The organism is Aliarcobacter vitoriensis (assembly GCF_048320235.1).
Taxonomy (GTDB): domain Bacteria; phylum Campylobacterota; class Campylobacteria; order Campylobacterales; family Arcobacteraceae; genus Aliarcobacter; species Aliarcobacter vitoriensis.
In genome coordinates, this window is record NZ_CP182882.1 from 2,189,497 (window position 1) to 2,247,167 (window position 57,671).

Here is a 57,671-nt window from a genome sequence, read left to right on the forward strand (position 1 = left end):
CTAGACATTGACGCAATAGAAGTAGCCATATTAGATATTTCATCAGCTACTTGTGCATTTTTTTGTGTTGATGAATCTAAAGAGTTAATAGCATCATTTATTTGTAAAATACCAACTTCTTGCTCTTTAGAAGCATTTGCAACACCTTCAATTGTTACTAAAGTATTTGAAATATTGTTATTTAATTCCGAATAACCTTCTATCATATTGTTTGCAATATTTTTTCCTTCATTAGCTTTTAAAGTTGCTTTTTCTACTATATTTTTTATCTCTCTAGCTGCTTCTGCACTTCTTGATGCAAGGTTTCTTACTTCTTGTGCAACAACAGCGAATCCTTTTCCTGCTTCACCTGCTGTTGCTGCTTCTACTGCGGCATTTAAAGATAAAATATTTGTTTGGAAAGCAATTTGATCAATAACCTCGATAGCTTCATTTATAGAACTAACTTGAACATTTATATCATCCATAGATTTCGCAGTCTCTTGAGCCAAATCTTGCCCTTTTTTAGCCGAATCACTCAAATCTTGAGCCAATTTAGACATTTGAATAGTTGATTTAGTATTCGCTTGAATAGTAGCTGTTATCTCTTCAAGTGCAGAAGCAGTTTCTTCTAAAGATGCAGCTTGTTCATTTGAAGAACTAGCTAATTTACCAGAAGCATCTGAAAGTGTTTGAGTACTATTTTTTAAAGCATTACCAGTATTCATAACTATTGCTAAAAGTTCTGAAGTATTATTTCCTACAAGTTTTATTCCATTTGCTAAAGAACCTAAATTTCCAAATATATTATCATCTTTTAAAATATAGTCATATTTTGATTCAGCATAGTGTCTTAAAGTATCATTTATCTTATCTAGTGTTTCTTTAGTTTTTTCTATCATAATGTTAAGTTTATTTTTTAAATCTTCAACATGGTGATTTGAAGCTGTATTGCGAACTTTATAAATAAAAAATCCATTTGCAGTTTTTTCTATTACATCATTTGCTTCATCTATTACTATTTCATCTTGTTTTAATCCTTCTCTAACTTTATCCATATAAGAATTAAATAAATCAGCAACTTCCCCTATCTCATCATTTGATTTTACACTTAAAGTAATATTTGCATCATTTGAATGTAGTAAGTTTTCAAACCCATCTTTTAAATTTGATATAGGGCTTGTAGCTTTTCTAACAATGATAAAAATTAATCCAATAGTAATTAAACCTAAAATAATTGAAGCTAATGAAATTTCTTTTAGTAAACCAGCTATTCTATTATCTGTCTCTTCTAAAGAAAATGTTAAGTCCATAACTCCAATAACATCTCCAACTTCTTGATTTGCATGACACATCATACATTCAGCTGTTGCAATCATTGGTTTTATCATTCTGATTGTATGACCATTTTCATCATTTTTTTGTATTATTTGGTTCTCTTTAGAATTAAAACTATCTAAAATTTCTTTATTATTAGTAAATGGAATATCTGAAGGATATAGTTCTAACAAAGCTTTACTTTTAGCAACTGTAAGATTGCTTACGCCTTTTATTTGTCTAGCTTCTTCTTCTGCTTGTGCGATTAAAGCTGGATCACCTGTATTCATAGTATTTCTTAAGGTTTGGAATATGGATGCATTTAACATTTCTAAACTATCTTTAGCATTTGCTATAGAATCTTTTGTAACTTTTGTTGTTGTTGAATATACAATTATTGAACTACTAACAGACATCAATAAAAATAGTGCAAATATTATTTTATTGCTAATTCTTTTTGTGATAAAGTTAAACATATCCTACCCTTATTTTTTAAGTGGATTTATTATATAATGAACTTTATTTAAAATGTATTAAGAAAACAAAATAAATTTAATAAATTATTTTTTAGGAATATAGTAACGTGATTGTAGGATTAATAGGAAAAATAGTAAAAAAAGAACCAACACAACTTCAGGTTAATGTAAATGGAGTTATTTATGAAGTTTTTGTATCTCTAAATTGTAGTTCAAAAATTATTTCAGATGATGTACAACTTGAAATTACTCATATCATAAGAGAAGATGCACAAAATTTATATGGATTTTTGGATATAAACGAAAAAAAGCTTTTTGATACAGTTATCAAAATAAATGGAGTTGGACCAAAAGTGGCACTTGCTATTTGTTCAACTTTTACTCCTACTTCTTTTGCCCAGATTGTAAGTAATAATGATGTAAATATGTTAAAACGAGTTCCAGGAATTGGACCAAAAGGTGCAAGTAGAATTTTGGTTGAGTTAAGTGGATTTATAGTTGACAATAGCTTAGATGATGAATTCTCAAATACAAATTTAGAAGCATCTTTAGCTTTAGAATCATTAGGATTTAAAAAAGATTTAGTATCTAATGTACTTAAAACTTGTAGTTCTACAACTACTAGTGAACTTGTACGAGAAGCATTGAAAAAATTACAAAAATAGATTATAAAAGGGAAATTAATGAAAATAGCAATAGTTTTTGGTGGTGTTAGCTTTGAACATGAAATTTCAATAGTTAGCTCTATTGCGATGAAAGATGTTTTAAAAAATGAATTAGCATATATTTTTATAGATAAAGATAGAGATTTATATGAAATTCCGTCTTCAAAAATAAATTCAAAACTTTTTAGTAGCGGTGAATATAAAAAATTTGATAAAGTTTTTTTAAAAAAAGGTGGATTTTATAAGATTTCTGGTTTATTTAAAAAAGAGCAAAATATAGATTTTGATATTGTTTTAAATCTTTCTCATGGTGGAGATGGAGAAGATGGGATACTATCTTCTGTTTTAGATTTTTACAATATTCCTTTTATTGCTCCAAGAACTGAAGCTTGTGTTGTTAGTTCAAATAAATTTATTACAAAAGGTTATGCTACAAGTGTTCAAGTAAATACACTTGATTATAAATATTTTACAAAAAATGACCCTGTAAAAGTTGATATGTTCCCAGTTATTCTAAAACCTGTAAAGTTGGGAAGTTCTATTGGAGTATCTATTGTAAAAAATCAAGATGAACTGCAATATGCTTTAGATGTAGCTTTTGAATTTGATGATGCAATTATTATCGAACCATTTGTAAGTGGAGTAAAAGAGTACAATTTAGCTGGTACAAAAATAAATGGAGAGTTTGTTTTTTCAATTATAGAAGAACCACAAAAAGCTGAATTTTTAGATTTTGATAAAAAATATCTGGATTTTTCAAGAACTTCAAAAGCAAAAGAAGTTGATTTGGGTGAAAAGTTAAATAATGAAATAAAAGAGAGTTTTAAAAGACTTTACAATACTTTATTTGAAGGTTCAATCATAAGATGTGATTTCTTTGTAATAGATGATAAGGTTTATTTAAATGAGATTAATTCAATTCCTGGATCGATGGCAAATTATCTATTTGAAGATTTTAATACAATCTTCAATAATTTAGTAAAAAATTTACCAGCAAAAAAACATATTCCTATAACGTATGAATATGTAAACAAAATCCAAGCAACTAAAGGAAAATAGTCTTTTGGCACTAAAAAGCTTTACTTTAGATAATAGAAATTTTGAAATATCTTATGATATTGTAAATGCAAATGCAAAAAAAGATATAGTATTTTTACATGGTTGGGGTTCAAATAAAGAAGTTATGAAAAGTGCTTTTTCAAGTTATCTAAAAGATTTTAGGCATATATATCTTGATATGTCAGGTTTTGGAAAAAGCCAAAACAAATATGTTTTAACAACTCAAGATTATGCAAAAATTTGTGAAGAGTTTTTAACACTTATTGATAGTTCAAAAGATATTATCGCTGGTCACTCTTTTGGTGGGAAAGTGGCAACTTTACTAAATCCAAAAAATTTAGTTTTGCTTAGTAGTGCAGGTATTTTAGAAAAAAAACCTTTAATTGTAAAATTAAAAATATTTTTTGCAAAACTTTTAAATATTTTTGGTTTAAAAAACTTTACAAAAGTTTTTAGAAGCAAAGATGTGGATAAAATGAGTGAAAATATGTATGCAACTTTTAAGAATGTTGTAAATGAAGATTTTTCAGTATATTTTTCAAATTTTCAAAATAATGCTTTAATTTTTTGGGGAGAAAAAGATACTGCAACTTCTTTAGAATCTGGCAAAAAAATAGCAAGTTTGATAAAAAATTCAAAATTTACTTCATATAGTGGTGACCACTATTTCTTTTTAAAGAATTCAAAAAATATATCTGAAAGAATAGAAAATGGAATATCTTAGTATTGTTACAAAAATAGTTTTAGTTATGAGTTTGGGTTGGTATTTGATTACCAATTTGCAGTGGTACAATTATAAGTTAGGTAGAGTTATATTTAAACACCACAAATGGCAGTGGCACATAACATTTTTCCTATCACCAATAGTTTTATTTTATCTTATTCCAAGTCCATATTTTGAGATATATTTCTTTGTTATATATTTAGTAAGTTTTATTTTATGGAATAAAAAACTAGATAGGCAATTGGTTTTAACTTCAAGGGTAAAAAGATTTTTAGCTATTTTGCTTTTGATTGTTTTCATACAAATATCTGTTTGTTTGGATGATAGTTTTTGTACAGATGTATCTTTGTTTTTTACTCTTCTTGTAGCTTTAATTTTGTCAAATAGTTTAGAAAAACTATTTTTTTTAATATATAAAAATAGAGCAAAAAACAAATTAGCTTTAAATCAAAATTTAAAAATAGTTGCCATTACAGCTTCTTACGGTAAGACATCAATAAAAAACTTTTTATACCATGTCTTGAAAAATAGATTTAAAACATATAAAACACCAAGAAGTGTAAATACTATTGCAGGGCTTGTCCTTGATGTAAATAAAGATTTACCAAGTGATACGCAAATATATATAGCAGAAGCAGGTGCAAGAGTAAAAGGTGATATAAAAACAATAGCAAATTTTTTAGAACCACAAATCGCTATCATAGGAAGTGTGGGAGAACAACATATTGAGTATTTTAAAAGTTTAGAAAATATAAAAAATACAAAAAAAGAGCTTTTATTGTCTTCTAAACTTCAAAAAGCATTTGTTCATAATAGTGCAAGTGCAACTTTAAATGAAAAAATAGAAGAGTTCCCAAATAATCTACATATAGTAAAAAGTGATTTGTCTGGACTTTGGTTTGATATGGAACTAAATGGACAAATTGAGCATTTTTATGCTCCTATTTTAGGAAGCTTTAATGCTATAAATCTAGCAGCAGTTGTTTTAACAGCAAACTATTTAGGAATGAGTGTTTTAGAGATAAATGAAGCATTTACAACTTTACCACAAGTTGAACACCGACTTCAAAAAATAGAAGCAAATGGAAAAATCATAATCGATGACTCTTTTAATGGAAATTTAGAAGGTATGCTAGAAGCTGTAAATATATGTTCAAGTTATATAGGAAGAAAAGTTATCATAACTCCAGGGCTTGTAGAATCAACTGATAGTGCAAATATACTTTTAGCAAAACAAATAGATAAAGTTTTTGATTTTGTCATAATAACTGGAAGTTTAAATGCAAATATTTTAAAAGCAAATATAGATGAAGAGAAAGTATTTGTACTAAAAGATAAAACTATGCTTGAAACAACTTTGGCAAGAACTACAAGAAATGGTGATTTAATCCTTTTTGCAAATGATGCACCAAATTTTATCTAAGGCTTTAATATGGAACATTTATATGCGCCTTGGCGATATAATTATGTAGTAGAAGAAAAAATTGAAGGTTGTGTTTTTTGTCATATTAGTAATAATTTAGATGATAAAAAGCTTCAAGTTCTATTTTCAGATGACCATTGTTATGTTGTGATGAATAAATTTCCATATAGCCCTGGACATCTTATGGTTATTCCACATTTTCATACTTGCAATGTTGAAGATTTAGATGAAACTACTTGGCTAAAAATGAGTATTAGAGCAAGACAAGCAGTTAAACTTCTAAAAGAGATTATGCCTTGTGAAGGTCTAAATATTGGTATGAATTTGGGCAAGGCTGCTGGTGCAGGTATAGAACAACATGTACATTATCATGTCTTACCAAGATGGATAGGAGATACAAATTTTATATCGACTATTGGAGAAACTAGAGTATATCCTGCAAATTTTGATGAAATATTTGAGAAGCTAAAAATAAATTCAATAAAATATTTTATTTAATTTTATCCATTCTTGTTACCATAAGTAACTCCAACTAACAAATTTGAAAATTCTTTTGCAAAAATTGTCCATTTTTTTCATTTAAATCGTCTTACTATATAGAGAAACAAATTCTCAAAATTAATACAAAGGATTTAAGATGAAAAACAAAGTTTTCATGTCAGTTGTAACATCATTGATGTTAGGAAGTTCTTTTGCAAATGCAAAAGAGATAAGTTTGCAAGAAGCAGTAGAGAATATAGTAAAGAAATATAATGTAACATATATTTCAAAAGCTAATAACCTTAAAGATAAAAGTATAAACTCAGAAAAAGTGAGTTTCGGGGGGGGGTTACGGTATTAGATAGTTTAAATAGTATATTAAATCCAAATGATTTAAAAGCTATTCAAGAAGATGGTGTAATATATATAATAGAAAAAACAAAATATCAAAATTTTGGTAATACTACTGTTTTAGATGAAATTTCTGTTTCTGGAACAAATTATAAAAATGGTTCTGCTGATTCAGGCTACCTAGTAGAAGAAACAAAGGGAGTAGGTATTTGGAATGATAGAAAACTACAAGATACTCCATACTCAATGAGTATAATCTCAAAAGATTTAATCGAAAATGTACAAGCTAAAGATATGCAACAAATATTTAAAATGAATTCTACAACGCAAGAAGGAACTAAAGATTCATATGGTAATGGGAATAGTTCCTCTACTACTATAAGAGGATTTTCTTCAGGTAATCCAATAGTAAATGGAATTTCTTATGCTGGAGGGCAAATATCTATACCAATGATGCAAGATATAGAAAGAGTTGAAATCATAAGTGGAGCAACTGGATTTTTATATGGTGGTGGAAGAGTTGGTGGAGCTGTAAATTATATAACTAAAAAACCAACGACTGAAGATTTAAAAAATATTACTATGGGAAGTTATGGGAATGAATCATACTATACTCACTTAGATTTAGGTGGACAGTTTGATGAAGATAATACTTTTGGATATAGAATAAATGGATTTTATCAAGATGGAGAACTACCAAATGAATCTAAAAAAGAACAAAAAGCAATAAGTTTAGTATTTGATTGGAAACCAACTGACAACTTTTATACAGATATAAAATATTCATATACAGATAGTCTGACAAAAGGGGGAAGTCCTGATTTTAGTATATTTGGACCAGATAAATTAGATCGAAATAGTATAAAAAAGAATAAAGGTTATACTCCTAAGTGGACAGGACATGAGTTTAAATCAGATAAATTTGAAAACAGTTTAAAATATAATATCAATGATATTTTTAGCCTGAGAACAAATATTTTTTATGAGGAAATAAAAGGGAGAGGAGATTTTTCTCAGTTACTGGTAAGTAATGGTATTATACTTGGAAATTATAAGTCATATTTGGCAAGATACGCTTGGAAAGAATCAAAAAATTATGGAGCAAATATCTATTTTGATTCAAATTTTGATACTGGAAGTATCAGTCATACTCTAACAATAGGATACTCTTCAAGTTCAAATAAAGTATTTCAATCTTCAGATGATCAGACTTTTTATGATTTTATTGATGATCTAAATTTAAATGACTTCAAAAATTTAGTAGAACCTGATAGTTCTCTTTGGACAAATTCAATAGGAACACAGCCAAGAAAACTTAGCTCAAAAACTCAATATAAAAATATTTTAATAGGTGATGATATAGTTTTTAATGAAAAATGGAGTGCATTAGTAGGAGTAAACTATGCAACAGCTATAAATAAAAGCTATACTGCAAATACAAAATATGATGAGTCTGTATTAACTCCTACATTATCACTTATATATAAACCTTTTGAAAACTTAACTACTTATACAACTTATATAGAAAGTTTAGAAGCTGGAACAATAGTAGGAAGTTATTATGCAAATGAAAATGAAATCTTAGAACCATATATAAGTAAACAATACGAAATAGGTGCAAAATATAGTATGCTAGATGAAAAAGCACTTTTAACAGCTTCATTATTTAGAATAGAAAAAGCCAATTCTTATGAAGATAAAAGTACGGTAGCAAGTTTAGGTAAACCAACATTAACACAAGATGGAGAGCAAATACATCAAGGAATTGAACTTGGATTGACTGGAAAAGTTACGGATAATTTAACTTTAATGGGTGGTGTAACATTTATGGATTTAAGTATTGAAAAAGCATCAAATAAATCTTTACAAGGTAAAAAACCAACTGACTCTGCTATAAAAATGGCAAAACTTTTTGCTGAGTATCAAATTCCAACGATTGAAGGGCTATATTTATCAGCAGGAGCATATTATACTGGTAAAAGATATGCAGATCAACTAAATACTGATATTTTGCCTTCATATACTTTATATGATGCAGGTTTAAGATACAAAACAAAACTAGATAAATATCCAACTAGTTTTAATTTAAATGTACAAAACTTAGCAGACAAAGTTTATTGGGTAAATACTAGAAGATTAGGAGATCCAAGAACTGTTGCATTTTCTATGAAAATGGAGTTTTAAGATAAAGGAAGATTTTTCTTCCTTTTATCTTTTTTTAATAAAGAAATTTAAAAAATAATATTATTGAATTACTATTTAAGGTACTTTATATATAATAGTAATTACTAAAATATACAAGGAGTCAAGATGAAAAAGTTTTTGAAAATATCAATGGTATTTTTGTTACTATCAAATATATCTTTATTTGCAAATAGTGTATTGGGCGATCTTACTACTAGATTAGATAAATGTGTGAGTTTTGAAAAAGAAGTTAGAGAAAATAAAGCTTTAGATTATGATTTGTTTAAAAGATTAAACCAAGAAACAAAACGAAATGAGAATTATGTTTATCCAGTTCCTATTGATGAAAGAGAAATAGTTCGATTATATACATTTTCAACACAATATGAAGCTTATAGAAAATTAAAAGATTTAGTAGATAAATATACAGTTTTAGAAAAATATGAGAATATATTTCCTTTATCAGAAACTAAAGAACAAGTTATTAATCTTCAACCATCTATAAAAGATGAAAATAATGGGTTTAATTGTTATATCAAAAAAGGTAATAATACTTGGATAGCATCTTATCCTTATGGAGGAAAAGATAGAGAAGAAAAAAAGGTGATTACTATTATAGAAGATAATGCCTTTCATATTAAAATGTTTTTTTATAAAAAAAATACATTTGATGATTAAAATATTTTATTGAAGATTTAGTGTATAAAGTAAAAGGAAGAATTTCTTATTTTTCCTTTTTTATTGATTTCATATTTTAGGCAAAAACTCTTTTATTCTCAACTTTTTTAATATCACTAAAATTATCTAAATAGTCTAAATATGCAACCAAATATTTTCTACTTAAATCATACTTTTGTTTAAAGTTAAAAATCTCTATAAATCCATCTTCTTTTATGATTTCTCGCATAGATTTTAAGATTTTATTCAAACTTTGATTATGTATAAAAATATTGTGTTGAAGTCTTATAACTTCTTTTTTTGAAGTTAAAGATTTTAAAATATCATCACCCAATTTTCTATCAATATCCATTTCATCATAAATATTATATGGAGCTGTTGGACTTAAATCCTCTTTTTTTAATCTTTCACAAAATATATTTTCTAACTCTTTTGTAAAATCTTCTTTAATATTTGCATTTTTATATAAAGAGTTTTCTTTTAGTAAGAAATTTTCATCTACTAAATCTCTTAAAACATTTTCTATAAAACTCAAACTTGCCCAAGATAGTCTTAAATGTATTGAAGAGCTTGAAAGTAGGGCATAAGAGTTTTTTGTATATATATTTTTTATAAATCTTTTTATCTCTTCTTTTGTAGAGTTTGGATAAATCACAAGCTCTTTTTCATCTATAAAAACATCTTTCAAAGTTTTTGCAAAATTTATTGCTTCTTCATGAGAAAGTGCAAATCTTTGAGTTGAAGAGATGATTCCTAAACCTTTTTTATGGGCAATTAAAAGCTCTTTATAGGCATTTTGAAAATCTCTTTTTTCCAAAAATTCTAGTAAAACTTTCTTTTGTGGTTTTTTCATAGGGTCAATTATAGGGTTTAATACAACGGCTCCACAAATTGTTTCATTTGCATTTCTTAAAATGAGTTTTTCTCCAAAAATAGTAAATAGTTTTTCATCAGCTTTTATTGTTGCAAAACCATCTTCAAGGCTTGTTAAACTGTCAAAAAGTAAAACTTTCACTTCAGTTTTTTTTGCACCAATAAATAGAGTATATTTTTGATTGTGATTTAGCTTTTTATTTTTTAGACATTTAAAAGATATATCTATTTCATCAAATCCACGAATAAAGCCTTTCTTTGTTATCAAATCTCCTCTTTGAATAGAGTTTTTATCAATATTTGCTAGATTTAATGCAGCTCTATTTGATATATTTGCTTCAAGTACATTTTGGTTATGAACTTGAATATTTTTTATTTTTGTCTCTTTTTGAATTTGTGGGATAAAAACTTTTTCTTCTAGTTCACATTTTTTACCCAAAACTGTTCCCGTTACAACCGTTCCTATACCTTTTGGAGAAAAAACTCTATCTATATAAAATCTAAAGAAATTTTCTTCTTGCTTTATACTATTTTTTATTGTAAAAAGTTTTGTTTTAAGGCTTTCTATTGAATTTAAATCAAAAATAGATACTGCTTGTATAAATTTTACTTCAAAGTTAAACTCTTTTAAAAATGCTAAAATTTGACTCTCTTTTTGTTTTAACTCTTCATCATCTACTAAATCTTTTTTTGTGATAACTACGATAATTTCTTTTAATCCTAAAAGATTTATTATCTCAATATGTTCTATTGTTTGAGGTTTTATACCTTCATTTGCACTAACAACAAGCATAACATAGTCAAATCCAAAAGCTCCAGCAATCATATTTTTTACAAGTTTTTCATGACCAGGTACATCAATAAAAGCGATATTTTGTTGTCCGAAACTCAAATTTGAAAAAGATAAATCGATAGTTATTCCACGCTCTTTTTCTTCATTTGTAGTATCTCCTTCAAAACCATTTAAAGCATTTATAAGTGCTGTTTTACCGTGATCTATATGACCTGCTGTTCCTATTATTATATTAGACATTTTTAAACTCTTTTACTAAAATCTCTTCTATTTTTTCCACTTCATCTTCTTTTATTGTTCTAAAATCAAGTATAGTTTTATCATTTTCAATTCTTGATATGATTAGATTTTTTCTTAAAATTTCTTCCATTTTATTTGCTTTAAAATCTTTAAATTTTAAACTCAAAGCAAATGAGGGGATTTTTTTATTTGGAGTTGTCCCACCACCAACCATAGTTGAAGTTTCTATAACTTCACAATTTATAAAATCTTCTATTTTTGATTTTAAAGCTTTTGCTCTTTCTTCTAAAACTTCCAATTTTGTATTTAACATTTTTAGTGTTGGAATCGTGTCAAGTTCATTTTTCAAATATAGATTTAAACTCTCTTCTAAAAGAGCAAGAGTTATTTTATCAACTCTTAACATTCTTAAAAGTTGGTTTTTTTTCAATTTTTCTATTAGCTCTTTTTTACCTATGATTATTCCAGCTTGTACACTTCCTAGTAGTTTATCTCCTGAAAAGCTAAGCAAACTTGGATTTTGCTTCATAAGTTCTAAAATAGATGGTTCATCTTTGCTTAGGTTATAAGGTAAATCCATTATATGTCCACTTCCCATATCAAAATAATCTATTAAAGAGTTTTGTTTAGCTATTTTTGAAATATCTTCAAAACTTACATCACTAGAAAATCCTTCTATACTATAATTTGATTTATGAACTTTCATAAGCATTGCTGTATTGTCGTTTATAGCATTTTCATAATCTTTTAAATGAGTTTTATTTGTAGTTCCAATCTCTTTTAAAATAGCTCCACTTTGGCTCATAACTTCTGGTACTCTAAAACTTCCACCAATTTCTACAAGTTCTCCTCTACTTACAACAACTTCTTTATTTTTACAAAAAGTGTTTAGTATCAAAAAAACTGCACTTGCATTGTTATTTACAACTATTGCATCTTCACAATTTGTTAAGGTCTTTAGTGATTTTGTGATATGTTCGTATCTTTCTCCTCTTTTGCCTTTTTGTAAATCATACTCTAAATTGTTGTATGAAGTTGCTACTTTGATTGCATTTTTAAATATCTTTTCATCTAATAAACTTCTTCCTAAATTTGTATGAACTATGATACCAGTAGCATTTATAACTGTTTTTAGTGATGAACTATTAATATTTTTATACTCTTTTATAATACTATTTATAAGTATATCTTCATCAAAATCTTTTATATTGTTATTTAAAATATTTTCTCTTAATTTTTGTATTTTTTCTTTTGATATTTTTGTTATTAGAGCTTTTGATAGACCATCAAAAGCCTTGTTTGTGATAAATTTATCAATTTTTGGGATAGATTTTAATAACATAAATTTAACCTTTTAATTATCGTTTAAAGTTAAGTATTATACTATTTTAACCTTTATGGAGAGTATGTGTATCTGGTGAGCACCACAGGTTTCAACCCTGATTGACGGTTTTGATGACAACGCCGTGAGAGGTTCAATTCCTCTACTCTCTCGCCATAAAATTATTTTCATATCTTTTATTCAAATATTCTTTTTTAATTGTAAAATTTTTTAAATAATCAAAAAATAAAATTAACAAATACTATCAGTTTTGTTACTAAAAGTAACTCAAGCTAACAAATTTCAAAATTCTTTTGTAAAAGTTGTCCATTTTTTTCATTTAAATCGTCTTAGTATATAGAGAAACAAATTCTCAAAATTAATACAAAGGATTAGAAGATGAAAAGAAAGATTTTCATATCAGTATTAACATCATTGATGTTAAGTGGAACAATGTTAAATGCAAAAGATATAAGTTTGCAAGAAGCAGTAGAGAATATAGTAAAGAAATATAATGTAACATATATTTCAAAATCAAAAGATTTGAAGAATAAAATAGTTGATTCCGAAAAGTTAAGTTTCGGGGGGGGGTACGGTATTAAGTAATCTAAATAGTGTATTAGAAGAACATAATCTCGAAGCTATCGAAGAAGATAGCATAATCTATATAATAGAAAATCCCAAATCATCATATCAAAAAGTAGGTAAAACTTATATCTTAGATGAAATATCTGTAAAAGACAATAAAGAAAATAGCTACACAAGAACTCAAGACAATTCAGCAACTGGTATGAACTTATCACTTAAAGAAACACCCCAATCAGTTTCAGTTATAACTTCAAAAAGAATTGAAGACCAACAATTAAATAATATAAATGATGTTCTAAGAAATACAACTGGCGTTACAGTAAAATCAGAAGCAAGTGATACAGGTTATGCTCAAATTTATTCTCGTGGATATGAAATAAAAAATATTCAAATAGATGGAGCGATGAGTTCAAGTAATCATAGTTATGAGAAGGGTAATGAAAGCATAGATAGTGCAATTTATGATTCTATAAGCATTGTAAGAGGTGCAACTGGACTTTTAACGGGTGCTGGAGATCCTAGTGGAAGTATCAACTTGGTGCGAAAAAAACCAACAAAAGATTTTCAAGCAACACTAGAAGCACAAACAGGAAGATGGGATAAATATAGAGGAGTTGTAGATATCAGTGGAGGATTTAATGAAGATAGTTCAATTCGTGGAAGATTTATAGCACTACATAATGAAGGTGGATATTTTAATCCAATATTAGAAAGACAAAATAGTACTTTATATGGAGTGCTAGAAGCTGATTTAGGTGATTCAACTACAATATCAGCTGCTTGGGAAAGAGCAGAAGCAAAAAATAATGGTGTGGGAGGAGGAAGTGTACCTAGATTTTTTCGAGATACATCTTCGAATATAATTGGATTGTCAAATTTTGATAAATATACTTGGATAATATCAGATTGGACAAATATTGAAACTACTAAAGATACTTATACTTTAGCTTTCAATCATCATATTAATGACTTTTGGAAGATAGATGCGACTTATCATTACAAGGAATATGATCTTAAGAGAAAATCTGGTATTTGTATTTACTCTGATGGCACTAATTGTACTGCTACTAGTAATTACGATAATATAAAAGAAAAAGATAAAAATCATTCAATAGATATAAAACTAAATGGTAGTTTTGAACTATTTGGTCAAACTCATGATTTAGTAGCTGGATTTAATGGACAAAAAAGCAAAAGTCCTTATACATCTCTTAATAAATCAAATATATCTCTACAAGATATTAAAATGATTAATAATAAAGTTGTTTTTCCTGAACCAATTTGGGGTGATGTATTATATGATGATCTTATTGAACAATCTCAATATGGTGCTTTTATATCAACTAAACTTAATTTTACAGATGATTTATCAGCAATTTTAGGCGGTCGTTATAGTGAGTGGAAGACTAAAACTATTTGGGATGGTGTTACTATTGCAGATGATAGAAAATTTTATAATTTCTTACCATACTTAGCTTTAACTTATGATATTACAGACAATCTTACAACTTATGCTAGTTATACAGAGATTTTTAACCCACAAAATGCAAAAGATAGAAGTGATAAATTTCTTGATCCAGAAACTGGATTTAACTATGAAGTTGGTTTAAAAGGTGAGTGGTTTGATGGAAAACTAAATAGTAGTATTGCACTATTTCAATCAGGAAAAGATAATCTTGCCGTAACAGATGAAGATGAAAATGGAATTTGTTATAGACTCCCAAATGGTGGTTGTGCTTCTAAAGCAGAAGATGATACAAAAAACAGAGGTTGGGAGTTTGAAGTTGCAGGAGAAATAACTCCAAATTGGCAAGTTCAAGCTAGTTTCTCTTCATCAATTCTTAAAGATAAAAATGGAAAAAGATTAAATAGTACAACTATACCAGCAAGAACTGCAAATCTATTTACAACTTATAAAGCTACACCACAATTAACTTTAGGTGGTGGAGTAAGATGGCAAAGTGAAACTTGGGATAATGGGGCAAAAAATAATTATATTAGGGCAGGTCATCCTGAAATGGTGGGAGAAGCTACACAAAATGATTATTATGTAGTAGATTTGATGGCAAACTATGAATTCAATAAAAACTTAAGTTTATTAGTAAATATTAAAAATGCTTTAGATAAAGAGTATAAAACTAATTTTATAACATATCATTATGGAGAAGAGAGAAATTGGATGGCTACTTTAAAATATAGGTTTTAAGATATTTAATATAAAAATATAAAGAGAGTTTTCTCTCTTTATATAGGTAAGTATTAGATTATAATTATTGCTTTTTCATCTCTAGGAATTACTTCTCCTATAATACTTGCATAACCAAAACTATACTCTTCTAGTTCTTTTACAAACTCTTTTGCATCATCTTTTTTCATTGCTATTAAAAGTCCACCAGAAGTTTGTGCATCACAAAGTATTGTTTTATAAATATCTGAAATATTTGATGAAAACTTAACTTTATCTTCCACATATTTCATATTTCTTCTTGTACCACCTGGAAATATATCATTTGACACAAAATCAAAAGCCTCTTTTACAAAAGGAACTTCTTTGTGAAAAATATTGAATGAAATTGAGTTGTTTGTACACTCTAAAGCATGTCCCATAAGTCCAAATCCAGTTATATCTGTACAAGAACTTATTTCATATTTTCTCATCATTCTTGAAGGAATATAGTTTAAACTTGCCATTATTTTTGCACAATCTTTTATTAGATTTAACTCTAATAAATCTCTTTTTATTGCAGTTGTTAAAATCCCCATACCAAGAGGTTTAGTAAGAACTAAAACATGACCAATTTTTGGTGTGTTATTTCTTATAACTTCATTTGGATGTATCATCCCAGTAACTGATAATCCATAATACATTTCAGGTGATTCAATAGTATGACCACCTAAAAGTACTCCACCGCACTCTTTGATTTTACTATTTCCACCATCAAGTATCATTCCTAAAGCATCTATTGGAATATTTTTTCTATCAAAACCAACTATGTTCATAGCAGTTTTTACTTCTGCTCCCATAGCAAAAACATCACTAAGTGCATTTGCAGCTGCTATTTGTCCATAAATATATGGATCATCAACAACAGGAGTTATAAAATCGAGTGTTTGAACAATAGCTTGAGATTCATTTATTTGATAAACACAAGCATCTTCACTTGTATCAAATCCTACTAAAACTCTTTCATCATCTGGGCTTAAGTGGCAAACAGTTTGTTTTAGATCCCCCGGACCCATTTTTGCAGCACAACCAGCAGCTTGGACGAATTTAGTTAATTTATATTCGTTATTCATTTTTATATCTTTCTTTTAATTTTCTACATTATACTTAAGCATTTTTAAAAAATTAGTTAATTTAAAGTAAATAAAGTTTTACTATTTTATTTGACTTAAAAATAGTATAGTTAATCAATTTAGCTAATTTAAAGTAAAAAATATTTTACTATTTAAGTTTTTAATTATAAATAATTTATTATACTTACATCATAATTTAGTTCATAAACCATAGGTTATGGTTTTACATAAAGAGAGCTTGATACTTCCTTTATCTCTAAATATAAAATATATTAAGAATAAGAGATTCATTATGAAAAAACAAATATTTCTAAAAATAACCACTTTACTATCTACTGATTTAATAGTAGAAAAAATTCATTTAAAATTAAAAAAACTCAAATAGTATTAATTACAAAATTATTGTTAATAAATGGTTCTTCTAAAGCCTTAAAGAGATTTTAGAAGGGCTTTTTACCCTAAATTCAATGAAGGAGTTATCATGGCTGATGTATTAGCACAAAGACGACAATTTCTAAAAAGAGCAGGAATAGCGGCTTCTGTTTTGGCTGGAAGTGTAGTTGCAACAGCAGCAACAACTGAAAGACAAGATAGAGGAGCTAATAGTAATGTTGGTAATGGAGTAGTTGTAGGAAGATCAACTAAAAAAGAGATTCTTTATAATAAATCAGCGGCTTGGGAAGAGTTTTATAAAGCTGCAAATTAAGTCTAATAGGAGGATAAAATGGGAGCAAATAGCTTTGGACGAAGAACATTTTTAAAAATGGCTTCTTTAGCAACAGCTTTTAGTGCAACATCTGCTTTTGCAAGTACGGAAAAAGTTTTAAGAGATGCTACGGATGAAGAGGTAAAAAATCCATATCCAGGCTCAAAACTAGTAAAAACTATCTGTATGCACTGTTCAGTAGGATGTGGAGTAATAGCTGAAGTTCATAATGGAGTTTGGGTAAGACAAGAGGTAGCTCAAGATCACCCAGTTAGCAATGGAGGGCACTGTTGTAAAGGTGCTGATATGATTGATAAAGTTAGATCAACAAATAGATTACAGTATCCAATAGAAAAAGTTGCTGGAAAATGGAATAGAGTATCTTGGGATGATGCTATGACAAAAATTTCTAACAAACTTTTAGAGTTGAGAGAAAAATATGGTCCAGATTCTGTTATGTTTTTTGGTTCAGCAAAAGTTAGTAATGAACAAGCTTTTTATATTAGAAAATTTGTTTCGATGTTTGGAACAAATAATATAGATCACGTTGCTAGAATTTGCCATAGTCCAACAGTTGCAGGAGCTGCAAATACTTTTGGATATGGTGGTATGACAAATCACTTAGGAGATATGCATAATTCTAAAGCTATTTTAATAATGGGTGCAAATCCAGCAGAAGCACACCCAGTTGCAATGCAACATATATTAAAAGGTAAAGAGCAAAACGGTGCAAAAATCATCGTTATAGATCCAAGATATACAAAAACAGCTGCTAAGTCTGATCTATATTGTAGAATTAGAACTGGTACTGATATTGCATTTTTATATGGAATGATTAGATTAATTCGTGATAATAAATGGTATAACAAAGAGTATTTGGACAATAGAGTATATGGAATCGAAGAGATATTTAAAGAGTGTGAAGAGTACACACCTGAAAAAGTTGCAGATATTACAGGCTGTAAACCCGAGGAGTTGATACAAGTTGCTACATTATTTGCAAAATCAACTCCAGGAGCTTTGATTTGGAATCAAGGTTGGACACACCATACTATTGGTTCATCAAATACTAGATTGGGAGCTATTTTACAATTATTACTTGGAAATGTTGGAGTAATTGGTGGTGGATGTAATGTTCTAAGAGGTCATGATAATGTTCAAGGTTCTACTGATATGGGTTGTCTTGCTGATACATTACCAGGGTATTATGGTTTAGGTGAAGAGTCTTGGAGATATTTTGCAAAACAGTGGAATGTTGATTATGAGTGGTTAAAAGGAAGATTTAAATCAAAAGAACTTATGGAATCAAAAGGTAATAGTTTATCTTTATGGAAACATAGTGTTCTTGATGAAGAGAATGCTAAATATAATGGTGGAACTCAAATCAAAGCACTTATTTGTATAGGAAATGGTGTTTCAACAGTAACAGAAACTCATAAATCAAAAGAAGCTTTGGATAAATTAGATTTAGTAGTATTTATAGATCCATATGTAAATGATGCTGCTGTTATTACAACAAGAAGTGATAATATGTTTTTATTACCAGCTGCTTCACAAGTTGAAAATTGTGGTTCAATTGTAAATACAGGTAGAAGCACACAATGGAGAAGCCAAATTGTTGAACCACTTTTTGAATCAAGAAAAGATCAAGAGATTTTATTTGATTTTGCAAAAAGAATGGGATTCTATAATGAATTTGTTGCAGGTATGGGAAAAGGAGATAGTTTCCAATGGCCAGAAGATGCAACAAATGAAATCGCAAGAACATTAAAAGCTCATGGTTTAACTGGAGTAACGGCTGAAAGATTAAAAAGACATCAAGAGAATTGGCATTTGTTTGATTCTTCAACTTTAAAAGGAAAAGGTATTACAGAAAAAGAGTATTATGGATTACCATGGCCTTGTTGGAGTGAAACGCATCCAGGAAGTCCTGTTTTATTTAATACTAGTTTACCAGTTTCTCAAGGTGGTATGGGATTTAGAACAAGATTTGGAACACAAAGAAATGGTGTGAGTTTACTTGCAAACGATGGAATATATCCAAAAGATTCAAGAATCAAAGGTGGATATGATGAAATAACAGGAGCTAATATTGAAGAGTTAGCTGGAGTTACTTTGAGTGCTGAAGAAAAAGAACTTGTAAAAGGTACAAATTGGAAAACAGATATTAGTGGTATATTAACTAAATATGCACTTGCTGCTGGACTTACTCCTAATGGAAATGCAAAAGCTAGAACTATTGTTTGGGAGTTTATTGATAATATTCCAAAACATAGAGAACCACTTCATTCTCCAAGAACAGATTTAGTTAAAGATTATCCAGCTGTTAAAGATATAGCGAACCATTTTAGAGTAGATGTTAGATACGAAAGTGAACAAAATAAAGAGGATTGGGCAAAAAGTTATCCTATAAATGTTGTTTCAGGAAGAGTAGTTGAACATATGGGAACAGGGACAGAGACAAGAGCATCACACTATTTAGCAGAGTTAAATGGAGAGATGTATGGAGAGTTACATCCAAATTTAGCTGGAAGATTGGGGCTAAATGATGGTGATATGATGTGGCTATATGGAACTGGTGGTGGAAAGATAAAAATAAAATGTAAAGTTAGTTTAAGAGTAGATGAAAAATCAGTATTTTTACCACAGAACTTCTCTGGATGGTGGAGTGGAGAGGATTTAACTCATAGATATCCAACTGGTACAGCACCGTATGCGATGGGTGAGAATTCAAATCAAGTAACAAGTTATGGATTTGATCAACAAACAGCTTGTCCAGAAGTAAACTGTTCACTTGTAAGAATAGAAAGAGCATAGGAGAAATAATATGAGTAGCAATGTAGATTTTTCAAGAATGAAATTTTATTGTGATGAACTTTTATGTATTCATTGTAATGGTTGTGTAGTAGCTTGTAAAGAGGCACATGAAGTACCAGTAGGAGTAAATAGAAGAAAAGTAGTAACAATAAATGAAGGTGTAGTAGGACAAGAGTTTTCTTTGTCAATGGCTTGTATGCATTGTGCAGATGCACCATGCCAACAAGTATGCCCAACAGATTGTTTTTATATAAGAACAGATGGGATAGTTTTACATGATAAAGATAAATGTATAGGATGCGGATATTGTTTGTTTGCTTGTCCTTTTGGTGCACCACAATTTCCAAAGAATGGTGCATTTGGAACAAAAGGGAAAATGGATAAATGTACAATGTGTGCAGGAGGACCAGAAGAGACAAACTCTGTAGAAGAGTATAAGAAGTATGGACAAAATAGAATTAGTGAAGGTAAAGTTCCAATGTGTGCTTCGATGTGTTCAACAAAAGCCTTGCTTGTTGGTGATGCCAATGAAGTAGCTTTGATAAAAACATATAGAGCAACTCATAAAGGAAAAGGAATAGCCACTGATTCATATGGATGGTAAGGAATAATTGATGGAAAATAGCTCGTTTTTTCAAAGAAATAAAGCATATATCTTTACCCTCTTGGGATTGTCAATAGTAGGTGGAGTGTTTGTTGGATTTATGATGGTAATTGATTGGGAATATCTAATAAAATATACAATCCATATTTTGACAGGTGGTAATATTGATGGTATTTTAAATCCAGCACAAACTCACTACCAAGAGATGGTAAATAGAGCATTTGGACCAAATTATGAATCTATTGCTCCTGAAATAATAAGAGCTAGTAATGAAAGACAACTTTTTATTTGGTGGGTTTTTGTAGGTGAAATTGCAATCTTTTGTGTGATGTACGCAATAAGTGGAAGAAAAGAAGCAATAATCACAAACCCAAATGATCAAGTAGAAGTTTTTTCTCTTGTTCATAGAGCAATAATTTGGTTGAATGTTTTTATTATAATAGCTTTGATAATTACAGGATTTAATATAACTTGGAGCCTTAGAAGTGAAGGAGGATATATTCCATTTATCCTAAGAGGAACTCATGAAGTAACTGGACTTCTTTGGTTTCCGTTTTGGTTAATGATGAGTATAATAGCCTTTAAAGATTTGAAAATATTGTCTAAAAATAGCTTGATAGCAAAAATAGTTCTTCCAGGTAAATATAAACCAATGAAAAGGATAATATTTATAGCGTTTGTAGCTATGGGAGCAGGATTGCTTTTAAGTGGATTTTTAATCTGGTTTATACATCCAGATGCATATACAAATGCACATTATATACAGTTTAAAAGGGCATTGCTTTATGTACACTTTGGATCAAGTGTATTAATAATGTTCTTCTTGATGGATTTTGTGTATTCAGTATTGGTTGCAGTAAAAGGAAATTTAAAAGGTTTGATAACAGGTAAATATCCTAGAGAATTCTTACAACAACTTGCCCCTGATGTTTTAACTGACATTGAAAATAAAAGTAAGAAATAAATTTTCTTTATAAACTGAGGTAAAAAAGCCTCAGTTTTCTATACTCTTAATTTAAAATAAAAATATTTACAAATAAAGTTATTATAAAGTAAAAAATATTTTACATTTTAAGTTTTTACTTATAAAAATTTTTATATCATCAAAATCTAATTAGTTCATAGACCATAGGTTATGGTTTGATATAAAGAGAGCTTTGCACTTTCATTTATCTCTTAAGAGAACGAAACACTACAAAGAATATATTATGAAAAGAAGAACATTTTTAAAATCAACAGCTGCTATATCTACACTTGCAGTTGTATCTCCAAATTTTGCTTTTGCAAATGAAGATAAAAATTCATTTGGTATTACAAAAACTCCTAGAAAATTTGAAGTAAAAAATAGTTATGAGTTTGAGATAAGTAATGAAGCTACTCAACTTTGGGTACCACTTCCAAAAGATGAAAGCTATCATAAAGTTGTATCGTTTAAATATGATGGAAACTTTACAGAAGCTAAAATTGTAAAAAATCCTTATGATACAAGAGTTTTATATGTAAAATGGGACAACAAAGATGTAAAACCAAAATTAGATATTTATTTTGCAGTTATTATGCAAGAAAGAACTACTGATTTTTCAAAAGCAACTTCAAATACTGATTATCCAACAGATGTAAAAGAGTATTTAAAAGGAACAAAACATATTCCAGTAACTCCTAAACTTACAAACTATGCAAATGATATAGTTAAAAATGCAAAAACTCCACTTGAAAAAGCAAGAGCCATTTATGATTGGACAGTAAGTACAATGTATAGAGATGAGAGTGTTATTGGTTGTGGAATTGGTGATGCACAAAAAAGTATAGAAGATAAAATATATGGTGGAAAATGTACAGATATAAGTTCAGTATTTGTTTGTTTACTTAGAAATGCTGGAATTCCTGCAAAGGAGACTTTTGGAATAAGAGTAGGTCAATCAAAAATTTCAAATGCTTGTGGAAAAGCTGATGAAAAAGGGTTTGCAGATATTACTGGTGCTCAACATTGTAGAGCAGAGTTTTATATAGATGGACTTGGTTGGGTTCCTTGTGATCCAGCTGATGTTGCAAAGGTAAAACTAGCTGAAAAATTGGCAAATGATGATAAAAAATTAGCAAGTGTAAAAGATTATTTCTTTGGTTCTTGGGAGATGAATTGGTCTGCATTTAATAGTGCTAGAGATTTTATTTTAGAGCCAAAACCAACTCAATATCCATTAAATATGCTAGGTTATCCTTATGCTGAAGTTGGTGAAGATGCAAAAGATTACTACAATCCTAAAACTTTTGTATATAAATATACATCTCAAGAAGTTTTATGAATAAACCAAAAATTGCGATAATAGGTGCAGTAATAACTGCCCTTTTATCAACACTTTGTTGCTTACCTGCATTATTATTTTTATTTTTTGGAATAACAAGTGGAGTTCTTGTCTTTTTGACAACTTTAGAGTTTACAAGAGTTCCTCTTGCTATTTTGGCAATTATGTTTTTTTGTTTTGCAATATATAATTTTAGGAAAAAAATATCTTGTAGTTGTAGCAAAAAAGATAAAATAGTTCAATATATCCTTATTGGTATATTTTTTATATTGATTTTAACACTTCTATTTTATCCAGAAATTTTACCTCTTTTTATGGAGTAGTTTATGAAGATTTTATCTATTTTGTTTATTTTAGTAAATTTTGTTTTTGCTTCAAATATTTCAATCTTTAAAGTAGAAGGTATGCACTGCCCACTTTGTACAACTGCTGTTAAAAAAGCTATTTCTAGTATTGATGGAGTTCAAAAAGTTAGTGCAAGACTCAATACAAAAGAAGTAAGTGTAATATATGATGAAAAAGTAAAAATAGAAGAAATTTTGTCTGCTATCAAAACCACTTCTTATGAAGGAGTTGAAATAAGCACTTCTAAATATGGAGAATGAAATACTAATCTGAAAGCATACAAAGAAATAACTTCTTTGTAATTTTAAATGTTTTTTAAAGCATTATCATCAAATTTATAAGTTTTGTGAGATACTTTTTTCAAAATATTTTTATCTGCTAAATCTTTAAATAGTTTAATCAAAGTAGGTTTAGATATAGCAAATTGTTCCATAACATCTGAATATGAAGCATAAAATTGATTATTTTCATCTAAGTTATTGAAAATATGTTTTACAATTTCAACTTGTTTACTATCTGTGATAGCTGAAATAGTTTTGATAATATTGCTATTTTTTTTCAATTCTCTTTCTTGAACTTTTGGTAAAAGTACATCATACAAGCTATCTAAAAGTTCTTGGATATTTATAGGTTTTACTATATAGTTTTCAACTTTTAGTTTGATAGCTTCTAGTAAATAGTTTGTATCTGTATGAGCAGTTGTCAAAATAGTTGGGATTTTTATATTTTTACTTTTTATATATTTTAAAAAATTTATACCATTTTCATTTTCGAGTAAAATATCACTTATGATTACATCAACCTTTTTTTCAAGTAATATTTTCATAGCATCAACAGTTGTTTTTACAGAATAGATATTTTGAACAAAGTCTTCTAAAACATCAGTTGTATGTTTCAATAAACTATCATCATCTTCAAGATACAAAACATTAAAATTTTTTAGAATTTCTAAATTTTTAATCATTTAATTCCTTATTTATTGGTATTTTTATTATAAAAGATGTTCCATTGAAACTTTTATCTTCTATTTTATTTTTTATATTTTTGCAAGATATTTGACCATTTAAATGTCTTTCAATGATTTGTTTTGACATATAAAGCCCGATTCCTGTTCCTGCACTTTTATATTTTGTTGTATAGTATGGTTCAAATATTTTAGGAAGAATATTAGGATCAATCCCTCCACCATTGTCAGAAATATTGACAAAAATATGACCTTTTAAACTATTTACAACAATTTTTATAATTCTATCGTTTTTATCAACATTACTTACTAAAGCATCTTTTGAGTTTGATATAATATTTAAGAAAATATGTGATAATTCATTGTAATAACTTTTTATTTTCTCATCTTTTTTTACTTTTAGTTCTACTTTTATACTCTCTTTTGTTAAAAAATATTTTGATAATTCTATTGAGTGTTCTAAACAATCTTTTATATAAAACTCTTTCTCTTCTTTTGTTGGAGAGAAAAAGTTTTTAAAATCATCTAGGGTATTTGACATATTTTGTGCTAAAAGTAAGGCATCTTTTGTTTTTTCATCTATAAATTCGGCTGATAGTTTATTTAAACTCATTTTTGTTTGAAAACTTTGAATAATCATACTGATTGAACCCAATGGTTGTCGCCATTGATGGGCAATATTATTTAACATTTCACCTAAAGATGCAAATCTTGCTTGTTGAAACATAATAATATCCTTTTTCCTATTTTTAGCTACTTCAAGTTTTATTTTTTGTTCTAAATTGCTATTTAATTCTTTTAACTCTTTTGTTTTTTCTTCTACAATTTTTTCTTGAGAATTATATAGTTTTCTAAAATGTACAGTTATAAATACCGATAAAATTATCGTAAAAACAAGAACAAAAAATATAGATATGAAAGAGAATATTGTAAAAATACTAAATATATTATCTGTATCTCTTTTTTCGTTTATTGTTAAAGTTAGATCATAGTTTACTAAACTTCCTATATATACAGAAATAGAATTTATTTCAAAATTTATATTTGTAAAAAAATCTTTGTTGTTTTTTTCATCTAAAGTTGATAGATATTCGAATATTTTTAACATTCTTTTATCAATATTTTCAATTATTGACTTTTTTAACACTTCATTTTTATAATATGAATTTGGTTTTGTAAAATGCTGTTTTATAAAAGACATAATAAAAGATTCTTTGTTTAAATCTATGCTATTTTTATAGCTTTGCCAATTTTTTATTATTATTTCATTTGCTATTTGGATAACTTCTAAAGATTGTTCATAGTTTAGACTATTTTTTTCAAACTCATTTAAAGTATCTTGAATATTTATCGTAAAATAATCTTTTATATTCTCAAGTTGTATTAAGCTTTTCGTCCTTTTGTCAAATAGTGTATCAAAATCATCTTTTAGTATAAAAATAGATATTTGTGATAAAACAATTATTGAAAACATTCCTCCTGAAACAATAAATATTAAAAAATTAGTTTTGTACTCAAATTTGAGGTTTTCAAAATATTTATAGAGTTTTAAAAAAAGTTTTTTCATCTTAAAATCTCTTGGAATTTATCGTCTTTATATTCAAAAAGATAAGTAGTATTTAAAAGTTGATGATTTTCAAACTCCAGTTTTATCTCACTTAAAATATCTTTTGGTGGATTTTTTAAAGCATAAATAAGTTCTCTTGAAGAGTAATTCCCTTCAAGTCTAATTATTGCATCGATTAAAACTTTTGAAGCCAAAAATGCTTCAAAAGATATAAATCCTAACTCTTTATTGACTGCATATTTTTGCATAACTTCTTGATACTCTTGAACTATTTTTAAATTTTTATCATCATAATTTGGAACTACATTTGAAAATATGATGTTTGAGCTATCTACATTTGAATTTTTTAACTCTTTTATAATAGAGTTTGCATCACTAAAAGATATATTGCAAAAAATAACATCTTTTAGGAATTCATCTTTTTTTGCTTTTTTTATAAATAAAGCATTTGCTTTGTATGCTCCAACTAGTAAAATAACTTCTGGTTTTGAATTTTTTATCTCGTTGAAAGCATGGTTTATAGAAAGTGTATTTCTTTTGTATGTTCCTGCTGAAATTAATTCTAAATTTTTACTTTCTAATGCTTGTAAAGTTGATATATAACCATCTTCTCCATACTCATCATTTTGATAAAATATCGATATTTTTGATAGGTTTTTTGTATTTGTAATATAAGCAATAATATTTTCAATTTCCTGTTTATAAGAAGCTCTAAAGTTTATGATATTGTCAAAATCTTTATCTCTTAAAAAACTTGCTCCAGAAAATGGTGAGAAAAAAGGAGTTTGATTATCTTCAAAAATTGGCATTACTCTTCTTATTGTTGGAGTTCCAACTATTCCAAAAAAAGATAAAATATCATTATTTAAGATTGACTTGATGTTGTCAAAAGTTAGATTGGGTTCGTATTTATCATCAAGAGCTAAAAATTCTATATGTTTATTTTGAATTAAATTATTTTCGTTTGTATATTTAAAGTAAGCATTTACTGTATTATATACAGTTTCGCCCCAAGATTTTAAACTACCATTATAAGCTAAAGATGAACCAATAATAATATTATTTTTAGTATTTTGTTTTTCAGAAATAATAAAATAAGATATAATAAGAATAAGTGAAATAAATATTAATTTTTTAAACATTTATAAGTCTACTTAAAAATGTTTAAAATTGTTATAAATTTTTTTAATGTACTTAAATAAAGTGGTTTAAATTTTATAAATTAAGTTTCAATTAACAAATATTGCTATAAAATAAAGTAAAATATTTTTTACTAAAAATTAAGGGCATAGGTTATGCAGGAGTTTATATACTTTAATAATGGGGCTTTGGATTTCCCTTTAAATGAAAAAATCCAAGTAGTTACTAATTCAGAAGATTTAAAAGATAATACTTATCTTATATCAAACTCAATAAATGCAAAAAGTGAATTTCTAGCACCAGAAATAGATTTTTATATAAAAAATTCAAAAGATAGTTTAGCTTCAAAGATTACAAATGTTTCAGCACTTTATGAGATAAATGCTACAAAATTTGATTTTTCACAAGATTTACCACAAAATATTGAAATATCAAACTCTTTGATGATAATTTATGATGATGTAGAAGATTACAAATCTTTTATAGAGAATTTAAATAAAAATGAGTTTGAATTATATAAAGTTGAATCAAAGCTTATAAAAGAGATAAAAAATAGTATAGGAAACTTTGAAGTTATTGTAAATAGCAATGATAAAGATATAAAACTTCCTACTTCTCAAATTGTTTGGTTCAATCAAAGTTTGAAAAAAACAAAAACTGGTATTTTTGATCCAAATATTTTGGGAGTAGAAAATACTTTAGAAAAAATTAGAGATAATATAGATAGCTTTTCATTTAAGAAAACTATTCTTTATGATAAAAGTATCTGTCAATATGATGATAGAAGAGTTAGTGAAACTTGTTCAAAGTGTGAAGAAGTTTGTCCTACAAATGCTATAACAAAAGATGATAAAAATAAAAAGTTAGTATTCTCTTATGTTGATTGTATTGCTTGTGGAGAGTGTGTTAGTGCCTGTCCTAGCGGTTCTTTAAATAGTGCTGCTACTTCAAGAGAATCTTTATATGAAATAAGCCTTTTTTATAAAAATAGACATCCTTTGATAATTTCATCAAATGTTGATTTAAATAGTGTTGATACTGATTTAAAAGAGAATGTATTTCCCCTTGTAACGACTGGAGATATTTTTGATGAGGCTATATTCCTTACATATTTACAAGTTTCAAGTTCTCAATTAGTATATTTTAGTGAAAATATATCAAAAGGTTCAAAAGAATCAATAAGAATTTTAAATGATATATATCTTAAAAAATACAATAAAAAGGCTATTTATTTAGTTGAGAATAAAGAAGATTTAGAACATGCTTTAAGTGAAGTTAGTTTTATAGAAAATTCATATTTTAATTTCAATCAAAGTGAACTTAAAAAAAGAGAAATATTTGCTCAAAGACTTCAAAAAGTTGTGGGAAATGATGATTTAGGTGTTGTAAAAACTGGTGAAAATATCCATTATGGAAGAGTTTTAGTAAATGAATCAAACTGTACTTTATGTTTATCATGTGTTGGTGCATGTAATGTAGATGCACTATTTGCAAATGAAGCTGATTTTACTTTAAGAGTAAATCCATCTGTTTGTACTGGTTGTGGATATTGTGAAGTTGTATGTCCAGAAAAAGATTGTTTGACTATAAAACAAGATGAGATAGAATTAAGTCCAGTTTGGTTTACAGAGTCTATTTTAGCTAAAGATAAACTTTTTGCCTGTGTTGAGTGTGGAAAAGAGTTTGCTACAACAAAAGCAATAGAAAAAATTGCTGCTATTATGGGACCAATTTTTGCAAAACAAAGTGAAACTAAAAAAAGAACTCTTTATTGTTGTGAAGATTGTAAAGCAAAAATTATGATAAAACAAGGATTATTAGATGCATAGTATTGAAATAGATAAAGCAAGGGCTTTTATATATAATCTTTTATCTTTACTTTTTGTAGAAGAGTATACTAAAACAAAACAAGATGAAATTTTAAAAAAGTTACAGATTTTATCAGAAAACTCTTTTAGTCAAGAGGTTAGTGATGTTTCAAAAGAGTTAATTGATTATTTAAAAGTAAAATCAACAAATTCAATTTTCAATGAATATCAAGATCTGTTTTTAATCCCTTTTGATGAATATATTCCTCTTGGTGCTTCTTGGTATCATGAAAGAAGAGAAGGTGGTTTTATGCAATTAAAAGTAAAAGATGTATTAGCAAAAACAACTATAAGAAAAGATGAAAAATCTTTTACTGCACAAGAAGATCACTATGGCTTTATATTTACTCTAAGCGCTTATTTATTGGATAAACAAATATCAAAAGAGTTAAAAGATGATGTACAAAAGGAACTTTTTGTAGAAGTTTTAACTCTATATATTGATGAACTTTTTTATAAACTTATTGGAAGTTCTAGTTTTATTTATTCAAGAGTTGGAGTAATTTTAAAAGAGTTTATGGGATTTGAAAGAGCATATCTGGATATAAAATCATAAAAGTGGACTAAAATCCACGATAAGAACTTTTTTAAGTTTTTATCGGGGCTTTTAACCCTAAATCTAATTTAAAGGAGAGTTATCATGAGTGAAGAGTTAGCACAAAGACGGCAATTCCTAAAAAGAGCAGGAATAGCGGCTTCTGTTTTGGCTGGAAGTGTAGTTGCAACAGCAGCAACAACTGAAAGACAAGATAGAGGGGCTAATAGTAATGTTGGTAACGGAGTAGTTGTAGGAAGATCAACTAAAAAAGAGATTCTTTATAATAAATCAGCAGCGTGGAATCAATTTTACAAAGTTGCTAAATAGTTTAAAATTTTAAAAAGGAGAACAAATGGGAGCAAATAGCTTTGGACGAAGAACATTTTTAAAAATGGCTTCTTTGGCAACAGCTTTTAGTGCAACATCTGCTTTTGCAAGTACGGAAAAAGTTTTAAGAGATGCTACGGATGAAGAGGTAAAAAATCCATATCCAGGCTCAAAACTAGTAAAAACTATCTGTACTCACTGCTCAGTAGGATGTGGAGTAATAGCTGAAGTTCATAATGGAGTTTGGGTAAGACAAGAGGTAGCTCAAGATCACCCAATAAGTAATGGAGGACATTGCTGTAAAGGTGCTGATATGATTGATAAAATCAGATCAACAAATAGATTACAGTATCCAATAGAAAAAGTTGCTGGAAAATGGAATAGAGTATCTTGGGATAGTGCTATGAGTAAAATCAGTGATAAATTATTGGAATTAAGAGAGAAATTTGGACCAGATTCTGTTATGTTTTTAGGTTCAGCAAAAGTTAGTAATGAACAAGGATATTATATTAGAAAATTTGTTTCAATGTTTGGAACAAATAATATAGATCACCAAGCTAGAATTTGACATAGTCCAACAGTTGCCGGTGTGGCAAGTACATTTGGATATGGAGCTATGACAAATCACTTAGGAGATATGCATAATTCTAAAGCCATTATTATCATAGGTTCAAACCCTGCTGATAATCACCCTGTTGCAATGCAACATATATTAAAAGGTAAAGAGCAAAATGGTGCAAAAATCATCGTTGTAGATCCAAGATATACAAAAACAGCTGCTAAGTCTGATTTATATTGTAGAATTAGAACTGGTACAGATGTTGCTTTTCTTTACGGTATGATAAGACTTATAAGAGAAAACAAATGGTATGATGAAAAGTTCTTAAACGATAGAGTATATGGAGTAGAAGAGATATTTAAAGAGTGTGAAGAGTATACGCCTGAACATGTTGAATATATTACTGGACTTCCAAAAGAGACTTTAATTCAAGCAGCAACACTATATGCAAGTTCAAATCCAGGATGTTTGATTTGGAATCAAGGTTGGACACAACATACTATTGGTTCATCAAATACAAGACTTGGTTCGATTATGCAGTTAATCTTAGGAAATGTAGGAAAAGCTGGTGGTGGATGTAATATTTTAAGAGGGCATGATAATGTTCAAGGTTCTACTGATATTGGATGTCTTGCTGATACATTACCAGGGTATTATGGTTTAGCTGAAGGTTCTTGGAAATATTTTGCAAAACAGTGGAATGTTGATTATGAGTGGTTAAAAGGAAGATTTAAATCAAAAGAGCTTATGGAAGCTAGAGGAAATACTCTTTCACTTTTTGCAGATAATATTATCAATGAAGCAAATGCAAGACATAATGGTGGAACACAGATTAAAGCTTTAGTATGTATTGGAAATGGTATCTCTACGGTTACTGATGTTAAAAGAATAAAAGAGGCCTTAGATAAATTAGATTTAGTAGTATTTATAGATCCATATGTAAATGATGCTACGGTTATTACAACAAGAAGTGATAATCTCTTCTTATTACCAGCTGCTTCACAAGTTGAAACATCTGGAACAGTTGTAAATACAGGTAGAAGTGCACAATGGAGAAGTAAAGTTGTAGAGCCTATGTATGAATCAAGAACGGATCATGATATCTTATTTGATTTTGCAAAAAGAATGGGATTCTATAATGAATTTGTTGCTGGTATGGGAAAAGGAAATAGTTTCCAATGGCCAGAAGATGCAACAAATGAGATTTCAAGAGCATTAAAAACTATTGGAATGAAAGGTGTTACTGCTGAAAGATTAAAAAAACAGCAGGAAAATTGGCATTTATTTAATAACTCTAGCCTAAAAGGAACTGGAGAATTTGCAAAAGAGTATTATGGATTACCATGGCCTTGTTGGAGTGAAACTCATCCAGGAAGTCCTGTTTTATATAATACAGATTTACCAGTTTCTCAAGGTGGTATGGGATTTAGAGCTAACTTTGGATTAGAAAGAAATGGTGTAAGCTTACTTGCAGTTGATGGAAGCTATCCAAAAGGTTCTAAAGTTCAAGGTGGATATGCTGAAATAACAGGAGTTAATATTGAAGAGTTAGCTGGAGTTACTTTAAGTGCGGAAGAGAAAAAATTGGTTGAAGGTAAAAACTGGAAAAATGATGATAGTGGACTTTTAGTAAAATATGCACTTGAAGCTGGGCTTTGTCCTTATGGAAATGCAAAAGCTATGACTATAGCTCCATCATTTGTAGACCCAATACCAAAACATAGAGAGCCATTACACTCATTTAGACCAGATTTGATTGAAAAATATCCAGCTTCAGCTGATAAAACAAATCACTGGAGAGTTGATGTACCTTATAGAAGTAGACAAACTGAAAAAAATTGGGTAGAAGAATTCCCGATTAATATAGTTTCAGGAAGAGTAGTTGAACATATGGGAACAGGGACAGAGACAAGAGCATCACACTATTTAGCAGAGTTAAGTGGAGAGATGTATGGAGAGTTACATCCAAATTTGGCTTCTAAACTTGGAATTAAGCATGGTGAAATGATGTGGGTTTATGGAACTGGTGGTGGAAAGATAAAAATAAAATGTAAAGTTAGTTTAAGAGTAGATGAAAAATCAGTATTTTTACCACAGAACTTCTCTGGATGGTGGAGTGGAGAGGATTTAACTCATAGATATCCTGATAAAACTGCACCGTATGCGATGGGTGAAAACTCAACACAAGTAACAAGTTATGGATTTGATCAACAGACAGCTTGTCCAGAAACGAAATGTTCACTTGTAAGAATAGAAAGAGCATAGGGAGGAAAAAATGAGTAGCAATGTAGATTTTTCAAGAATGAAATTTTATTGTGATGAACTTTTATGTATTCATTGTAATGGTTGTGTAGTAGCTTGTAAAGAGGCACATGAAGTACCAGTAGGAGTAAATAGAAGAAAAGTAGTAACAATAAATGAAGGTGTTGTAGGACAAGAGTTTTCTTTGTCAATGGCTTGTATGCATTGTGCAGATGCACCATGCCAACAAGTATGCCCAACAGATTGTTTTTATATAAGAACAGATGGGATAGTTTTACATGATAAAGATAAATGTATAGGATGCGGATATTGTTTGTTTGCTTGTCCTTTTGGTGCACCACAATTTCCAAAGAATGGTGCATTTGGAACAAAAGGGAAAATGGATAAATGTACAATGTGTGCAGGAGGACCAGAAGAGACAAACTCTGTAGAAGAGTATAAGAAGTATGGACAAAATAGAATTAGTGAAGGTAAAGTTCCAATGTGTGCTTCGATGTGTTCAACAAAAGCCTTGCTTGTTGGTGATGCCAATGAAGTAGCTTTGATAAAAACATATAGAGCAACTCATAAAGGAAAAGGAATAGCCACTGATTCATATGGATGGTAAGGAATAATTGATGGAAAATAGCTCGTTTTTTCAAAGAAATAAAGCATATATCTTTACCCTCTTGGGATTGTCAATAGTAGGTGGAGTGTTTGTTGGATTCTTAATGGTAATTGATTGGGAATATCTAATAAAATATACAATCCATATTTTGACAGGTGGTAATATTGATGGTATTTTAAATCCAGCACAAACTCACTACCAAGAGATGGTAAATAGAGCATTTGGACCAAATTATGAAGCTATTGCTCCTGAAATAATAAGAGCTAGTAATGAAAGACAACTTTTTATTTGGTGGGTTTTTGTAGGTGAAATAGCAATCTTTTGTGTTATGTACGCAATAAGTGGAAGAAAAGAAGCAATAATTACAAACCCAAATGATCAAGTAGAAGTTTTTTCTATTGTTCATAGAGCAATAATTTGGTTAAATGTTTTTATTATAATAGCTTTGATAATTACAGGATTTAATATAACTTGGAGTCTTAGAAGTGAAGGAGGATATATTCCATTTATACTTAGAGGAACTCATGAAGTAACTGGACTTCTTTGGTTTCCGTTTTGGTTAATGATGAGTATAATTGCTTTTAAAGATTTGAAAATATTGTCTAAAAATAGCTTGATAGCAAAGATAGTTCTTCCAGGTAAATATAAACCAATGAAAAGAATTATATTTATAGCATTTGTAGCAATGGGAGCAGGGTTGCTTTTAAGTGGATTTTTAATCTGGTTTATACATCCAGATGCATATACAAATGCACAATATATACAGTTTAAAAGAGCATTACTTTATGTACACTTTGGATCAAGTGTATTAATAATGTTTTTTTTAATGGATTTTGTGTATTCAGTATTGGTTGCAGTAAAAGGAAATTTAAAAGGTTTGATAACAGGTAAATATCCTAGAGAATTCTTACAACAACTTGCCCCTGATGTTTTAGAAGATGTTATTAAAAAAGAGGAAAAAAGAAGATGACGAAAGTTTTTGGAAGTGAAAACTTCCCTTCTTTTCCTATTTGTGAAAAGAGTAATACAAAAAAGATTTTTGTTGATAAATTTTCAAAAGATAGTTTTGAGAGTTTTGAAGATTTTGTTATAAAAGATGAAAAAATAGATTTTTACTTAAATGGTGAAAAACTAATCTCTGTTATGAGTATAAAAGAGCATCAAGATGCTCATATTGTTGGATTTTTACTTAGTGAAGCAGTGATTTCAGATATTAATGATATAAAATCATTAAAAATAAGTGAAGATGGTTTAAATGTTTTTGTTGAGGCTTATATTTCAAAAATAGCTTATGAAAACTTGTTTAAACAAAAAACACTTACTTCTGGATGTTGTGTTGGAGTTACTGGAAATGCTGAAAAAGTTTTTGATTGTTCTTTTATATCAACACAATATACTTTAAAATCGACTTTTATTTTAAAACAAATGAGTGAATTTAACAAATCTTCAAAGCTCTTTGATGACACAGGATGTGTTCATAAAGCAAGAATTGTGTTAGAAGATGGGACATGTTTTGAAACAGAAGATATTGGACGACACAATGCTATTGATAAAGTTATAGGACTTGTAACTATGGCTAGAAAAGATTTAAAAAAATCTGTTTTGTATGTAACTGGAAGATTGTCAAATGAGATGGTTGTAAAATGTGTAATGCACAAAATACCAATAGTTGTATCAAAAGCAGCTGTTACTTTTGAAGGTATAAAAGCCGCAAGTGAACATGGAGTTACACTTATAGGTTTTGCAAGAGAGCATAGAATGAATGTTTATACACATAGTGGAAGAGTGAAAGTTGATTAAATTAAATTTTTTGCAATACAATCCAATTAAAATAGAAGATTTTAATTTAAGTCTTGATAGCTTAGTTTCAAATTCAAATTTTGATGATTTATGTTTTGATTTTTTAAACTACTTTGGTTTTAAAAAACTTAAAACTTTTTCTTTTTCAAAAGAGGGGTTTTTAGGTCTTTTTTTAGAATTAAAAGGGAAAATAGTCATTAGTTTAGGAGAAACACAAGCTTTAATTGATGGTGCGAAACTGTATGAAAGTTTAGGTTTTGAAGTAGAATATTTACCTCTAAATCAAGATGGAAGTATTGATTTAAAACTTTTAGATAAAAAAGAGTTTGATTATATTTTTATTTCATCTTATGTTATGGATACTTTTTTAAAAGTATCTTTAGAAGATATAAAAAAACTTACAAAAGCAAAAATTATCTCAAATACAAGTGCAAATTTTAGTAAATCTAGTGATATCATATATTTTGATAACTATAAATTAAGTGGTTACTCTTTAAATGGAGTAATATGCTTTAATGATGATATTTTAGAACAATTACATATAGGTTTTACAGATAGTTTAGCTATATATTCTTGTTTTAAGTCATATAAAAATATAAAAAAAGATATTACAATGAAGGATATTTTTATAGAAAAATTAAAGCAAAAGTTTAAAGATGATTTGTACTTTTTTGTGGACAATGAAAAAACTTTAAAAAATAGTTTTCATATTGCTTTAAAAGGTATAAAGGCAAGGGAACTTATAAGAACTTTGGCTTTTGAAAATGTCTTTTTATCAAATGGAGAAGGTTGTAGTTTGGGATTATCCAAACCATCAAGAGTTATACAAGCTATGGGTTATGATGAAACTACAAGTAGAAATGCTTTGAGTTTTAGTTTTAATGAAAATCTAAATTATGAAAAAATAGATTTATTAGTTGATTTGATATATAAAAAGTATAAACAAATAAGAAGTTTTGGAGAATAGGCAATGAAAGAAAGATTAAATTATTTAGATTTTCAAGAAGCTTGTAAAACAAGTTTAGAACTCGTAAATCCTACAAATAAAACAGAAATTATAGATTTTATTTACTCTTTGGGAAGAGTTGTAAGTAAAGATGTTGTTTGTGTTAAAAATCTTCCTTCTTTTAATAATTCTGCTATGGATGGTTTTGCTATAAAATATAGTGATGCTGGAAAAACTTTACGTATAAAAGATACTATTTTTGCAGGAGATAAAAGAGAGTTTAAATCTTTAAAAGAGAATGAATGCTATAAGATAATGACAGGAGCAAAAACTCCAAATGACATTGATACGATAATTCCTATTGAATTTTGTGAAAATTTATCAAAAGATTTTGTAACAATACCCCATAATATAAAAAAAGGTGCAAATTTAAGATTAAAAGGTGAAGAGTTAAAGCAAGGTGATATTATTGTAAAAAAAGGTGAAAAAATAAACTCTTCACATATTGCACTTTTTTCAAGTCAAGGATTAACACAAATAGATGTTTTTAAAAAAATAAAAATTGCTATTTTATCTACGGGCAATGAATTAAAAGAGCCTTGGGAAAAAGCTGATGATGAAGAGATTTATAATTGCAATGCTTTTGCTATTGATGCACAATTAAAAGAGAAAAATTTTGAAAGTACTTATTGTGGAGTTATTCCTGATAGCTTGGAAAAATCTATTGAATTTATTAAAAATCTAAGAGATTTTGACATCATTGTAACAAGTGGTGGAATATCTATGGGAGATGCTGATTTTGTAGCACAAGCATTTTTAAAATGTGGATTGAATATTGCGTATCATGGAGTAAATTTAAAACCAGGTCGTGCTATGATGATGGGAACTTTGAATCATAGTTTGGTTATATCACTACCTGGTAATCCACTAGCTGCTATGATAAACTGTTATTTGTTTGTTATTCCAATATTAAAAAAATTTCAAGGTGAAATAGCTTTTTATCATGATTTTACTTTTGCATTAAATAAAAAAGAGTTCAATGTAAAACAAAATCGTACAGAAGCAGTTTTAGGAAAAATTGTAAATGGTGAATTTATAGTAACAAGAGATAATAAATATGGTTCAGGTATGATAAGTGCAGTTTTTGAAAGTAACTCTTTAGTGGTTTCAAGTGGAAATAGTGAAACTATAAAAGATAATTGTAATATAAAAATATTAGAGTTTAATGGTAAGTATATATCTAAAAAAGTTGATTTTATAAATTAAAAAAATAAGTATGATATTTTAAAACCCAGATTTCTCTGGATTTTAGATTTTTAGTTATAAAAAATATCTTCTGTTTGACTTTTATACCAAGAGTAAGCATACTGTGCTTCAAGTTCTCTAATAAATCCTTCATCATGATCTGGACTTACTCCTCCTGCACCTTGAACACTTTCTATATGATCATCGTGTGCATTATAAACAGCTGCAATTGATATACCATAAGTTGGGTTTAACAAGCTATAACAAGTATTAGCAAGCTTTGGAGGATTTATTGGTTCTTGATTTTTCAAAAATCTTGCTATTTGTAAAGCTACAACTTTACCTTGTGTACTTGCACTAAATGCTGATTTTGGCATAGGTTGAGCTATTGAAGCATCTCCTATTACGTGAACATCTTTTACAAGCTTTGATTCAAATGTTTTTGGATAAATTGGAGCCCAATCACCTTTTACAATAAGACCAGAATCAAATGCCAATTTACTAGCTTTTTGATTTGGAATATAGTTTAAAACATCAGCTTGTATCTCTTCATCTTCTGTTACAACTATCTTCTTAATAGGATCAACACTTACAACTTTTCCTCCAAATTGTGCAGCTCTCCAATCAATTAGGTCACCATAAAGTTCTTTCCAACCATTTGTAAATAATGCTTGTTTAGAGAATTTATCTTTTTGGTCTAAAACTATTATTTTAGAGTTAGGTTTATTATTTTTTATATAGTGTGCTACAAGTGAAATTCTTTCATATGGACCAGGAGGGCATCTAAAAGGATCAGCAGGAGCAACCATTACAAATGTTCCACCATCTTTCATATTTTCAAGTTGTTTTTGAAGTAATATAGTTTGTTCTCCAGCTATTACCGCATGTGGAGAATATTTTTCACCTTCTTTTGTGTAACCTTTTTCATATTTGAAATCAATCCCTGGAGATACAACACATTTTGTGTAAGTTATAATCTGACCATTTTCTAAAATAACACTATTTGTTGCTCCATCAATTTTTTTCACTTCTTGATACACAACATTTATATTGTGTTTTTTAGATAATGTTTTTAAATCTTGTTTTATAAAGTCCATTTTTTCCATACCAGCAATAACTGCATTGCTAAATGGACAAGTATAGTATTCTTTATTTTTCTCAATTAAAACTATCTCAACTTCAGAGTCAAATTTTCTCAAATATCGAGCAGTTGCAGCTCCACCAAATCCACCACCAACAATAACAACTCTTTTTTTGTTTGCTGGAAATGATACACTACTACTTGATAAACTATTACAAGCAGTCAAAGATAGAGCAGTTGCTCCTAAAAGTAACTTATTAAAATTTCTTCTATTTAACATTTTTTATCCTTTTTGCTTATTTAACTTTTGAAAAGTAGTAAGATAGTTGTTCTAACTCTTCATCTGTGAAACCTTTTGTATGTTTCGTCATCATATATGTATCTGTTCTTTTACCTGTTTTAAAATCAAGTAAAGTTTTGTACAAATAATCTTTGTCTAAACCAGCAATATACGGGAATGTTGAATTTGATTTTCCATCAGTTCCATGGCAGTTTGCACACGATAAAGATAGCATCTGTCCTCTTTGTGGATCATAATCTACCGCAAAAGATAGACTTGATAAGCATAAAAATAAAAACGCAAGTTTTTTCATCTTCTCTCCTAAATTTTAGTAATACAAGGTTAATGATAATGTTTTTTTCTTAATAAAAGATTAAATTCAATACATATCATTATAATAATTTATGAAATATTTATAAATAAATATTATTAATTTATCGCAATATTTTATTAAAATAATATTTATTTAGTTTTTAAGTATTTATTAATAATAAAAAATTAGAATATTTATAATATAAGTTAAAATTATTTATAATATTTATAAAAACTTCTTATATGTACTGTAAATACGAACTTTATTTAATAAAATAAATATTCAATTATTTCAGAATTTATCTATATGTTTTATATGAATTTTATTTTTTGTAGTTATAATTCTTTCACAAAATAATTTAAGGAGTTTAATATGAAAATATTAAAAGTGTTAGCAGTAAGTAGTTTAGTTTTAGGATTTACAACATCTTCATTATTCGCAGATGTAGATAAAGGGCAAAGAAGTTTTGTGAAATTTTTAAAAGAACCTTGTGGGATGGATGGAACAGATTTTGCAGCTAAACATACGCAAGATGATTGGGAAAATATATCAAAAGAAGGAAAGTTTGCAGAAGAGCTTAATAAACTTTGTCCAACTGCAAAGTCTAGTGATATAAGTGAAAAAGACAAAAAAGACATTATGGATTTTTTAATTCACTATGCAAGTGATTCAGGAAATGCTCCATCTTGCTAAATAACTTTAAATTACGAATTTATCGTTATTTTGATTTAAAATAAACTATATTAAGAGAAAGTTATGAAAAAAAAATTAATAGTATTATCTGTTGTTACAGCACTTGCAACAACTTCTTTTGCTTCTGATATCAATAAAGAGATGTTAGAACAAATAAAGGCTTTAAAATCACAAATTGAAGCCTTAGAAAAAAAGGTAGCTTTGCAAGAAACTAAAGATAAAGAACTTGAAACAGTAGTTTCAAATATAGCCCCAACACAAAATATTCAACAATCAGTTGTTAATATTGATGAAAAAAGAATTGAAAATATAGAGAAAAAGCTCAATTCTGTTCAAAAAACAGCAACAGATGCAAAAATACAAAGTGCAAATGATAATTTGAAATGGGATGTTGATTTTAGAACACAAGTTGATAATATCCAATACAAACATGTTGATGGAAGTCATTCTAAAAATAAATCACTTTTAACGAACAGATTGTGGTTAGGTGCAAAATATAAAGCAGATGATAACTCATCTTTTATTGGAAAATTGTCTTATAATAAAGCTTTTGGAGATTCAGCAGATCATTCTCAATCAAATACAAATCCAGGTTATGCAAATTTTGATTGGGTAACAAATGAAAATGCAAATGATAACTCACTAAAGGTAAAAGAGGCTTATTGGTTATATCAGGATAAAACAATTTTTGGTGCTGATACTCCTTGGTCTATTTCAATAGGAAGAAGACCATCAACAGATGGTTTACCTATCAATCTTAGAAATGATCAAAAAGAAAATTCACCACTTTCTCATGTCGTTGATGTTGAATTTGATGGCTTTTCATTTAAAGTTGATACAGAAAATATATTGGGCCTTACTGGTTCTTGGTTGAAAATTTGTGGTGGGAGAGGATTGACAAATGCAACTCCAAGATTTGATATGTTTAAACCAGCATATTCAAAAGATGAAGATAAAAATGTTGATGTTGATATGTTAGGTTTTATAGCTGTTCCGTATGATAATGGGCAATATTCAGTACATCTTAACTATGCTCATACTTGGAATTTAATAGGATTTGATAATCAATCAATGAGTAATTTTAATAATGCTTATGGGCAATATAAAATGAGTCCAGATGCAAATACAGCGTATAATTTACAAATGAATAAACCATCATTTCAAGATGTTGGAGATATGGATTTTGTAACGGCACTATTTATGACAAATGGTATAGGAAATGAAATATCTGATTATTTGGATAATACAACAGCCTTTGCTTCATTTGCTATGAGTAGAACAAATCCAAATTCAAAAGGAATGTTAGGCTCAACTGACTCTGAAACTGGTTACTCTGTATGGTTAGGAGTAAATGCACCTTGTCCTATTACTCCAGATAGTGCCAAAATTGGATTTGAGTGGAATAAAGGAAGTAAATATTGGCGTTCTATGACTTATGGTGAAGATACTTATGCTGGAAGTAAAATAGCTGTTCGTGGTCAAGCTTTTGAAATATATAGAACACAAAAAATTACTAAGGCTATAAGTTTTGGATTAAGTTATGTTTATATGGATTATGATTATACAGGTTCTAACTCATTCTTTGGAGCCGATGGAACGCCTGTCAAAATCTCAGAAGCTGAAGGAAGTGCAGTTAAAGAAGCACAAGATATTAGAGCTTATGTTAGATATAGATTTTAAATAAAAAGGTGAATTTCACCTTTTTATATTTTATATGAAATTTTAAATTAGTAAAAATATAACAATTTGTAATCTTTTTTGAACAATTTAAAATTTTTAAGTAAAATTCTCTTATGTTTATTCACTTAGATTTAGATTGTTTTTTTGTATCTGCTCATAGAACTTTAGATAAAAAGTTACTTAATATTCCAGTTGCTGTTGGAGGAAGAAGTAATACTGATATTTTCTCTTCAAAAAAAACTATAAGAACTATTTCTGTAAATCGTGCAGCTTTTTCTAGCAAAATATTAAGTAGTAATGAAGAAGTAGATTCAAAAGATTATTTTATTGATGAGAATGGAAGAATAAGAGGTATTATAACAACTTGTTCTTATGAAGCAAGAAAGTTTGGAGTAAAAACTGCAATGAGTGTGAATGAAGCTTTAAGGCTTTGCCCACATTTAAAGATGGTGATACCAAATTATAGTTTATATGATGAATTGTCTCAAAAGCTAAAAGCTATTTTAGAAGATGAAATTCCTATAATTGAACAGTTTTCAATTGATGAATTTTTTGGAGATTTAAGTGGTTATATAGATGAAAATGAAGTTTTAGATTTTGCATTTAAGCTTAAAAATAGAATTTTATCTGAACTTCAACTCCCAGTTTCCATAGGTATTTCAAAAACAAAATATTTATCAAAACTATTTACAGAATTTGCCAAACCAAATGGTATAAAATATATTAAAAGTGAAGATATACAAGCTTTTACAAAAGACATTCCAATAGAGAAATTTACAGGAATCGGAAAAGCCTTTTGTAATAGATTAAAGGGGTACAATATCAATACTTTAGGAGATATAAGAAAGAATCAAAAACTTTTTTATTCTTGGGGAAAAATAGGAGAGGATACATATAATCGTGTTTGTGGGATAAGAGATAATACTTTAACAATCCAAAGAGAAAGAAAAAGTCTTGGAATAGGGAGAAGTTTTGATGCTATTTTTGATAGAAGTGAGTTAAGAAGGCGGGTTATGATTTTATCTCGATATCTTAGTTTTATTATCAAAAAAGAGCAAGTAAATCCACTATCTTATTCAATTTTAATTAGATATGAATTTGGTGTAAAATCTAAAAATTCTATAAATGTTTCAAAACTTTTCAATGAAATAGATTTTAAAAACTATATGATAAAACTTTTTGAAGATACAGACTTACATAGAACACATGGTATTTTGCAATTATATATTACAGTTTTTAATTTTTCCAAAACCAATGGCTTTACTTCAAACCTTTTTGATTATGAAGATGAAATAAAAAAAGTTGATTTAAATAATAATATACATAAATTACGAGAAAAATATGGAGTAGATATTGTAAAAAATGCTTTTGAAATATAACTATTTAAAACTAATTTTTTCTTTGTATATTTTCAATTATTGAAAATATACAAAGTTCATATTACTTAAATTCAAAACTCCAATCTCCTTGATTTGTTAAAATATCAACTTTTTTAACTCTACAACTCAAAAAAGTTATTGTCATAGATTGGTAAGAATTTAAAATTGCAGGTAATTTATTAACTTTAGAATCTGAAAATTTAATATATCCTTTATGGTCACAATCTTCTACTTTATTATTAACTATTATGTCTTTGATTTCAAGATTATCTTTTAATACAGTAACTATAAGGCTATGGTGTATAATTTGAGGATAGTTTGTATTCCTAAAAGGTTGAAGTTCCACTTGAACTTGTGGTTCACTATCACAAGCACTAAATAATAGTACTACTAAAAAAATTGCTATAAGTGATTTCAGAATATTAATCATTTTATTTGCCCTCAAATAATCTGTCATATAGATTATTTGTTATTCTTAAACTAACTAATAATATTGAAGATATTAAAATAATTTCAAAAATAAAAGCAACTTTTAACTCTTCATCTACAATAATTTCTTCAGAAAAGAATATACCAATTAAAGCAAGTAATATCAAGATAAATGTGATAACACTAAAAACCAATACAGTAGTTTTGGTCTGTTTTGCAACTTTCTTGTACTCTTCTTTATTATTGTTTTTTGTAACTTCATCATAAATTAACCACATTTTATATAAATGAGAAATAGTAATTCCTGTAAATATATATAAAGGCATACTATTAATACCTACACCCTGAAATAAAAAATATACTAAAGGAATTATCATAATGATAACTCCTGACTCTAACATTGATTTAAAAGAAAAATCTTTAATTTTATTCATAACTTATCTCCTTTTGTCATTAGATTGATCTCATTGATATTTGTTGTGCTTTTTCGTTATAAGTATAAACATAAGACCCCTTTTTTACATTTATTGTACTACTAGTATATCCCATTAATCTATCTCCATTATTTGGAAAAATCGAAATCATACCTGTTTGTTGATTTTTCTCATCATAAATATAAACATAATTACCTTTTTCCATTACATTTCCTATTGCCATAAAAGCTCCTTTGAGTTTATTTTTTAAGTAACTATAGTTACTTGTGAGAAGATTTTATTGTTTCTATACTTATAAAATAATTAACTATAGGTAAGTGAATGAAAGATTGTAGTATTACAAATGAACAAATGGAAGAAGTTTATAAAATAATAGGGCAAAATGTAAAAAGAGTGAGAACATCAAAAAATATTTCTCAACTTGCATTATCTTTAGCCATTGGTCATAAATCAGTAGGGACAATAGCTGTAGCAGAAATTTATCATAAAAATAAACATTTTAATATTGAACATTTAGTAAAAATAGCAGATGTTTTAGAAGTTGATATTTGTGAATTTTTTAAACCTATAAAATAATTTGTATAAGCTTTTTCAAAGTTTAATCTAACTAAAATTTTATCAAACAATCGTTTGGATAAAATATGGCAATTAAAAAAACATCAAAAGAAGAGATTTTACAAGAGTCTATAAAACTTTTTAAAACAAAAGGTTATTACAACTGTTCTATGGCAAATATTGCTGATGCTTGTGGGCTTATAAAAGGTAGTATTTATCACTATTTCAAAAGTAAAGATGAAATAGGAATAGAGTCTTTAAAATATATTCATAACTATTTTGTAGATAATATTTTTAGTATTGCTTACCAAATAAACTTAAGTGATTTAGAAAAAATGAAACTTTTTGTAAAAAAAACAGATGAGTATTTTTTAAATAGTAAAGGCGGTTGTTTATTAGGAAATTTAGCTTTGGAAGTTAGTAGCGAAAATTTAGAATTCAAGGAAGTTATAAAAGAGTATTTTAGTGCGTGGGAAGATGCCTTAATAAAAATACTTGAAAACAAATATGGCAGAAATGAAGCAAAAGTTCTTGCAATAGAGTATGTTTCATTAACTCAAGGTGCTATCATGATGATGAATCTATATGAAACTCCTGAAAGTTATTTAAAAGTTGGTGAAAAATTGATTAGTTTAATCTAATCTTTTTTTTGTTTTATTATTCAAACAATCGTTTGGTTTATAAAGGAAATTAATGAATAATTATCTTAAAAAATTTATTGGGCAAAAAGAAAAAATAGCTGATAGATCAACTTTAAAAGAGATATTTTTTGCTTTTATTGGGAGTTTTATAGCAATAGCAACTATTGGCTATTTTACAAAAACTTATGACAATCTCTTGGTTATGGGTTCATTTGGTGCTAGTTGTGTTTTACTATTTGGTTTTCCTAAAGTTGCATTTTCTCAACCAAGAAATGTTATTCTTGGGCATTTTATATCTTCTTTGATAGGACTGTTTTTTTTACATTTTGTAGGAAATGATTATATAAGTATGGCTTTAGCTTTAGCAACTGCAATAGCTTTGATGATGGCTACAAAAACAGTTCATCCACCAGCAGGTTCAAATCCATTAATAATATTTTTATTAGGTGCTAATTGGGATTATTTAATATTTCCAACTTTGGTTGGTGCTGTTATTTTGGTAATTGTAAGTTTGTTTTATAATAATTTGCACAAAAATAGAGTTTATCCACAGTATTGGGTTTAAATAAAAAAGGTTTTATAACCTTTTTTATTCAGTTGTTAGATTTTTATAAAACTCTCTATATTTAGTATCTTTTTCATCTCTTGCTTTCATAGCAGCTCTTGGATGTTCATTTAGTTGACCAGTTATCATATAAGGAATACTATATCCCCAATCAAGTTCTTTTTCAAGTGGAACTATATACTCTTCAATAAATTTTAAAACAGGAGTTAGTTTATATTTTGGATTTTTTAAAAAACCAATTAAAAGTTCAAGTGGACAGTTTCCTGCACCACGTCCTAGTCCTGAGATAGTAACATCAAGGAAACTTGTACCATAAATCATAGCTTCTAAAGTATTTGCATAAGCTAATTGAAGATTGTTATGTGCATGAATACCTACTTTTTTACCAGTTTTTTGTGCAAAACTTAGGTATTTTTCAGTTAATTTTTTGATTTGTTCAGGATAAAAAGAACCAAAACTATCAGCTATATAAATAACATCAACATTTGTTTTTGATAGTTGCTCTAAAACTTCATCAAGTTCATCATCAAAAGATTTTGAAATAGCCATGATATTTACTGTTGTTTCATAACCTTTTGCATGTGCATCTTCTATTAATTCAATGGCTGCAGGGATTTGGTGAATATAAGTTGCTATTCTTATCATATCAACTACACTCTCATTTTTTGGTCTAAGTTCTTCTTTTAAACTTCTTCCAATATCACTCATAACAGCGATTTTCATATTTGTTTTATTTTCACCAACAATTCTTCTTATATCTTCTTCTTTACAGAAATTCCAAGCTCCATATTCAGCTTCACTCATAATAGTCGGAGATACATTTTTCCCAATTTCCATATAATCAACACCAGCTGCAAGACAAGCTTCATAATGAGCTTTTACAAACTCATCGCTAAAATGGTAGTTGTTCACCAATCCACCATCTCTGATTGTACAATCAAAAACTTTTATATCTTCTCTAACTGATAGTATTGAACCTTTTTTTTCAACCATTCATTGTCCCTTGAATTTTAATATATAAGATATTATCAAAAAGCCACTTAATAAGATTTAAGTGATAAAACTTCTTCTATTTTTTCATAATTATATGTAGCAAAAGCTTCATTTTTCTCTTTTATAGCATTTACAGCCATTCTATCAGCTAGTTCATTTCCTTCTACTCCACTATGTCCTTTTACATGAATTATCTCTATTTTATTTTTTATTTTTTCATATAAATAGTGTGCTTCTTGGATAAGTTCAAGATTTTTTATCTCACCACCTTTTTTACTCCAAGCATTTTTCTTCCAAGAGTAAGCCCAAGTTGTAATACAATCTATTGCATATTTTGAGTCTGCAAAAATAGAGATTTTATTTTCACTTTTTGTTTGCGAAGCGATAATCAAAGCTTTAAGTAAAGCATTTAATTCAGCTATATTATTTGTACCATTTTCTATAAAAGCACCATAAAGTAAAACTGGATTTTTATTATTTGAGTAAATTGCAAGTCCACTTCCAGCATTTCCAGGGTTTCCACTACAAGCACCATCACAATAGATTTTTATATGTTCTTTTTCATCTTCTATATTTTGATTTTCTTCTTTGATTGTTGGAGTATAAACTTTTGCTTTTATATTGTTGTGTTCTAAAACTGTATGATAATTTTTTATGATTTGTTCTTGAATATTTTTAGTAAAATCACCTTTTAAAAGCATAAGTAAATTTATATCATTTTTTGATATATCTTTTTGTAGTGCCAACTCTTGCCAATTAGGATTATCTTTTGATAATCCTAAAATATTAAATTGTGATTCATTTAAAGTAGTATTATTATGAGTAATTAGTTCTAAAAAGTTTTTATCTATATTCATCTTTTGATTATTTTACTTCATCTATTATTGCTAAAAGTTGTTCTTGAACTTCTATTGCGATATCTGTTAAATCTGGATTTATATCATCTACTAATTGAGCTAAAGAGTTTAATACAATATGAGTTTGTTTATCTTTTGTATAAACTGCAATTTTACACGGTAAAATACAAGATAAAGATATATCTTCATTTAAAAAAGTTTCTGCAAAGTTTGGATTACAAATATCTACTATTTGGCACTCTTCATCAAGATTTTTCCCTTTATTTTGTAAAGTTTCTTGTAAATTGTAGATATGTTGAACTCCAAAACTATATTTTGAAGCTATCTCTTTTATAGCATTCACTATTTCTTGAACACTTTTATTTGATGTTTCTATATATTGCATAAAAATCCTTTTTATTTTTGGTGATTATATCTTTATGTAGCTTTAATAAATTTTTATATATGATTATCTGTTCATATATTCATATAATAATTTATTGGTGGAGTAATAGAAATGAAAGATAGATGTTGTGATTATTCAAAAGAGTTTGATAGAGCAAAGGAAAATTTAGTTGAGGAAGAGATACTTTATGATGTAGCAGAACTTTTTAAAGCCTTTGCTGATACAACTAGAATAAAAATAATTTCTGTTTTACAAGAAGAAGAACTTTGTGTTGGAGCAATAAGTGAACTTTTAAATATGAGCCAGTCAGCTATTTCTCATCAATTAAAAGCTTTAAAAAATGCAAAAATTATAAAATCAAAAAAAGTGGGGAAGTGGGTTTATTATTCACTCAACGATGAACATATCAAAAAAATTTATGATATGGGACTTGAACACATTACAAAAGGTTAAAAATGAAAAAAGTTAAATTAAAAAATTTGGATTGTGCCTCTTGTGCTTTAAAAATAGAAAAAGCTTTAAATAATATGGAAGAACTTTCAAATGTCAAACTCAATTTTTCAACATCAACATTGACTTTTGAGAAAAATAGCAAAGATGATTTATTGGGAAAAATAGAAAAAGAGATACAAAAAATAGAAAAAGAAGTTATTATTGTAGAAGATGATAAAAACACACAAAGAACTTTTTGGCAGCTTCTGGATAAAAAACTTCTTTTACTAACTATAATATCTATTGTTTTAACATTCATATCATATAACTATTTACCAAATGATTACAAAATTGTAGGATATTTGATAGCCTATATTTTGGTTGCTTATGATGTTTTATACAAAGCTTTTCAAAACTTCAAAACTGGAAAAATCTTTGATGAGTATTTTTTAATGTCCATAGCTACTATTGGAGCATTTTTATTGGGCGATTTTGTAGAAGGAATCTCTGTTATGATTTTTTATAAAGTAGGAGAGATGTTCCAAGGAGTTGCAGTTAATAATTCAAGAGATAGTATTAACTCTTTATTGGATATAAAGCCAGAATTTGCAAATGTACAAGAAAATGACCAAATAGTTCAAAAATCTCCCGAAGATGTAAAAATAGGAGATACGATATTGGTAAAAGTTGGAGAAAAAGTACCTGTTGATGGAGTTTTAATTGACAATAGTTCTTTTGATACAAGTGCAATTACAGGAGAGTTTAAACCAAAAACTTTAAAAGCAAATGAAAATGTTTTAAGTGGTTTTATCAATATCTCAAATGCTTCATATATTAAAGTAACATCTTTGTATAAAGATTCAACAATTGCAAAGATTATTGAATTAATAGAAAATGCAAGTTCAAAAAAGGCAAATGCAGAAAAACTTATATCAAAAATTGCTGGAGTTTACACTCCAATAGTTGTACTTCTTGCAGTACTTTTGGCATTTTTACCTTCACTTTTTATAGAAAATGCAAATTTTTCAGATTGGATTGAAAGAGCATTGGTATTTTTGGTTATATCTTGCCCTTGTGCTTTAGTTGTATCTGTTCCATTGTCATTTTTTAGTGCTATTGGTGCTATTTCTAAAAAAGGTGTTTTAGTAAAAGGTGCAAACTATGTAGAAAAATTGACTGAGATTGAAAATATAGTTTTTGATAAAACTGGAACTTTAACAAAAGGGGTTTTTGAAGTTACAAAAATAAAATCTTTTGGAATAAGCGAAGATGAACTACTTAAAAATTGTGCTTTAGTTGAGAGTTTTTCTACTCATCCCATAGGAAAATCAATAGTAAAAGCTTACAATAAAGAGTTAAATCTAAAAGAAGTTAGTTTTAATGAAGAAATAAGTGGTTTAGGAATGAAAGCAAAAGTTTTAAATAGCGATATTTTGGTTGGTAATGAAAGACTACTTGAAAAATTTGGTGTAAAATTAGAAAAAATTGAAGATAGTTTAAATGTTGTTTATGTTGCAATAAATTCAAAATTTGTGGGATATATAGTTGTAAGTGATATAGTAAAATCTGAAGCAAAAAATTTTATAGAAGAGTTAAAGAAATTGAATATTTTAAAAACTTTTATGCTAACAGGTGATAAAAAAGAAGTTGCTTTAGAAGTTGCAAAAGATTTAGGAATTGATGAGGTAAAATATGAACTTTTACCACAAGATAAGCTAAAGATTTATGAAGAAATTAAGTTTAAAACTGCTAAAACTACAGCTTTTGTTGGTGATGGAATAAATGATGCTCCAACTTTAGCAAATTCTGATATAGGTTTTGCTATGGGTGGTGTTGGAAGTGATTTAGCTATAAAATCAGCTGATGTAATAGTTTTAAATGATAATTTAAATGCGATTAGTGATGCTATAAAAATAGCTAAAAAAACAAAAACTATTGTGTATCAAAATATCATATTTGTTATGAGTGTAAAAGTTGCATTTCTAATCTTAGGAGCAGATGCAATAATTGGTATGAAAGAGGCAATTTTTGCTGATGTAGGTGTTGCACTTCTAGCAATATTTAATTCTATGAGAATTTTAAAAAATAGTGATAAAAAGGATATAAAATGCAATTTGTAAAATTAGTTATAGTTTTTGCTATTTTATCTATCAATATAAAAGCCCAAAAAGCCAAAGTGGGATTTTGTTTTTTTCCATAGTATAGTCGGTATCTATAACTAGATAACTGTTTGAAGTATCTTTGATTTGAGTGAATTTTTTATTTTTTCCACCAATTTCAAAGATATATCCATCTACACTAAAATCTCCAATATCACTATAATAAATCGTATCAAAGCAACTTGCAAAAAAAGCCTCTCTTACAGTTCCAATATCAACTTCAACACCAAATTCATCAGCAAAGGTATAAAGTAAATTTGTGTTTCCAAAGAGTAATTTCTCTGGTTTTTTTGAGATATTATTTGACTGTTTTTTGATAGGTTTAATTAGTTTTGAATTTTGTAAAATCTCCAAATATGTTGCAAGTGTAGGATGAGAAACTCCAAATTCTCTACAAAGTTCAGCTATATTTACTTTAAAAGGTACTTTTGCATAAATTAGTTTGGCTATAAATTTTTTAAAAATACTTAAGTGAGTATATTCTATCTTATTTAAAGAAGGAATATCTTCATTGATGATTTTTTCACACGCATTAAAAAGTTTATTTTTGTATTCCACTTCATCTTCTATAAAAAATGGATAAAAGCCTATTTGCAGGTATTTCAAAAAACTTTTATATAAAGTTGGATTTTCTAAGGCTAATGTGCTACTTAATGCATTGTGATTATTTAAAATATCTTCAAAAGATAGTTGAGAAATATTGATATTTTCGCTTAGTTTTAAAAACTCTCTAAAACTTAGAGGTTTTACATAACTTATCACACATCTTCTGCTTAAATCAAATTTTTCATTTAGGATATTTAGCATTGAAGAGCCACTAAATCGGATGATAAGTTCAGGAAAACTATCATATATAGTTTTTATTTCATTTGCCCAATTTTGGTATTTATGTATTTCATCAATTACGATTATTTTTCCACCAAGCTTTACAAATTCATCAGCTATATCATAAATAGAACTATTGATAATATAAACATCGTCTGCACTAAAATATAGATATTCAAAAGGCTTAAAGTTTTGTTTTAGATATTGAAGTAAAAGAGTAGTTTTCCCCACTCCTCTTTGTCCAATGAGTCCTACAAGTCTATTTTTTGAAGTAAGTTTTAAAAGATATTGTTCTCTTATAAAGTCTAAATTTACAGCAGTAATATTTCGGATTTGTTTATTTTGAATATATCTAATCATAAAATACCTTTAAATGTTTTTTATATATTAACATAAAAGTTTAAAATAGACTTTAAAGTTTTATATATAATATTTAAAATAAGTTTTAAGAATTATTTGATTTATATTAATTGAATAATATTTTGTTAGAATTCCAAAAATAGTGATAAAAAGGATATAAAATGCAATTTGTAAAATTAGTTATAGTTTTATTATTTTCAGTAAATTTAGTGGCAAATGATATAGAACTTGAAAAAATATTTAAAAAATATGGTGTTGATGGAACAATAATAATAGAGTCGTTAAATACAAAGAAAGTAGATATTTACAATGATAAACGAGCAAATACATCTTTTTCACCTGCTTCAACTTTCAAAATTCCAAATACATTGGTAGCTTTAAATGAAGGTGTTGTAAATAAAGATTCTTTGATTATTTGGGATAAAAAAATAAGAGAGTTTGACTCTTGGAATAAAAACCAAACTTTACAATCAGCTTTTAAAAGTTCTTGTGTTTGGTGCTATAAAGAGTTTGCTTCAAAAATAGGAGTTGAAAAGTATAAAGATTATTTAAAAGAACTTGATTATGGAAATAGAACAATAGGCGATGATGTTGCTGATTTTTGGTTAGATGAGAGTTTAAAAATAACAGCTTTTGGGCAAATAGATTTTTTAAAGAAGTTTTATAAAAATGATTTACCATTTAAAAAAGATGATATAAATCTTTTAAAAGAGATAATGCTTGATGAGAGTAATTTGAATTATAAAATATTTGCAAAAACTGGTTGGGAAGGAAAATATGGTTGGTATGTTGGCTATGTTGAAACAAAAACTGATGTTTGGTTTTTTGCTTTAAATATCGACACAAAAACAAAAGAAGATTTAGCAAAAAGAAAAGCTATAACTTTAGAAGCTTTAAAAATAAAAGGGATTATAGATTGAACTATGAAATAAAAAATAGTTTTATAAAAGCACAAATCAAATCTTTTGGAGCAGAATTAAATAGTTTAAAAAAGTGTGATGAAAACTTTGAGTATATTTGGCAAGGTGATATTAAATATTGGGCTAGGCACTCGCCTATACTTTTTCCAATAGTTGGAAGACTAAAAGAGGATAGTTATTTTTATAAAAATAAAAAATTCACTCTTTCTCAACATGGTTTTGCAAGAGATAAAGAGTTTGAAGTTATACAAAATAAAACTGATTTTATAGAGTTTCAACTGAAAAATGATGAAAAAAGTTTGGAGTTTTATCCTTTCTTTTTTGAGTTAAATATTGGTTATAAATTAGATAAAAATAGTTTGATTATCTCATATAAAGTGAAAAATAAAAGCGATGATATGATGTACTTTTCAATAGGTGCTCATCCTGCTTTTAATACTCAAAATGGTGATTTTTTGGAGTTTGAAGATATAAAAACTACAAAAAGATATTTTTTAGATGAAAAAGGTTTGATTTATAAAAATCAAGATTTGAAACTTGAAAATAGTAAGTTGTATTTTGATAAAGATTTATTTAAAGATGATGCTTTAGTTTTTAATGATTTTAATATCAAACAAATTACTTTAAAAAGTACAGAGAACAAAAGTATGGTAAAAGTAAAATTTGATAACTTTCCTTATTTAGGTATTTGGTCAAAACCAAATGATGCTCCTTTTATTTGTATAGAACCATGGTTTGGAATAGCTGATAAAAAAAATACAAATCAAAATATAGAAGATAAAAAAGGAATTGTATCTTTAGAAACAAATGAAGAATTTTATTGTTCTTATAGTATAGAAATTTAAAGTTTTGCTATCAAATATAAACTGTAATATTTAATGCTTACATTAAATATAATCTCATTTTTGTTACAAAAGGTAACTCCAAGCAACAAATTTGAAAATTCTTTTGTAAAAGTTGTCCATTTTTTTGAAGTTAATCGTCTTACTATATAGAGAAACAAATTCTCAAAATTAATATAAAGGGTGTAAGATGAAAAATAGAGTTTTCATGTCAGTTGTAACATCATTGATGTTAGGAAGTTCTTTTGCAAATGCAAAAAATATAAGTTTGCAAGAAGCAGTAGAGAATATAGTAAAGAGATATAATGTGAGTTATATATCAAAAGCAAATAACTTGAAAGACAAAAGTATAGATTCGCAAAAGTTAAGTTTCGGGGGGGGGGTACGGTATTAGATAGTTTAAATAGTGTATTAAATCCAAATGATTTAAAAGCTATAGAAGAAGATGGTGTAATATATATAATAGAAAAACCAAAATACCAAAACTTTGGTAATACTACTGTACTAGATGAAATTTCTGTTTCTAGTTCTAATTATAAAAATGGAACAGCTGATTCAGGCTACCTTGTAGAAGAAACAAAAGGTATCGGAATTTGGAATGATAGAAAACTACAAGATACTCCCTACTCAATGACTGTAATCCCTCAAGAACTTATTGAAAATAGTTTGGCAGTAAATATGTCACAAATTTTTAAAATGAATCCTCTTACTCAAGATTTAGGAAGAACATATATGGATACAGTTAATGTTTCTTTAAGAGGATTTTCTGGAAGTGCGTCTGTAATAGACGGTATACCATATGCTTTAGGTATGAGTTCTATGAGTATGGAAGAGATTGAAAGAGTTGAAATTATCAATGGTACTTCAGGATTTTTATATGGTGGTGGAAGAGTTGGAGGAGCAGTTAATTATGTTATTAAATCACCAACACAAAAAGATTTAAGAAATATCACTATTGGAAATTATGGTGGAGAGCAATACTATGGACATATTGATTTAGGTGGAAAGTTTGATGAAAAAGGTAAGTTTGGTTATAGAGTAAACTTGATGTACCAAGATGGAGAAACTCCTATAAACAATATAGATAAAGAACAAAAAGTTGCAAGTGTTGCTTTAGATTGGCAAATTACAAATAATGTATATGCAGATATTAAATACAATCATAGATACTATAAAAGTAATAATGAAGTATCATTTGGTGGCTTTTCAGGAAAGAACCCAAATCTTGATGTTGGAAAGCAATATAAACCAGATTGGGCTTATGATGAGAAAGAGCATGATAGAGTTATAGCTAGTTTAAAATGGGCAATAAATGATATTTTTACTTTAAGAACGTCAGCTTTTTATGAAGATGGAACTTATAACTTAATAACATCTGGATTAAATTATTTAGGAAATGGTTTATATAATCAAAATTTTTGGAATTATGGTGAACGAGATACTAGTAGTTATGGAGGAAATATTTTCTTAGATAGTGAATTTTCACTTTTAAATACTGAGCATTTATTAACTTTTGGGTATTCAGAAAATTATTCAGATTTTTCTATTTCTGCTGATGGATTCTTAGGTCATACACAAACAGGTGTTACTTTAGAACAATCTAAAAATACAGCAAAACCAAATTGGTCAAGTAAAGGGACTCTAGGTACTTATCCTAAAGTAAAAAGAGGAGATACAATATATAAAAATATATTAATAGGTGATGATATAACTTTTAATGAGCAATGGAGTGCTATGGTAGGAGTTAATTATGCAACTGCTATTAACGAAAACTATCATAATTCAGTTGGTGGAACAAATAATGGTAGTTTATCTTCTAAATATGATGAATCAGAGTTGACACCAACTTTATCACTTATTTATAAACCAATTGAAGATTTGACAACTTATGCTACATATATGGAAAGTTTAGAACAAGGAACTATTGTTGGAGATACTTATGCAAATAGAGGTGAAGTATTAGCTCCATATGTAAGTAAACAGTATGAAGTTGGAGCAAAATATAATCTAAATGAAAGCGTTTTATTAACAGGAGCACTTTTTAGAATTGAAAAAGCAAATTTTTATGAAGAGCATTCTCCAATTTCTTTACCAACTTACACTCAAAATGGTGAACAAATACATCAAGGATTAGAATTAACTGCTACTGGAAAAGTTACAGATAATCTAACAATATTTGGTGGAGGAACTTTGATGGATTTGAATGTTAAAAATACAACACATTGGAGTGATGGAAATATAAAAGGTAAAAAACCAACAAATGCAGCTTCAAAAATGGCAAAAATATATGCAGAATATAATATACCATTCCTTAAAGGACTAACAGTAACTGGTGGAGCATATTATACTGGTAAAAAATATGGTAATGAAATAAATACTAATTATGTACCATCATATACACTATTTGATGCTGGACTTAGATATAAAACAAAAATAGATAAATATCCAACAACTTTTATAGTTAATGTACAAAATTTAACTGATAAAGATTATTGGGCAAGTAGTTCCGTTTTAGGAGATCCAAGAACTGTTGCCTTTTCTATGAAAATGGAGTTTTAAGAATATTTAAAATAAAGAGAGTTTTGGCTCTCTTTATACTTAAGGATATAAAACAAAATATTACAATTTGTAATATTATATCTACTATAAAAAATATTTGGATATAATAAAAGACTTTATAAAAAAGGTATTTTATGCAAGATATTCAAATTTGGCACAATCAAAACTGCTCAAAATCGCAAGATGCTATGGAGTTATTAGATAAGAAAGATATTAAAGCAAAAGTTAGAAATTATTTAGAAGATTCTCCAACAAAAGATGAACTAAAAGATGTTTTAAAAAAGTTAAATATAAAAGCAAAAGAGTTAATCAGGGACAATGAAGAGCTGTATATAACTTTGAATTTAGAAAATGAAAATGATGAAGAAAAACTTATCGATATAATGGTTCAAAATCCTATTTTAATTCAACGCCCAATTATCATAAAAGGGCAAAAAGTAGTTATTGCAAGACCAATAGAGAACTTAAAAGAGCTATTGAATGAATTTTGAGCTAAATGAAAAGCAGTTAAGAATACGATATATAAGAGTTGTTGAGAAATTTTTTACTAGAACAATTGCTTTATTGAAACTTGAAAATTTTGATAAAGATGTATTCATCAAAAGGACTTTTAAAAACTATGAAGATATGACTAAAACTCCTAAAGTGGAACTATATACTGATTATTATATAACTCTTAATCTTTTTATAGAAAAGAGTATGAATTTTGTAAAAAATCCAAGTGATAATTTTGAAGATGAAAGAGCAACACTTTTAAAAGATGCAAATTTATTACAAAAAGAGAAAAATAAAAGCCGATATAAAAAAGATAAACATAAAAAAGATAGATTTGATGATGGATATTAAAGAAGAGAAAAAATACAATTTAAGTGGAGTTTTGAAAAAAGTTCTTTACAAGAATGATGAAACAAAGTATATAATAGCAGTTTTAGAGAACAATCAAAAGATTTGTGGAACATATTTTGATGCTGATATTGAAAAAATTGTAGGAGAAGAGATACTTCTAAGTGGAAACTGGGCAACACATAACAAATATGGTGTTCAATTTGAGTTTGATACTTTGCAAGTAAAAGAGCATGAACTTTTTTTCTTTTTAACAAAAATTGTGAAAGGTTTTACAAAAAAAGCAGCAAATGAGATTTTGGATAAATATAATGAAGATGGTTTGATAGAGATTTTAGAAAAGAATCCAAATGAATTACTCAAATTTAAAGGTATAAAAGAGAAGAAATTAAAAAATATTGTCGATTCTTGGCATAAATTTAAGCACTTAAGAGAGTTAGGAAGTTTTTTAGGAAAATTTGGAGTAACTTCAAACCTAATTACTAAAGTTTATGCAACATTTAGTGAAGTTGATAATCTAATAGAAAAAATAAAAAATAATCCATATATTTTGATAAATATAAAAGGAATAGGGTTTAAACGAGCAGATGAGATAGCAAAAGCTTTGGGAATTGATCCAAAATCTCCTTTTAGAATAAGAGCATGTGTAAACTACACTCTAAGAGAGTTTTGTGATAACAATGGAAATTCATCAATAGATAAATTTCACTTATACAAACTTTTGGATGATAATTTAAGATTTGTAAACGAAGAGCATTTGTATGAAGAAGTTATAATTGAAATGCTTTCAAAAGAGGAAGTATATACAACAAAAGAGAATAGGCTAGCCCCTTCAATGCTATATTTTGCTGAAAAAAATATTTTAGATTTTTTCAATAGAAGAAAAGATGAAAAAAATAGAAGAATAATCGAACATTTTGATGATTATTTAGCAAAAAAAGAGAATACTTTGGGATTTTCTTTAAGTGAAGAGCAAAAAAAAGCGGTTGAACTTATAAATAGTGGTGAAAAAACTCTATTTTTGATAGGTTACGCAGGAACAGGAAAATCAACTTCAAGTAGAGCAATCCTTGAACTTCTTGAAGAGATTATGAGTTATGATGACATTATGACTATTGCTTTAAGTGGAATTGCAAGTCAAAGAATAAGCGATACAACAGGATATAACTCTTCAACTATTCAAAGTTTATTAGTTAAGCATAAAGAGAAAGATTTTTTTCCATATAAAGCCATTTTACTTGATGAGGCTTCTATGGTAAATTCAGTTACTTTTTATCAAATTATCTCAAAAATAGATGATGATACAATTTTTATCATTGTTGGAGATGATGGACAACTTCCTGCTATTGGAGCAGGAAATATACTAGCAGATGCTATAAAATATGAACTTGCTCCTATTT

Annotated in this window: 57 protein-coding genes and 1 tRNA gene (2 of these 58 only partly in view); 42 read left to right on the forward strand and 16 right to left on the reverse strand. The window is 27.7% G+C overall.

Going from position 1 to position 57,671, the window contains the following annotated elements; all coding sequences use genetic code 11:
• Positions 1 to 1,772, reverse strand: the 5' portion of a protein-coding gene (locus tag ACNSOS_RS10890; protein WP_113893456.1) for a methyl-accepting chemotaxis protein. It extends 415 nt beyond the left edge of the window; the window shows 1,772 of its 2,187 coding nt (coding positions 1–1,772); its start codon is at positions 1,770 to 1,772; the stop codon falls past the left edge of the window.
• Between the two features lie 107 nt (positions 1,773 to 1,879).
• Here ACNSOS_RS10890 and ruvA point away from each other — a divergent pair, with 107 nt between their 5' ends.
• From ruvA to ACNSOS_RS10930, 8 genes are all read left to right on the forward strand, one after another.
• Positions 1,880 to 2,437 (forward strand): Holliday junction branch migration protein RuvA, encoded by a 558-nt coding sequence (ruvA, locus tag ACNSOS_RS10895; protein WP_418185309.1) that lies wholly within the window; start codon positions 1,880 to 1,882, stop codon positions 2,435 to 2,437.
• Between the two features lie 18 nt (positions 2,438 to 2,455).
• Positions 2,456 to 3,496 carry a D-alanine--D-alanine ligase gene (locus tag ACNSOS_RS10900; RefSeq protein ID WP_418185310.1) on the forward strand — a complete coding sequence of 347 codons (1,041 nt, stop codon included), beginning with the start codon at positions 2,456 to 2,458 and terminating at the stop codon, positions 3,494 to 3,496.
• Positions 3,497 to 3,500: 4 nt separating this feature from the next.
• Positions 3,501 to 4,220, forward strand: coding sequence for an alpha/beta fold hydrolase (locus ACNSOS_RS10905; protein WP_418185311.1), 720 nt, complete (start codon positions 3,501 to 3,503; stop codon positions 4,218 to 4,220).
• Positions 4,207 to 5,643, forward strand: a complete 1,437-nt coding sequence (locus ACNSOS_RS10910) for a Mur ligase family protein (RefSeq protein ID WP_418185312.1) — start codon at positions 4,207 to 4,209, stop codon at positions 5,641 to 5,643. Before ACNSOS_RS10905 ends, ACNSOS_RS10910 begins: the two co-directional genes overlap by 14 nt.
• Before the next feature lie 9 nt (positions 5,644 to 5,652).
• On the forward strand, positions 5,653 to 6,141 hold the full coding sequence (locus ACNSOS_RS10915) for an HIT family protein (protein ID WP_417896407.1): 489 nt from the start codon (positions 5,653 to 5,655) through the stop codon (positions 6,139 to 6,141).
• A gap of 139 nt (positions 6,142 to 6,280) precedes the next feature.
• A complete protein-coding gene (locus tag ACNSOS_RS10920; RefSeq protein ID WP_418185313.1) occupies positions 6,281 to 6,484 on the forward strand; it encodes a hypothetical protein in 204 nt (67 codons plus the stop codon).
• Positions 6,485 to 6,720: 236 nt separating this feature from the next.
• Entirely contained in the window at positions 6,721 to 8,658 is a 1,938-nt protein-coding gene (locus ACNSOS_RS10925) for a TonB-dependent receptor (RefSeq protein ID WP_418185314.1), read from the forward strand.
• A gap of 126 nt (positions 8,659 to 8,784) precedes the next feature.
• Complete coding sequence (locus tag ACNSOS_RS10930; protein ID WP_418185315.1) at positions 8,785 to 9,336, forward strand: hypothetical protein; 552 nt, start codon at positions 8,785 to 8,787, stop codon at positions 9,334 to 9,336.
• Between the two features lie 76 nt (positions 9,337 to 9,412).
• Here the strand turns inward: ACNSOS_RS10930 and selB are convergent, their stop codons facing one another.
• The gene (gene selB / locus ACNSOS_RS10935) at positions 9,413 to 11,242 is read right to left on the reverse strand and encodes a selenocysteine-specific translation elongation factor (RefSeq protein WP_418185316.1); all 1,830 of its coding nucleotides are present in this window, start codon (positions 11,240 to 11,242) and stop codon (positions 9,413 to 9,415) included.
• Positions 11,235 to 12,584, reverse strand: coding sequence for an L-seryl-tRNA(Sec) selenium transferase (gene selA / locus ACNSOS_RS10940; RefSeq protein WP_418185317.1), 1,350 nt, complete (start codon positions 12,582 to 12,584; stop codon positions 11,235 to 11,237). Before selA ends, selB begins: the two co-directional genes overlap by 8 nt.
• 57 nt (positions 12,585 to 12,641) lie before the next feature.
• Between selA and ACNSOS_RS10945 the strand changes: the two genes are divergently transcribed.
• The 3 genes from ACNSOS_RS10945 (at position 12,642) to ACNSOS_RS10955 (ending at position 15,357) form a co-directional block, all read left to right on the forward strand.
• Positions 12,642 to 12,740 (forward strand) — tRNA-Sec (locus ACNSOS_RS10945).
• 222 nt (positions 12,741 to 12,962) lie between these two features.
• A complete protein-coding gene (locus tag ACNSOS_RS10950) occupies positions 12,963 to 13,169 on the forward strand; it encodes a hypothetical protein (RefSeq protein ID WP_418185318.1) in 207 nt (68 codons plus the stop codon).
• A gap of 184 nt (positions 13,170 to 13,353) precedes the next feature.
• Positions 13,354 to 15,357: a TonB-dependent siderophore receptor gene (locus ACNSOS_RS10955; RefSeq protein ID WP_418185319.1), complete on the forward strand. Its 2,004-nt coding sequence runs from the start codon at positions 13,354 to 13,356 to the stop codon at positions 15,355 to 15,357.
• Positions 15,358 to 15,410: 53 nt separating this feature from the next.
• Here ACNSOS_RS10955 and selD read toward each other — a convergent pair whose 3' ends face one another.
• Complete coding sequence (gene selD / locus ACNSOS_RS10960) at positions 15,411 to 16,448, reverse strand: selenide, water dikinase SelD (RefSeq protein ID WP_418185320.1); 1,038 nt, start codon at positions 16,446 to 16,448, stop codon at positions 15,411 to 15,413.
• 481 nt (positions 16,449 to 16,929) lie between these two features.
• Between selD and ACNSOS_RS10965 the strand changes: the two genes are divergently transcribed.
• The 7 genes from ACNSOS_RS10965 to ACNSOS_RS10995 all read left to right on the forward strand — a co-directional run bounded on the left by ACNSOS_RS10965 (position 16,930) and on the right by ACNSOS_RS10995 (position 23,483).
• Positions 16,930 to 17,154 (forward strand): twin-arginine translocation signal domain-containing protein, encoded by a 225-nt coding sequence (locus tag ACNSOS_RS10965; RefSeq protein ID WP_113895437.1) that lies wholly within the window; start codon positions 16,930 to 16,932, stop codon positions 17,152 to 17,154.
• An 18-nt stretch (positions 17,155 to 17,172) separates the two neighbouring features.
• Complete coding sequence (locus tag ACNSOS_RS10970; RefSeq protein WP_113910111.1) at positions 17,173 to 19,971, forward strand: molybdopterin-dependent oxidoreductase; 2,799 nt, start codon at positions 17,173 to 17,175, stop codon at positions 19,969 to 19,971.
• Between the two features lie 10 nt (positions 19,972 to 19,981).
• The gene (gene fdh3B, locus ACNSOS_RS10975; RefSeq protein ID WP_113895444.1) at positions 19,982 to 20,575 is read left to right on the forward strand and encodes a formate dehydrogenase FDH3 subunit beta; all 594 of its coding nucleotides are present in this window, start codon (positions 19,982 to 19,984) and stop codon (positions 20,573 to 20,575) included.
• Between the two features lie 10 nt (positions 20,576 to 20,585).
• On the forward strand, positions 20,586 to 21,539 hold the full coding sequence (locus tag ACNSOS_RS10980; RefSeq protein ID WP_418185321.1) for a cytochrome b/b6 domain-containing protein: 954 nt from the start codon (positions 20,586 to 20,588) through the stop codon (positions 21,537 to 21,539).
• Positions 21,540 to 21,783: 244 nt separating this feature from the next.
• Positions 21,784 to 22,878 carry a transglutaminase domain-containing protein gene (locus tag ACNSOS_RS10985; RefSeq protein ID WP_418185322.1) on the forward strand — a complete coding sequence of 365 codons (1,095 nt, stop codon included), beginning with the start codon at positions 21,784 to 21,786 and terminating at the stop codon, positions 22,876 to 22,878.
• The gene (locus ACNSOS_RS10990; RefSeq protein ID WP_418185323.1) at positions 22,875 to 23,201 is read left to right on the forward strand and encodes an aryl sulfotransferase; all 327 of its coding nucleotides are present in this window, start codon (positions 22,875 to 22,877) and stop codon (positions 23,199 to 23,201) included. Before ACNSOS_RS10985 ends, ACNSOS_RS10990 begins: the two co-directional genes overlap by 4 nt.
• A 3-nt stretch (positions 23,202 to 23,204) precedes the next feature.
• Entirely contained in the window at positions 23,205 to 23,483 is a 279-nt protein-coding gene (locus ACNSOS_RS10995; protein ID WP_418185324.1) for a heavy-metal-associated domain-containing protein, read from the forward strand.
• 44 nt (positions 23,484 to 23,527) lie between these two features.
• Here ACNSOS_RS10995 and ACNSOS_RS11000 read toward each other — a convergent pair whose 3' ends face one another.
• From ACNSOS_RS11000 to ACNSOS_RS11010, 3 genes are all read right to left on the reverse strand, one after another.
• The gene (locus ACNSOS_RS11000) at positions 23,528 to 24,187 is read right to left on the reverse strand and encodes a response regulator (RefSeq protein ID WP_418185325.1); all 660 of its coding nucleotides are present in this window, start codon (positions 24,185 to 24,187) and stop codon (positions 23,528 to 23,530) included.
• Positions 24,180 to 25,661, reverse strand: a complete 1,482-nt coding sequence (locus tag ACNSOS_RS11005) for a sensor histidine kinase (RefSeq protein ID WP_418185326.1) — start codon at positions 25,659 to 25,661, stop codon at positions 24,180 to 24,182. The genes ACNSOS_RS11000 and ACNSOS_RS11005 overlap by 8 nt, the downstream gene beginning before the upstream one ends.
• A gap of 89 nt (positions 25,662 to 25,750) precedes the next feature.
• Complete coding sequence (locus tag ACNSOS_RS11010) at positions 25,751 to 26,896, reverse strand: ABC transporter substrate-binding protein (RefSeq protein ID WP_418185327.1); 1,146 nt, start codon at positions 26,894 to 26,896, stop codon at positions 25,751 to 25,753.
• A 153-nt stretch (positions 26,897 to 27,049) separates the two neighbouring features.
• Here ACNSOS_RS11010 and ACNSOS_RS11015 point away from each other — a divergent pair, with 153 nt between their 5' ends.
• From ACNSOS_RS11015 to ACNSOS_RS11055, 9 genes are all read left to right on the forward strand, one after another.
• Positions 27,050 to 28,723 (forward strand): 4Fe-4S binding protein, encoded by a 1,674-nt coding sequence (locus ACNSOS_RS11015; protein WP_418185328.1) that lies wholly within the window; start codon positions 27,050 to 27,052, stop codon positions 28,721 to 28,723.
• Positions 28,716 to 29,318: a TorD/DmsD family molecular chaperone gene (locus ACNSOS_RS11020; RefSeq protein WP_418185329.1), complete on the forward strand. Its 603-nt coding sequence runs from the start codon at positions 28,716 to 28,718 to the stop codon at positions 29,316 to 29,318. Before ACNSOS_RS11015 ends, ACNSOS_RS11020 begins: the two co-directional genes overlap by 8 nt.
• A gap of 84 nt (positions 29,319 to 29,402) precedes the next feature.
• Positions 29,403 to 29,627, forward strand: a complete 225-nt coding sequence (locus ACNSOS_RS11025; RefSeq protein WP_113895419.1) for a twin-arginine translocation signal domain-containing protein — start codon at positions 29,403 to 29,405, stop codon at positions 29,625 to 29,627.
• Positions 29,628 to 29,652: 25 nt separating this feature from the next.
• Positions 29,653 to 32,451, forward strand: a complete 2,799-nt coding sequence (locus tag ACNSOS_RS11030) for a molybdopterin-dependent oxidoreductase (protein ID WP_418185330.1) — start codon at positions 29,653 to 29,655, stop codon at positions 32,449 to 32,451.
• 10 nt (positions 32,452 to 32,461) lie between these two features.
• Positions 32,462 to 33,055 (forward strand): formate dehydrogenase FDH3 subunit beta, encoded by a 594-nt coding sequence (fdh3B, locus tag ACNSOS_RS11035; RefSeq protein WP_113895444.1) that lies wholly within the window; start codon positions 32,462 to 32,464, stop codon positions 33,053 to 33,055.
• 10 nt (positions 33,056 to 33,065) lie between these two features.
• Positions 33,066 to 34,025: a cytochrome b/b6 domain-containing protein gene (locus ACNSOS_RS11040; protein ID WP_418185331.1), complete on the forward strand. Its 960-nt coding sequence runs from the start codon at positions 33,066 to 33,068 to the stop codon at positions 34,023 to 34,025.
• Entirely contained in the window at positions 34,022 to 34,855 is an 834-nt protein-coding gene (gene fdhD / locus ACNSOS_RS11045; RefSeq protein WP_418185332.1) for a formate dehydrogenase accessory sulfurtransferase FdhD, read from the forward strand. Before ACNSOS_RS11040 ends, fdhD begins: the two co-directional genes overlap by 4 nt.
• The gene (locus ACNSOS_RS11050; protein ID WP_418185333.1) at positions 34,848 to 35,822 is read left to right on the forward strand and encodes a cysteine desulfurase; all 975 of its coding nucleotides are present in this window, start codon (positions 34,848 to 34,850) and stop codon (positions 35,820 to 35,822) included. Before fdhD ends, ACNSOS_RS11050 begins: the two co-directional genes overlap by 8 nt.
• A 3-nt stretch (positions 35,823 to 35,825) precedes the next feature.
• Entirely contained in the window at positions 35,826 to 37,067 is a 1,242-nt protein-coding gene (locus ACNSOS_RS11055) for a molybdopterin molybdotransferase MoeA (protein WP_418185334.1), read from the forward strand.
• A 50-nt stretch (positions 37,068 to 37,117) separates the two neighbouring features.
• On the opposite strand, the gene ACNSOS_RS11060 is transcribed toward ACNSOS_RS11055, so the two are convergent.
• Positions 37,118 to 38,407 carry an FCSD flavin-binding domain-containing protein gene (locus tag ACNSOS_RS11060; protein WP_418185335.1) on the reverse strand — a complete coding sequence of 430 codons (1,290 nt, stop codon included), beginning with the start codon at positions 38,405 to 38,407 and terminating at the stop codon, positions 37,118 to 37,120.
• A gap of 16 nt (positions 38,408 to 38,423) precedes the next feature.
• Positions 38,424 to 38,720, reverse strand: a complete 297-nt coding sequence (locus ACNSOS_RS11065) for a c-type cytochrome (protein WP_418185336.1) — start codon at positions 38,718 to 38,720, stop codon at positions 38,424 to 38,426.
• A 372-nt stretch (positions 38,721 to 39,092) separates the two neighbouring features.
• Between ACNSOS_RS11065 and ACNSOS_RS11070 the strand changes: the two genes are divergently transcribed.
• The 3 genes from ACNSOS_RS11070 to ACNSOS_RS11080 all read left to right on the forward strand — a co-directional run bounded on the left by ACNSOS_RS11070 (position 39,093) and on the right by ACNSOS_RS11080 (position 42,472).
• Entirely contained in the window at positions 39,093 to 39,413 is a 321-nt protein-coding gene (locus ACNSOS_RS11070) for a cytochrome C (protein ID WP_418185337.1), read from the forward strand.
• Positions 39,414 to 39,476: 63 nt separating this feature from the next.
• A complete protein-coding gene (locus ACNSOS_RS11075; protein ID WP_418185338.1) occupies positions 39,477 to 41,093 on the forward strand; it encodes a DUF3373 family protein in 1,617 nt (538 codons plus the stop codon).
• A gap of 113 nt (positions 41,094 to 41,206) precedes the next feature.
• On the forward strand, positions 41,207 to 42,472 hold the full coding sequence (locus ACNSOS_RS11080; protein ID WP_418185339.1) for a Y-family DNA polymerase: 1,266 nt from the start codon (positions 41,207 to 41,209) through the stop codon (positions 42,470 to 42,472).
• 61 nt (positions 42,473 to 42,533) lie between these two features.
• Here the strand turns inward: ACNSOS_RS11080 and ACNSOS_RS11085 are convergent, their stop codons facing one another.
• The 3 genes from ACNSOS_RS11085 to ACNSOS_RS11095 are packed head-to-tail and all read right to left on the reverse strand — an operon-like array spanning position 42,534 to position 43,558.
• Positions 42,534 to 42,902: a hypothetical protein gene (locus ACNSOS_RS11085; RefSeq protein WP_418185340.1), complete on the reverse strand. Its 369-nt coding sequence runs from the start codon at positions 42,900 to 42,902 to the stop codon at positions 42,534 to 42,536.
• 1 nt (position 42,903) lies between these two features.
• On the reverse strand, positions 42,904 to 43,335 hold the full coding sequence (locus ACNSOS_RS11090; RefSeq protein WP_418185341.1) for a hypothetical protein: 432 nt from the start codon (positions 43,333 to 43,335) through the stop codon (positions 42,904 to 42,906).
• Between the two features lie 19 nt (positions 43,336 to 43,354).
• The gene (locus ACNSOS_RS11095) at positions 43,355 to 43,558 is read right to left on the reverse strand and encodes a hypothetical protein (RefSeq protein WP_418185342.1); all 204 of its coding nucleotides are present in this window, start codon (positions 43,556 to 43,558) and stop codon (positions 43,355 to 43,357) included.
• A gap of 98 nt (positions 43,559 to 43,656) precedes the next feature.
• Here ACNSOS_RS11095 and ACNSOS_RS11100 point away from each other — a divergent pair, with 98 nt between their 5' ends.
• The 3 genes from ACNSOS_RS11100 (at position 43,657) to ACNSOS_RS11110 (ending at position 45,096) form a co-directional block, all read left to right on the forward strand.
• Entirely contained in the window at positions 43,657 to 43,911 is a 255-nt protein-coding gene (locus ACNSOS_RS11100) for a helix-turn-helix domain-containing protein (protein WP_418185343.1), read from the forward strand.
• 65 nt (positions 43,912 to 43,976) lie between these two features.
• A complete protein-coding gene (locus ACNSOS_RS11105) occupies positions 43,977 to 44,531 on the forward strand; it encodes a TetR/AcrR family transcriptional regulator (RefSeq protein ID WP_418185344.1) in 555 nt (184 codons plus the stop codon).
• Positions 44,532 to 44,583: 52 nt separating this feature from the next.
• On the forward strand, positions 44,584 to 45,096 hold the full coding sequence (locus tag ACNSOS_RS11110) for an HPP family protein (protein ID WP_418185345.1): 513 nt from the start codon (positions 44,584 to 44,586) through the stop codon (positions 45,094 to 45,096).
• A gap of 24 nt (positions 45,097 to 45,120) precedes the next feature.
• On the opposite strand, the gene ACNSOS_RS11115 is transcribed toward ACNSOS_RS11110, so the two are convergent.
• Genes ACNSOS_RS11115 through ACNSOS_RS11125 form a run of 3 tightly spaced genes read right to left on the reverse strand, consistent with a single transcriptional unit; the run spans position 45,121 to position 47,331 of the window.
• Positions 45,121 to 46,089, reverse strand: coding sequence for an aldolase catalytic domain-containing protein (locus ACNSOS_RS11115; RefSeq protein WP_418185346.1), 969 nt, complete (start codon positions 46,087 to 46,089; stop codon positions 45,121 to 45,123).
• A 47-nt stretch (positions 46,090 to 46,136) separates the two neighbouring features.
• Positions 46,137 to 46,946, reverse strand: a complete 810-nt coding sequence (locus ACNSOS_RS11120) for a ribonuclease HI (RefSeq protein WP_418185347.1) — start codon at positions 46,944 to 46,946, stop codon at positions 46,137 to 46,139.
• 7 nt (positions 46,947 to 46,953) lie between these two features.
• Complete coding sequence (locus ACNSOS_RS11125) at positions 46,954 to 47,331, reverse strand: DUF302 domain-containing protein (RefSeq protein WP_418185348.1); 378 nt, start codon at positions 47,329 to 47,331, stop codon at positions 46,954 to 46,956.
• A 111-nt stretch (positions 47,332 to 47,442) separates the two neighbouring features.
• Here ACNSOS_RS11125 and ACNSOS_RS11130 point away from each other — a divergent pair, with 111 nt between their 5' ends.
• Together ACNSOS_RS11130 and ACNSOS_RS11135 are read left to right on the forward strand one after the other, a co-directional pair.
• The gene (locus tag ACNSOS_RS11130; RefSeq protein WP_113894197.1) at positions 47,443 to 47,784 is read left to right on the forward strand and encodes an ArsR/SmtB family transcription factor; all 342 of its coding nucleotides are present in this window, start codon (positions 47,443 to 47,445) and stop codon (positions 47,782 to 47,784) included.
• 2 nt (positions 47,785 to 47,786) lie between these two features.
• On the forward strand, positions 47,787 to 49,883 hold the full coding sequence (locus ACNSOS_RS11135; protein ID WP_418185349.1) for a heavy metal translocating P-type ATPase: 2,097 nt from the start codon (positions 47,787 to 47,789) through the stop codon (positions 49,881 to 49,883).
• A gap of 30 nt (positions 49,884 to 49,913) precedes the next feature.
• Here ACNSOS_RS11135 and ACNSOS_RS11140 read toward each other — a convergent pair whose 3' ends face one another.
• Positions 49,914 to 51,107, reverse strand: coding sequence for an ATP-binding protein (locus tag ACNSOS_RS11140; protein ID WP_418185350.1), 1,194 nt, complete (start codon positions 51,105 to 51,107; stop codon positions 49,914 to 49,916).
• Positions 51,108 to 51,268: 161 nt separating this feature from the next.
• Here ACNSOS_RS11140 and blaOXA point away from each other — a divergent pair, with 161 nt between their 5' ends.
• The 7 genes from blaOXA to ACNSOS_RS11175 form a co-directional block, all read left to right on the forward strand.
• On the forward strand, positions 51,269 to 52,027 hold the full coding sequence (blaOXA, locus tag ACNSOS_RS11145; RefSeq protein WP_418185351.1) for a class D beta-lactamase: 759 nt from the start codon (positions 51,269 to 51,271) through the stop codon (positions 52,025 to 52,027).
• On the forward strand, positions 52,024 to 52,872 hold the full coding sequence (locus ACNSOS_RS11150; protein WP_418185352.1) for an aldose 1-epimerase family protein: 849 nt from the start codon (positions 52,024 to 52,026) through the stop codon (positions 52,870 to 52,872). Before blaOXA ends, ACNSOS_RS11150 begins: the two co-directional genes overlap by 4 nt.
• A 187-nt stretch (positions 52,873 to 53,059) precedes the next feature.
• Positions 53,060 to 53,263 (forward strand): hypothetical protein, encoded by a 204-nt coding sequence (locus tag ACNSOS_RS11155; RefSeq protein WP_418185353.1) that lies wholly within the window; start codon positions 53,060 to 53,062, stop codon positions 53,261 to 53,263.
• A gap of 236 nt (positions 53,264 to 53,499) precedes the next feature.
• Complete coding sequence (locus ACNSOS_RS11160) at positions 53,500 to 55,428, forward strand: TonB-dependent receptor (protein WP_418185354.1); 1,929 nt, start codon at positions 53,500 to 53,502, stop codon at positions 55,426 to 55,428.
• A gap of 134 nt (positions 55,429 to 55,562) precedes the next feature.
• The gene (arsC, locus tag ACNSOS_RS11165; RefSeq protein ID WP_418185355.1) at positions 55,563 to 55,919 is read left to right on the forward strand and encodes an arsenate reductase (glutaredoxin); all 357 of its coding nucleotides are present in this window, start codon (positions 55,563 to 55,565) and stop codon (positions 55,917 to 55,919) included.
• Positions 55,909 to 56,274: a hypothetical protein gene (locus tag ACNSOS_RS11170; protein WP_113909884.1), complete on the forward strand. Its 366-nt coding sequence runs from the start codon at positions 55,909 to 55,911 to the stop codon at positions 56,272 to 56,274. The genes arsC and ACNSOS_RS11170 overlap by 11 nt, the downstream gene beginning before the upstream one ends.
• Positions 56,261 to 57,671, forward strand: partial view of an AAA family ATPase gene (locus ACNSOS_RS11175; protein WP_418185356.1) — the 5' portion only. 923 nt of this gene lie beyond the right edge of the window; 1,411 of the gene's 2,334 nt are visible here — the first part of the coding sequence; its start codon is at positions 56,261 to 56,263; its stop codon lies off the right edge, out of view. The genes ACNSOS_RS11170 and ACNSOS_RS11175 overlap by 14 nt, the downstream gene beginning before the upstream one ends.

Excerpts from the sequence above, each read along its gene's own strand:
- ACNSOS_RS11055 (WP_418185334.1), top strand. The coding sequence starts at position 35,826 with ATGAAAGAAAGATTAAATTATTTAGATTTTCAAGAAGCTTGTAAAACA.
- ACNSOS_RS11075 (WP_418185338.1), top strand. The coding sequence starts at position 39,477 with ATGAAAAAAAAATTAATAGTATTATCTGTTGTTACAGCACTTGCAACA.
- selD (WP_418185320.1), bottom strand. The coding sequence starts at position 16,448 with ATGAATAACGAATATAAATTAACTAAATTCGTCCAAGCTGCTGGTTGT.
- ACNSOS_RS10970 (WP_113910111.1), top strand. The coding sequence starts at position 17,173 with ATGGGAGCAAATAGCTTTGGACGAAGAACATTTTTAAAAATGGCTTCT.
- fdh3B (WP_113895444.1), top strand. The coding sequence starts at position 19,982 with ATGAGTAGCAATGTAGATTTTTCAAGAATGAAATTTTATTGTGATGAA.
- ACNSOS_RS11130 (WP_113894197.1), top strand. The coding sequence starts at position 47,443 with ATGAAAGATAGATGTTGTGATTATTCAAAAGAGTTTGATAGAGCAAAG.
- ACNSOS_RS11120 (WP_418185347.1), bottom strand. The coding sequence starts at position 46,946 with ATGAATATAGATAAAAACTTTTTAGAACTAATTACTCATAATAATACT.
- ACNSOS_RS10950 (WP_418185318.1), top strand. The coding sequence starts at position 12,963 with ATGAAAAGAAAGATTTTCATATCAGTATTAACATCATTGATGTTAAGT.
- fdh3B (WP_113895444.1), top strand. The coding sequence starts at position 32,462 with ATGAGTAGCAATGTAGATTTTTCAAGAATGAAATTTTATTGTGATGAA.
- ACNSOS_RS11070 (WP_418185337.1), top strand. The coding sequence starts at position 39,093 with ATGAAAATATTAAAAGTGTTAGCAGTAAGTAGTTTAGTTTTAGGATTT.
- fdhD (WP_418185332.1), top strand. The coding sequence starts at position 34,022 with ATGACGAAAGTTTTTGGAAGTGAAAACTTCCCTTCTTTTCCTATTTGT.
- ACNSOS_RS11105 (WP_418185344.1), top strand. The coding sequence starts at position 43,977 with ATGGCAATTAAAAAAACATCAAAAGAAGAGATTTTACAAGAGTCTATA.
- selA (WP_418185317.1), bottom strand. The coding sequence starts at position 12,584 with ATGTTATTAAAATCTATCCCAAAAATTGATAAATTTATCACAAACAAG.
- ACNSOS_RS11005 (WP_418185326.1), bottom strand. The coding sequence starts at position 25,661 with ATGTTTTCAATAATTGTTTTATCACAAATATCTATTTTTATACTAAAA.
- ACNSOS_RS10965 (WP_113895437.1), top strand. The coding sequence starts at position 16,930 with ATGGCTGATGTATTAGCACAAAGACGACAATTTCTAAAAAGAGCAGGA.
- ACNSOS_RS11060 (WP_418185335.1), bottom strand. The coding sequence starts at position 38,407 with ATGTTAAATAGAAGAAATTTTAATAAGTTACTTTTAGGAGCAACTGCT.
- ACNSOS_RS10915 (WP_417896407.1), top strand. The coding sequence starts at position 5,653 with ATGGAACATTTATATGCGCCTTGGCGATATAATTATGTAGTAGAAGAA.
- ACNSOS_RS11140 (WP_418185350.1), bottom strand. The coding sequence starts at position 51,107 with ATGATTAGATATATTCAAAATAAACAAATCCGAAATATTACTGCTGTA.
- ACNSOS_RS11065 (WP_418185336.1), bottom strand. The coding sequence starts at position 38,720 with ATGAAAAAACTTGCGTTTTTATTTTTATGCTTATCAAGTCTATCTTTT.
- ACNSOS_RS11095 (WP_418185342.1), bottom strand. The coding sequence starts at position 43,558 with ATGGCAATAGGAAATGTAATGGAAAAAGGTAATTATGTTTATATTTAT.
- ACNSOS_RS10900 (WP_418185310.1), top strand. The coding sequence starts at position 2,456 with ATGAAAATAGCAATAGTTTTTGGTGGTGTTAGCTTTGAACATGAAATT.
- ACNSOS_RS10990 (WP_418185323.1), top strand. The coding sequence starts at position 22,875 with ATGAATAAACCAAAAATTGCGATAATAGGTGCAGTAATAACTGCCCTT.
- ACNSOS_RS10985 (WP_418185322.1), top strand. The coding sequence starts at position 21,784 with ATGAAAAGAAGAACATTTTTAAAATCAACAGCTGCTATATCTACACTT.
- ACNSOS_RS11025 (WP_113895419.1), top strand. The coding sequence starts at position 29,403 with ATGAGTGAAGAGTTAGCACAAAGACGGCAATTCCTAAAAAGAGCAGGA.
- ACNSOS_RS10980 (WP_418185321.1), top strand. The coding sequence starts at position 20,586 with ATGGAAAATAGCTCGTTTTTTCAAAGAAATAAAGCATATATCTTTACC.
- ACNSOS_RS11160 (WP_418185354.1), top strand. The coding sequence starts at position 53,500 with ATGACTGTAATCCCTCAAGAACTTATTGAAAATAGTTTGGCAGTAAAT.
- ACNSOS_RS11135 (WP_418185349.1), top strand. The coding sequence starts at position 47,787 with ATGAAAAAAGTTAAATTAAAAAATTTGGATTGTGCCTCTTGTGCTTTA.
- ACNSOS_RS11125 (WP_418185348.1), bottom strand. The coding sequence starts at position 47,331 with ATGCAATATATAGAAACATCAAATAAAAGTGTTCAAGAAATAGTGAAT.
- ACNSOS_RS11110 (WP_418185345.1), top strand. The coding sequence starts at position 44,584 with ATGAATAATTATCTTAAAAAATTTATTGGGCAAAAAGAAAAAATAGCT.
- ACNSOS_RS11000 (WP_418185325.1), bottom strand. The coding sequence starts at position 24,187 with ATGATTAAAAATTTAGAAATTCTAAAAAATTTTAATGTTTTGTATCTT.
- ACNSOS_RS11115 (WP_418185346.1), bottom strand. The coding sequence starts at position 46,089 with ATGGTTGAAAAAAAAGGTTCAATACTATCAGTTAGAGAAGATATAAAA.
- ACNSOS_RS11040 (WP_418185331.1), top strand. The coding sequence starts at position 33,066 with ATGGAAAATAGCTCGTTTTTTCAAAGAAATAAAGCATATATCTTTACC.
- ACNSOS_RS11170 (WP_113909884.1), top strand. The coding sequence starts at position 55,909 with ATGAATTTTGAGCTAAATGAAAAGCAGTTAAGAATACGATATATAAGA.
- blaOXA (WP_418185351.1), top strand. The coding sequence starts at position 51,269 with ATGCAATTTGTAAAATTAGTTATAGTTTTATTATTTTCAGTAAATTTA.
- ACNSOS_RS11155 (WP_418185353.1), top strand. The coding sequence starts at position 53,060 with ATGAAAAATAGAGTTTTCATGTCAGTTGTAACATCATTGATGTTAGGA.
- ACNSOS_RS10920 (WP_418185313.1), top strand. The coding sequence starts at position 6,281 with ATGAAAAACAAAGTTTTCATGTCAGTTGTAACATCATTGATGTTAGGA.
- ACNSOS_RS11090 (WP_418185341.1), bottom strand. The coding sequence starts at position 43,335 with ATGAATAAAATTAAAGATTTTTCTTTTAAATCAATGTTAGAGTCAGGA.
- arsC (WP_418185355.1), top strand. The coding sequence starts at position 55,563 with ATGCAAGATATTCAAATTTGGCACAATCAAAACTGCTCAAAATCGCAA.
- ACNSOS_RS10910 (WP_418185312.1), top strand. The coding sequence starts at position 4,207 with ATGGAATATCTTAGTATTGTTACAAAAATAGTTTTAGTTATGAGTTTG.
- ACNSOS_RS11080 (WP_418185339.1), top strand. The coding sequence starts at position 41,207 with ATGTTTATTCACTTAGATTTAGATTGTTTTTTTGTATCTGCTCATAGA.
- ACNSOS_RS11100 (WP_418185343.1), top strand. The coding sequence starts at position 43,657 with ATGAAAGATTGTAGTATTACAAATGAACAAATGGAAGAAGTTTATAAA.
- ACNSOS_RS11085 (WP_418185340.1), bottom strand. The coding sequence starts at position 42,902 with ATGATTAATATTCTGAAATCACTTATAGCAATTTTTTTAGTAGTACTA.
- ACNSOS_RS10955 (WP_418185319.1), top strand. The coding sequence starts at position 13,354 with ATGAACTTATCACTTAAAGAAACACCCCAATCAGTTTCAGTTATAACT.
- ACNSOS_RS10930 (WP_418185315.1), top strand. The coding sequence starts at position 8,785 with ATGAAAAAGTTTTTGAAAATATCAATGGTATTTTTGTTACTATCAAAT.
- selB (WP_418185316.1), bottom strand. The coding sequence starts at position 11,242 with ATGTCTAATATAATAATAGGAACAGCAGGTCATATAGATCACGGTAAA.
- ACNSOS_RS11010 (WP_418185327.1), bottom strand. The coding sequence starts at position 26,896 with ATGTTTAAAAAATTAATATTTATTTCACTTATTCTTATTATATCTTAT.
- ACNSOS_RS10995 (WP_418185324.1), top strand. The coding sequence starts at position 23,205 with ATGAAGATTTTATCTATTTTGTTTATTTTAGTAAATTTTGTTTTTGCT.
- ACNSOS_RS11020 (WP_418185329.1), top strand. The coding sequence starts at position 28,716 with ATGCATAGTATTGAAATAGATAAAGCAAGGGCTTTTATATATAATCTT.
- ACNSOS_RS10925 (WP_418185314.1), top strand. The coding sequence starts at position 6,721 with ATGAGTATAATCTCAAAAGATTTAATCGAAAATGTACAAGCTAAAGAT.
- ACNSOS_RS11015 (WP_418185328.1), top strand. The coding sequence starts at position 27,050 with ATGCAGGAGTTTATATACTTTAATAATGGGGCTTTGGATTTCCCTTTA.